The following is a 45923-nucleotide window of genomic DNA, read 5'->3' as shown; positions in this document are numbered from 1 at the left end:
GAAACGTTCATTGACATATTGGAAAAAAGACTCAAAAAGAGCAAAGAGCACAATAAATAGTAGTGCTTTAGTGTAAGTTGTTTTAATAAGGAAGTTAAAGCAACACCAACGAAGAAAGTAAGAAAGGGCGCATGGCGGATGCCTTGGCTCTCAGAGGCGAAGAAGGACGTGATAAGCTGCGAAAAGTCGCGGGGAGGTGCAAATAACCGATGATCCGCGAATTTCCGAATGGGGCAACCCACCATATTGAAGATATGGTATCCCGTAAGGGAGGCGAACCCGGCGAACTGAAACATCTAAGTAGCCGGAGGAGAAGAAAACAAATGAGTGATTCCCTGAGTAGCGGCGAGCGAAGGGGGAAGAGCCCAAACCATTTTTGTTTCGGCAAGAATGGGGTAGTAGGACTACGTAGTATTGAGTAATGAAGAAACGGAAGCAACTGGAAAGTTGCACCAGAGAGGGTGAAAGTCCCGTAGGTGTAATTCATTACAAGATGAGTAGGATCCTGAGTAGGGCGGGACACGAGGAATCCTGTCTGAAGCAGCCGGGCCCATCCGGTAAGGCTAAATACTCCTGAGAGACCGATAGTGAACAAGTACCGTGAGGGAAAGGTGAAAAGCACCCCTGACAGGGGAGTGAAAGAGTACCTGAAACCGTGCGCCTACAAGCAGTCGGAGCCCCGAAAGGGGTAACGGCGTGCCTTTTGCATAATGAGCCTACGAGTTATCGGTTACCGGCAAGGTTAAGTACAGCGAGGTACGCAGCCGAAGCGAAAGCGAGTCTGAAAAGGGCGGCAAAGTCGGTAGGGATAGACGCGAAACCAGGTGATCTACCCATGGTCAGGTTGAAGTTCCGGTAACACGGGATGGAGGACCGAACCAGTAAACGTTGAAAAGTTTTTGGATGAACTGTGGGTAGGGGTGAAAGGCCAATCAAACCTGGAAATAGCTCGTACTCCCCGAAATGCATTTAGGTGCAGCCTTATGAGAGTTCAGCACAGGTAGAGCTACTGATAGGACGCGAGGGTTTCAACGCCTGTCAACTCCTGACAAACTCCGAATGGTGCAGAATGATTCATAGGAGTGAGGGCATGGGTGCTAAGGTCCATGTCCGAGAGGGAAAGAACCCAGACCACCGTCTAAGGTCCCGAAATGCAAGCTAAGTTGAAGGAAACGCGGTATGGTAGCCCAGACAGCTAGGATGTTGGCTTGGAAGCAGCCATTCATTTAAAGAGTGCGTAACAGCTCACTAGTCGAGCGACCGTGCATGGATAATAAACGGGCATAAAGCAAGCTACCGAAGACGTGGATGGCCCCCTTTCCTCCTGCCCCCTAAGGGGGATAAGAGGAGGGTGGGCTCTGGTAGGGGAGCATTCCAGGCCCGCCGAAGCAGTATTGTAAGATAATGTGGAGGGCATGGAAAAGCAAATGTAGGCATAAGTAACGATAATGGAGGTGAGAGACCTCCACGCCGCAAGACCAAGGATTCCTGATCAACGTTAATCGGATCAGGGTCAGTCGGGCCCTAAGGAGTACCCGAAAGGGGAATCCGATGGCAAGCAGGTCAACATTCCTGCACCCGCTATACAAAGGAAGTGACGGGGTCACCAGGTGTCTGAGTGCTGACGGAATAGCGCCCTGAGCATAGGTTACGGCCGAAGCGAAGACAAGTAATGACTTCCAGGAAAAGCGAGTATAGCGGCCCGTACTGAAAACGGACACACGTAGTTGGGTTGAGTATACTAAGGCGCTCGAGTGAACCGCGGCTAAGGAACTAGGCAAATTGGTCCTGTAACTTCGGGAGAAAGGACCCCTGGTATAATCGAAAGTTTATATTGGGGCGCAGAGAAATGGCCCAGGCGACTGTTTACCAAAAACACATGGCTTTGCGAAATCGCAAGATGAAGTATAAGGCCTGACACCTGCCCGGTGCCGGAAGGTTAAGAGGAGATGTTAGTTTCGGCGAAGCATTGAATTGAAGCCCCGGTAAACGGCGGCCGTAACTATAACGGTCCTAAGGTAGCGAAATTCCTTGTCGGGTAAGTTCCGACCTGCACGAATGGTGTAACGATCTGGGCACTGTCTCAGCCGCGAGCTCGGTGAAATTGTAGTACCGGTGAAGATGCCGGTTACCCGCAACGGGACGGAAAGACCCCGTGAACCTTTACTGCAACTTAACATTGAATTTGGGTAAGTGATGTGTAGGATAGGTCGGAGACAGTGAATCGCATTCGCCAGGATGCGAGGAGTCGCCCTTGAAATACGACCCTTTACTTGCCTGGAGTCTAATCCCGCAGAGCGGGAGACAATGTTTGGTGGGTAGTTTGACTGGGGTGGTCGCCTCCAAAAGGGTAACGGAGGCTTCCAAAGGTTCCCTCAAGACGATTGGTAACCGTCAGTAGAGCGTAATGGCAGAAGGGAGCTTGACTGAGAGACCGACAAGTCGAACAGGTGCGAAAGCAGGGCATAGTGATCCGGTGGTTCCGAATGGAAGGGCCATCGCTCAAAGGATAAAAGGTACTCCGGGGATAACAGGCTGATCGCCGCCAAGAGCTCATATCGACGCGGCGGTTTGGCACCTCGATGTCGGCTCGTCACATCCTGGGGCTGGAGAAGGTCCCAAGGGTTGGGCTGTTCGCCCATTAAAGTGGCACGCGAGCTGGGTTCAGAACGTCGTGAGACAGTTCGGTCCCTATCTGTTGTGGGCGTAGGAGATTTGCGAGACCCTGTCGTTAGTACGAGAGGACCGCGATGGACAGACCACTGGTGCATCAGTTGTTCCGCCAGGAGCACTGCTGAGTAGCTAAGTCTGGAAGGGATAAGTGCTGAAAGCATCTAAGCACGAAGCCTGTCTCAAGATAAGATCTCCACAAAAGGGGCGTTGCAGACGACGACGTAGATAGGCTGCAGGTGTAAATACGGTGACGTATGTAGCCGAGCAGTACTAATTACCCGAAACTTTCCGGTTGGGGAAAGGAGTTTCCACACATAAAGCATTACTATTACAATGAACAATGAACAGTTACCAATAACATTGATAACTATAATTGCAAATTGCAAAAGAGTCACACCTCCAATTCCCCTCCTTTGGGAGGGGTAAGGGGAGGCTTCCAATATGTCAACACATCACCTCCAATCCCCCTCCCTGGGAGGGGAATTGGAGGCCCCCTTAAGGTGGTTAAAGCAACAGGGTTCCACCTCTTCCCATTCCGAACAGAGAAGTTAAGCCTGTTAGCGCCGATGGTACTGCGTAAAAGCGGGAGAGTAGGTCGCCGCCGACTTTTTAGAAGAAAGCCGTTCCGGAACACCGGAGCGGCTTTTTTTTGCAACCTGCGGATTCTGTCCGCCGAATTTAAAAGCAACGAACCTCAATCCGCCGTCCGCTGTAAAGATCATTATCTTCATCTTCCCTCCCCACCGTCGAGAGTAAACACTTGTCCTGAAGCAAAACCTGCCAGTGGACTCAGTAGCCAGGCTGCCAGAGAAGCAAATTCTTCGGGATTTCCAAGCCGACCTACCGGAACATGTGATTGTAAACGTTGTTTGGCTTCCTTTATTGAGACCGTTTCCTGCTCTGCCATTTTGCGGAAAATTCGGTCGAGGGCCGGAGTTTCGTGATATCCCGGAGCAATAATATTAGCAGTTATATCGTTACTTGTTATTTCCTTTGTCATGGTTTTTACATAGCCTACCACTGCCATTCTGAATGAGTTGCTAAGAACCAGATTAGGAATGGGACTGTTGACTGAAGCACTTTCGCTAAAAAGGAATCTTCCCCGTTTGTTTTTTTCAAACAATTGCAGAATGAATTTTGATAATTCAATTTTCCATCTCATTACCAGACGATAAGCATTGTCCCAACTGTCCATGGTGGTTTCGGAAATGGTGGAGGCAGGTGGTCCTCCGGCATTAAGAAATGCTCCGTATATGTCTTCAGGAAGCGCTTCTTTCAGTTCGTTAAGGAAAGACTCATCGGTAATGTCGCCCGGAATTATTGATACTTTTTCCGGCCACTGATTTTTTATTTCAGCAAGTGCCGATTTATTTCGGGCCGTGATTATCACTTCTGCACCCTCTTTGAGAAGGTGTTTGGCCACAGCTTGTCCCAAGCCTGAACTGGCACCTGTGACAAGGTATTTCAGATTTTTTATTTGTATATCCATGGTGATTTTTTTTTGATGGTAGATTCCTCTTTTTTCAATTTTGCAACAGACAGTTAGGCGTTAGGTTCTCAGATGCTTTCCGGCAGGTGTAACACGGCAAATGGTACTTTATGGCCGGACAATAATTAAGCAAATTGATGTGGAAAATGTTCATTATCAGATGTTAAAATGCAAAATCAATAGAAATTCTAAAGCTCCAGTTATCTAATTCTTTCTCTTTTTTATAGGGCCCGTAGTGATAATGAACACCTAATCCGTACTTGATAAACAGGGCATTGAAAAGGTTATCCAGCAAAACGCCTGATTCGAAATAACCTTTGTTGAAAGTATTGTAACTGGCACCATCAGTTTCGGTAACATCTCCCCAACCGGCTTTGGATATCAGTTTTAATTCAGGCTTAAATGAGCCGGGCTTATTTTGACGGAGTGGAATTTCGTGTTTTAAGAATGTCAAAAAGAAACGATCGGCAGCAAATTCGTTCGGTGCCATAGTGGCAAACATGAACGGAATTTCTATAGAAAAAGGATCATAAGTTCCGAAAAAACTGTAAAGATTAGATGGCGTGTTCCATCCGTCTATCCATCCTCCCGTAATTCTGAGTGATGTTCGTGCCGCCGGGCCAGTACGGAATGTTTTTTCGATTTGCGATTCGATTTTTGTGTATGAATCAGATAACTCATCTTTTTTTTGAGTTCCTCTGATATAGTTGACCCAAACTTTTGGCCCCAGGCTGGGATATGGAAGTATTCCGAAAGCAGTTTTTGATATTTTCTCTTTATATGCCCACCTCAGGTTGATCCCATATTCAATGTTGGTGAAAGGTTCTGAAGGTATCGTAGCGTCAGGAGTAAAATTGTAAATTCTGAGAGGTTCTACCTCTGAATGGGAAAAAAATACCTTGCCTGACAGAGGCCCCCTTATTCTTGATTCGGCGGATGCCATTACTTTTTTTTCTCTGTCCATTGTTGTAACAGAGTAGTTTTTGAGAAGCGTTTCCATGTTCATAAGTTTTCCCTTATGAAATGAAAAGTTTCCCGTGGGAAGCATGTCATTATTATAAGTAATTGATATACCGGTTTGGCTGTTCATTTCGGGATTCCACTTTATTCCGCCACCGTAATTGTTCTTTTTTGATTTGAAGGCATGATTGTAATAACCACCCAGTGAAAAGTCGCCTGTTAAATCAGGTCCCGTCCACAACCCCAAACCTAGTTTAAGGCCTTCAAATTTATTGTAACCTATAACATTGTTGATGTCTATTCTGAGAGGCCCTGCCGTCAGATATCCTCTCATCAGATTTTTTTGCAATTTAATGATGTTGTCCAGTTTGTTGGCTTGTCCCATGCTGTCTATGAGGTGATAAGTAGCTGAATCCCCGCGAGTAAGGGGTTCGTATCTGAGCATCTCAAGTCCGGTGGTATCTGAGTGCATATCATCTTCAAACACTACTGAAGAGAATTCCTTTGGATTCAGGTCGGGATCGAGATCGACAGCTGTAACGATACTTTTTGATTTTCCGACCAGAGGATAGGGCATTGAATTAATTCCGCTGTTGGCATGGATAGTGAGCTGACTCTCCATCTCTGCCGGGAACCACTGAGTGTTTTCAATGCGCTGGTAACGCTGAATAATATCCAGTTGGAAGGGTGTTTCAGGATTTTTTGAACTTACTTTTATATTTTTTATTCCGTAGGTGTTCTTATGAATATGGAATGAACCGCTTAATGGTTTTATGTTAACATCCTTTTTCGGGAGAAAGGATATATAAAATAATGAATCACCTTTTTCAACGATCGTATCTTCAAGAATAAAAATGTAATTTTTCAATCCCTTAACAGAGGCCGGATTGAGAAATTCGGTATCCAGCAGTGAAATATAATCTGAATAGAACCCGAAAGGTTGAAGTTGCGATGGAAGAACAGCGAGTGAAGGATCCTTGAAGCCGCTTACTCTGCCCGATATAACTTTTTCTTTGTTTTTGTCGGGTGCCAGGTGTTTTTTTTCCGATACAGATTCCATCAGCAGGAGATGGTGATCTTTGCTGAATTCAATAATTTTATGTACAATAGAATCCGAATCGGGAGTCTCCTCCGGAACATGAAAGTCAAATGTCATTTTATGATAGACAAGACAGGAATAATTGTGTTGTTTATCAGGGTTGTTTTTATCTTTAGACTGTACCACCCTTTTCATGATTTTTAATGCAGGATTTTCACCCGGATAGATGTTGACCGCTCCGAGGGTTATTGTTTTTGGGGCAAGATAAATAGTAGAAAAAGGCGTAATATCCTTTATTGCCAATCGCCGGGTGTGATATCCCACACTGCTGATGGTAATGGAATCGCCGGTATCCCCGGATAAAATGAATTCACCTTTCATATTGGAAACAGTACCGGATTTTCCGTCCTGAAATATTACATTGGCAAAGGGTATTGGGGAATAATCCAAACTATCAGCAATGGTAGCCGTTATTTGTCCGCTTGCCGAAACAGGATTAACAACAAGGATTACAAATACGACCATGCCCGGGAAAATGAAACGATGCAACTTTCCTGATCTGAGGATGGCCATGATGTATTTTTCATAATTCAACATTGCAGTCGATCATGATCGCCTGATCTATTCATAAGTTTTAGTGATGAGATGTTCAAATATCAAAAAATACAAGCACCCACAGATAAAATCAAAGAAGGGAATAATGTATTATTTTGGGGCCGGTTTTATTGAGGACGCTTGTATTTTACCGATAGTTGGACATTGTAATAGAAAATTTGTGAATAGATCAGGATAGAGTTAGATGTTTGTTTATCAGGATAATTATCGCAAAAAAGTGAATTATTTCCCACTTTCGGGGGGCGGGGGACCATTGGTAGGGGAATTTCCTGCTCTATGCTTCCCTCTACCATACAATCCTTATCCCCTTTCTACCTTTACTCCATGCCCCATTCTCTTTGCTCCATGCCTTATGCCCCGTGCCTCTGCCTGTGAGCTACTTAATGTCTAAAAGTCAGACAATCTGTTAAGTCACTATTTGGATAATCCTGCTTTTAAATACATTACTTCTCTGTCGCTCAGGAACCTCCATTTTCCTCGTGGTAAATTCTTTTTAGTCAGACCCGCGTAATAGACGCGATCCAGTTTTTCAACTTTATATCCAAGGTGTTCAAAAATCCGCCGCACCACCCTGTTCCTGCCTGAGTGGATTTCTACCCCCGCCTGTTTTAAATCTTTGGGATCAACATAATTAATTGCATCGGGTTTGATCGTGCCGTCTTCAAGCTCTACACCGCTGGCAATGGTTTCAAGGTCTTCGGGGGATAATTTCTTGTTAAGAAATACATGGTATATTTTTTTTGCTTCGAAGCTGGGATGTGTCAGTTTTTTTGCCAGTTCACCGTCATTGGTCAGGAGTAACAGCCCGGTGGTGTTACGGTCCAGCCTGCCTACCGGAAAAATCCGTTGAGGACAGGCATTCTTTACAATATCGATAACGGTTCTTCGACCTTCAGTATCCCGGGCTGTAGTAACAGTATCTTTAGGCTTATTGAGCAAAAGATATACTTTTTTTTCCGGGTTTAGTTTTTCTCCCTGATATTCAACAACGTCAGTGGGAGACACAATAGTCCCCACTTCTGTTATGGTTTTGCCATTAACTTTAATGTCTCCTTTTTTTATCAGATTGTCTGCTTCGCGCCGGCTGCATACGCCCGAATTGGAAATGAATTTGTTTAAGCGCATTTTATCCGGAGAATTCTTCTTGTAGGCGGTGTGCTCTTTCTTAAAAGAACGCTCTTTTTTTTCGGTGCTTTCAGTGTTTTTTGATCGGTGTCCTTCCTGGAATCTTTCGTTGCGTGAGCGGCGCACAGATGATTTATATTTTTCAGGGATTTTTACTTTTTTGGCCATCGTGTTTGTTGATTTTCTGTGTTTTGTTCTTCAACGCCAAACGGGTTGAATTTTGATGGTGCAAAATTGTAAAAAAGAAATGATTAATCAGGCATTTAGGATGGAAATTAGTTGGTTGTTTTGGTTAAAAAAAACAGGGACTCACCTCATGTAGTACCCTGTTTCTGTTATTTGAAAAAATAATGAGTTCAGTCTAAAAAGTATCTTTATTGCCAAACTCTGTGTTGTTTTAAATTTTTGCATCCTCATTAACAACGAGTTAATTCCGGTACGAAAATTTAAAACGCCTTAATCTTGACAAAAATATGTCTTTTTATACCACACTCAATAATACTATCTAAAAAATCACAAAGTCAACGCCGAGGATGAAACTTTTACGATTGAGTTTGTCCAGGTAAATGAGGTCAGGGTGTTCATTTTCATGTTCATATTTGGATCGCTGAAAATTATATCCCAAATAAACGTTTAGACCGGTTTTATCTGAGAATGAAATTTCCTTCCCAATCATCAAGGCATAAACAAAGCCCTTATCCAAATTTTCTGAGAATGCAATTTGCGTACCTACTTCTGCTGAAGCAAAAAAACTGTTTTTGTTGGGCGATAGATAGTAATTGCTCTGCACAACAAGGGGGGAGGTGTTGGCACTAGTACCCTCATACCTGTCCAGTCCAAATCCAAGGTTCAAACTTAGCTTTGGTGATGCAAAGTAACCGACATAGATTCTCAAGCTTTTACCATATTGACCGTCATTCGAAAAGGTTATATCTTCTTCATAATCTTCAGGGTTGGGAATCGATACATCAGTCCATCCCAAATAACGAGTGCCAATTTTGAAGGTCAGTCCTTTTCGCTGTGCGGTGTTTTCCTGTCCGTAGATGGTTACTGCGAAAAATAATGCTGCAAATAGAATTATTGTCCTCATAATAAAAATTTAAAATTCAAATCTTACTGCTCTCCACTCTTTTCCTTTTCTTGCAGCTCCATATAATTTGGTGCCTTTTTCATAAGTGTATTTAGGAGCAGTTCCATTTAGGCTGAAGTTGCTGATATCAAAAACGGGGTTGCTAACGGAGGTTGAGTATCCAACAACTCCACCAAAATCTTTTTTGAAAATATATGTTACTTTATCATCATTTCTGGAGGAAATTTCCATATTCCGGGCAATTAGGTAAGATGTTCTTCTGTCTTTATTAAATTGAATCAATCTAACTGCATAAGAATCCTTTTTTGCATCTGGCTCCAGATTCAATTCTTCGTTGGCTTTTTCTATGCCAAAGTTTAAAGCCGCTATTGCTGCCGGAGCAAGATCTTTGTCAGAAATGTTATGTCCCCAAAAGTTAAAAGTCCAAAGAGGATCGCCATTTTTAAATTCTGTTAGCGTTTCTTTCAAAGGAGAGATACTGCCAAGGCCATTTGGTAAATAGTGTTTTTCCAAAGGATCTTCAACTGGTGGTTTAAGATCAGAATTCCACTCTTCTTTTAATACTAAAACTTCAAATCCACATCTTATTTCATCTACTTCCTTCTTATGCCAAATTCCTGTCCACCCCTTTTTTGGGGTTTTGGTTTTTATACCAGCTTCTGAATAAAAGCCAAAGTCAAGAGAATAAAATTTAGCGTCCATTCTGTATTTGGAGTCGTAATAATTTCTCACGCTTTTTGAGAACCCCCATATTGAGTCCCAAAGTTTCCCGACAAATGTTCCTTTAAATGATGTTCCTTTAAAGTCTTCTTCCTCTAATGCCGGAGCGGTATTTGAAGAACTACTTCCTCCCCCAATTGCACCATAAGTGTCATAAACACCAACCTCTTCATAATTTTTTCTCAGATAGTACTGAGGAGCAGCTATTTTAAGATTTGAATATCCGTGTTGAGCTACGTAATCATTTGGATCAAACGGTTCGGTAGCAACCTTTACGAGCAGTTCATAATTTTCCACATCAGCAAAGAAGGTACCATGAGGCGTAATTCGATAAACGGTATTGCCAACTTTAATTTCTCTGTTTATGTTGAGAAACTTGCTCAATCGATCACTAACCACTAATGTATCTTCAAATTCGGAATTATCAGAGCTTTTTAGGTTCCCGGAAAGGGGTGCAAAATCAGGTATTGATTGCAAATCAATATTTTGATTGTTGATGGTGTTGTCAAACAGGCTTTGATCTTCGAAAGAAAGCATATTGTTGAAGGTTGCAATACCTGTCTCTTCTTGAGGATCTTTTATGGGTTCTTCAATTTGTGGGGCTTCACAAGAAAAGATTAATAATAAGATTAGCAGGGGGGTAAGTTCTTGAATTTCATAAGATTAATTTTTTGTTCTTGAATTTAATTGAATTTAATGTGTTTTTTTCGAATGGATAACTTTCTCGTACTATTCTTCTGAGAAAATTAAAGAGAATGTTAATTTTACATAGGCAATGGTTTAAGTCGGTAAGTTTTAGGAAGAATATTAAGAATCCGGTAAAATATAAAATACCACAGTAGTTTTGGGAATATTATCAAAAACTGAGAAATAAGAAGAATTCAGAAGGTGGATTTTTTTAATTGAACTCATGGGGTATTGTTTTAGGTTATTTTTAGCAAATATATATATAAAGTTATTATATAACTAAGCTTTATTTTAAGAATATGATACAATGTTTTTAATTCGTGCTGAGATTGTTTTGTTGTAATGTTCAAATTTTTAATTCTCTATTTATTTTATTGATTTCTTTGCAAATAGATTGTTGCAGGATGAGCTATTGCTTTGACCTTTTTAATATAATGTCTGTCCGTAAGTTGCCATTTACTGCGTTATGCTTGCCGCCAAAATACTCATTTACGAAAAGTAAACTGTGTTTTTGGCGGCTTCGTAAGTCTTGTAAATGACACTTTCTGAGCAGACACTCATCTTGTAAAAATTTTTGTGAGTTTATAGATAGACACTACGTTTTTTCAGGACAAGCCTGGAAAAAGCCCTATGCGGGATTTACAACTTAAACAACATGTTGGTTAGTTTACTGCGCTAAGCGCCTAAATAATTCCCGTTTATCTTTTCGTTGCAAAACAGTTTTATATTCTGCAATTTTGCATAACCATATTAAAAATAATTGAGCAATGACTTTAATTAAATCAATATCAGGCATTCGCGGAACCATTGGAGGAAGACCCGGTGAAGGGTTGAGCCCGATTGATGTTGTTCGTTTTACCTCGGCATACGGTACCTGGTTAAAGGATCAGGCCGACAAAAGCAGATACCGGGTCGTTCTTGGCCGTGACGCCCGTATATCAGGGGCTATGGTGAGAAGACTGGTTGCCGGAACCTTGCAGGGAATGGGAGTCGATGTTGTTGATTTGGGTCTGGCTACTACCCCCACTACAGAACTGGCTGTTGTAAAAGAAAATGCCGATGGAGGCATAATTCTGACGGCCAGCCATAATCCCAAACAATGGAATGCACTTAAATTATTGAATTCCAGCGGAGAATTTTTGTCTGCATCCGATGGTGAGAAAATACTCAGTATTGCTGATTCGGGGGCTTTCGAGTATGCTTTGGTGGATGAATTGGGCAAACTGGAGAATAAAGATTATACGGATATTCATATACAAGATGTTTTGAAACTGGAGTTGGTTGATGTTGAGGCCATTCGTTCCGCGGGTTTTAAAGTGGTTATTGATTGTGTCAATTCAGTTGGCGGGGTTGCTTTACCTCCACTTTTGAAAGCACTGGGTGTTGATGATGTTGTGGAATTAAATTGCGAACCCAATGGTGAGTTCCCTCATAATCCGGAACCATTACCCGAACATTTGACTGAGATATCGGGGACTATGAAAACTGAAAATGCAGATGTGGGATTTGTGGTAGACCCCGACGTTGATCGGCTTGCAATAATCAACGAAGACGGAACTATGTTTGGTGAAGAATATACCCTTGTTGCCGTTTCAGACTATGTTTTGTCGCACACCCCCGGAAATACCGTCTCAAACCTCAGTTCTACCAGGGCCTTGAAAGATGTCACCGAAAGAAGGGGTGGCACTTATTCGGCATCGGCTGTGGGTGAGGTAAATGTCGTTTCTAAAATGAAGCAAACCAATGCGGTTATTGGCGGGGAAGGCAACGGAGGCGTTATTTATCCTGCCAGCCATTATGGTCGTGATGCATTGGTGGGAATTGCTCTGTTTTTGACTCTTCTGGCCAAAAAGGGGAAGAAACCGTCGGAACTGAAGCAGGAATATCCCGCTTATTTTATGACAAAGAATAAGTTGGAACTCCCTAAGGAAGTCAATGTGGATGAATTATTGAAAAAGGTAAAAGAATACTACAGCGATGAAAAGATAAACGATGAAGACGGGGTGAAGATTGATTTTCCGGATGCATGGGTACATCTGAGAAAATCGAATACCGAACCCATCGTACGTGTCTATTCGGAAGCCGGTTCTCCGGAAGAGGCAAAAGAACTCGCTCAATCTATGATGAATGTTATGAAGTCGTTCATTTAAGTAATAATATTCCATACAATAGTCAGTTAAAAAAAGCATAAACGCAGAGACGCAATGACGCAAAGTTTTTATTATGAGAGAGTTGTATTTTGTGCCATTGATCATGCAAAAAATTAATTATCAGACATTTGTAAAAGTTTGACGGAGTGTTGTCATAAGTCTTTTACAATATTCTGTTAAGCTCTTGTAATACGTTGCAAGTCAATTGTTTATGACAACAGGGGCATGCTTGTTAAAATACAGTATATCAAGGTTATACAAAACGAGCCTGGCAAGGCTTGCGAAGTCCCAAAATACGGAGTTTACTCATCGTAAATGAGTAATTTTCGGACGAGCGTAACACAGTAAATGGCCCTTTATGAAAAGACACTAATTAGTCGTTTATATAATCAAGTGAATAAACCATAATTCTCTCATAATAAAGATATTGAGTTGTTGTATCCCTGTGTTTAGGCTTTCTTTAACAGACCATTATTACAAATACCTCAAAGTAATTGTTATTTTTAAATGAGTTTTGTGTTAAAGTTCATACTTACAGGACTATAGGATTTATCATAAATCTAACATCTAAACATCTAATGATCTATTTTAAAGAAGTTTCAATTTTTGTCTTAAACTATTGCTGTTTTATCCTGTCTTAAACTATGATTTTTGATTTACTTTTTTGGAAATAATGTAAAATAAAAAATTTGTCAACGTAAAGATTGTTTTGGTAAATTGATAAGTATTTTCTTAAAGGATTCGGAGGGCATCATAAAAACTTTTGCATCCGGGTTTCCCCCGATAAATCGGGGCAGGCTGTCAGGCCAATAACACAGACTAATTTTATATTGATGAAATGAGCATGGCAAGGCTTGCCACAACAAGAATATGTATAAATCCTTGCATGCGAGTTCCATCAGACCAATAACTTAGACTAATTATATACTGATGAAACGACTTCTCAAGCCGGTTTACTACATCCCTGCAATAATTATAGTGGCCATTTTGCTTATATGGTCGATGGGAGACAATGTTGCAAGTGAAAATGTTATGATTACTGCTCCTGTTGAGCGCGGCTCTTTTATTTCCAAGGTTATTTCAACGGGGCAGTTACAGGCCGAAAATGCTACTTCTATTGAGGTGCCATCCGCTTTATCGGGAAGGAGACTTGGTATTTATGAAATTCAGGTTACCGATATTGTTGAGGAGGGGACGGTTGTTGACTCCGGCGATGTTGTAGCGGTTCTGGACCATAGTTCTGTGGATGAATTAATGACTGAAGCGCAGGACGAACTTGAAAAAGCGATGGAAGCTTACCAGGATGCCAGGATCGATACCAATATAAATCTGAGTAATCTCAGAGACGGACTGCTGGATGCTCGTGTGACAGTGGAAGAAAAGAAACTGATAGTAGAACAGTCGGTTTATGAATCTCCTGCAGTTCAGCGTCAAGCCAGACTGGACCATGAGCGGGCCAAGCGCAGCCTTGAGCAGGCACTGAGAAATTACGAGTTGAAAAAGCTGCAGGCCGCTTATGAGGTGGGTCGGGCATGGGAAGAAGTGAGAAAAAGCCGGGAACGAATTCAGGAAATAGAGGCGTTGTTTGATGCCCTGGAGGTTAAAGCGCCGAAACCCGGAATGGTTATTTACAGTTACGACAGATTTGGAAACAAAATACAGGCCGGTTCCACTGTAAGCCGATGGGCGCCGATCATTGCCGAACTTCCGGACCTGTCATCCATGATTTCCAAAACTTTCATCAATGAGATTGATATTTCTAAAATAAAAGCAGGGCAAAGAGCTAAAATCGGGATTGATGCATTTCCCGAAAAGTCGTTTGATGGAAAAGTTGTTTCGGTTGCCAATATTGGTCAGGTGCTTCCCGAAGGCGATGCCAAAGTATTTGAGGTAATTATTAAGTTAAACTCTACCGATCCGGATTTAAGACCTGCCATGACAACAAGCAATGAAATTATAACCGATTCATTGGCTGATGTTTTGTATGTCCCTCTGGACGCGGTTTTTAGTAGTGATACTGCTAAATTCGTCTATAAAAGGAAAGGACGTAACTGGGTCAAACAGATTGCCCGCTTTGGTATTGAAAATGCAAATTATGTGGTTGTTCAGGAAGGGCTCGAAGAAGGGATGGAAGTTGCTTTGACTGAACCGGTCAATGCCGATGAGCTTCCTTTTGAAGGTTATGATATTTACAAGGCCTTAAGAGATGAGGCTTTAGAAAAGGAAAAGGAAGAAAAGGAGGCTCGGGACGAAGCCCGGAAACCGGGAGATAGTGAAGAGGCCCCACCTTGGCAACGCCAGGGAGGTGAACGTTTGGAGGAGGGGAGGAGACCGCGATGACGACAAGAATTAAATACCTGATATCCAGATATTATCACGATGTACTCATCGCTATGGAAGCCATTTTGGCTAACAAGCTGAAATCATTCCTGACAGCACTGGGTATTATGTTTGGTGTTGCCGCCGTCATAAGCATGCTCGCCATAGGACGCGGTGCACAGCAGGAAGTTTTAGAGCAAATAAAACTGGTAGGCGTTAATAATATAATTGTAACACCTTCCGAAATGGCTGTTGATGGCGGCAATGGCAGCGGAAGCGGAGAGAGTACCAAACGGTTTTCTCCCGGATTGACGCTTCTGGATGCCCGCTCGATTAGAGAAACGATTCCGTCAGTTGCCAAAGTGAGCCCTGTTGTATCACTAAATTATCATGCCATTCTTGGTGCCAGGAGTTATCCTGTGGTACTTGAAGGGGTTTCGCCGGAGTATTTCGAGCTTCTGAATATCAATCTTGTTGCCGGAACTATTTTCGGCGAACAGCAAGCCGAGGCAGGAAAACCCGTGGCAGTTATCGGCGATAATATCAGAAACCGTTTTTTTAATACAGAGGACCCTGTTGGGAAATATATAAAATGTGGAGAAACATGGTTAAAGGTTGTTGGTGTTATCGAAAGACGTGATTTTACTGCATCTGCTTCCGACGAACTTGGTATCAGCAGCACGGATAACAAAATTATTGTTCCCGTGAAAACCATGTTACTCAGGTTTAAAGACCGTGCCCGCATAAACCCTGAAGTTCTTGAGCAGGTTTCACGAGGAGGTGGAAATACACAAGAAAATAACAATACAAATCAATCAAAAGATCAGCTGGATAAAATAATAGTACAGGTTGACGAAACGGAGTTTTTAAGCTCAACTGCCAACATCATTAAGAGAATGTTGCTACGCAGGCATTCCCGAATATATGATTTTGAAGTAACAGTGCCTGAACTTCTGCTTAAGCAACAGCAAAAGACCAATGATATATTTAATATTGTTTTGGGAGCCATCGCGAGTATTTCGCTTATCGTGGGTGGAATCGGTATTATGAACATTATGCTCGCGTCGGTTTGGGAGCGTATTCGTGAAATAGGTACACGTCAGGCAATAGGAGCTTCACGCAAAGATATTATTGTTCAGTTTCTTTCCGAATCGACACTGATCAGCGTGAGTGGTGGTATGATAGGAATAGTGTTGGGGGTTGTGATGGCTCACCTTATTCATGTAATGGCCGGTATAGAAACGATTGTTACTTTATTTTCGGTCGTTGTGGCCTTTGGTGTTTCGGCTACTGTAGGCATTGTTTTTGGGTATCTTCCCGCAAAAAGAGCTGCCGAACAGGATCCCGTGGAATCCCTCAGAGCATGATGCTGTTTAAAAATTGGATTCAGACAAATTTAAATCTTAGAAAATATTACCAATGATGACGACCAGATTGCTATTGATGTCATTTTGTGTTTTCTGTTTTTTTGGACTGATTAAAGCTCAGGAACAGGAAAACTATTTTCTTGAAGAACCGGAAGATGCGGTACATGTGGAAATGACTCTGGAAGAGGTGATTGACCTGGCCCATGAGCAATCGCTTTACAGTTTCCGTTCCAGGAATATGTATCTGGCCCGTTATTGGGAGTTCAGAAGCTATCAAGCCGACCGTCTGCCAATCCTGAGCCTGGATGCAACCCCCGTGAATTACGATAAATCTGTCGTAAGCCGTTTTGATGAGGAACGGGGCGAATATTTTGACCAACGGTCATATTTCACTTCGGATGCGTCTCTGTCGGTGCGCCAGAATGTCCCCTGGACAGGCGGTGTATTTGATATTACCTCATCATTATCGCGTTCACAAAACCTTGACAACAGCGATGATATACAATACGCGAGTGTTCCGGTAAGCATTGGTTTTACCCAGCCACTTAACGGCTATAACCGGTTTCGGTGGGAAGCACGTATTGAGCCTTTACAATTTGAAAAGGCCAAACGCGAGTATCTGCAGTCGTTGGAATCCATAGCAATACAGGCTACCGATTATTTTTTCGGCCAGGTAACCGCCGAGATTAATCTGAAAATTGCCGAAACAAACTACTCCAATGCCGATACCTTATACAATATCGGGAAGGGGCGCTTTGAAATCGGGACGGTTACCCAGGACGAACTTCTCGACCTGGAACTGGGTTTGCTTAACGCTCAAATGGAAGTGACCAGAGCCAAAGTAAACCTGCGACAGGCCAAAGCGGCTTTGAACTCTTTTCTGGCCCTTGAAGACAATGTGATAATTGATTGTGTTGTTCCTGATGAAGTACCGGCTTTGAAAATTGAACCCCAGAAAGCCATGGCCCTTGCTATTGAGAACAATCCCGAAATTCTTGACTACCAACAGCGATTACTGGAAGCAGAACAGAATATTGCTCGTACCCGCTCCGAAAGCGGACTGAGTACCAATATAAGAGCCAATTTCGGTATTAATAAAAATGCCGACGATTTTGGCCAGGCTTATGAAAGCCCTTTTGGAGATCAGCAACAAATCAGAGTTTCGGTCAGTATTCCTATACTTGACTGGGGGCTGAGGAAAGGGCAGATACAAATGGCAAGGTCTAATCGCGATGTCACCGAAGCCACCGTAAAGCAGGAAAGGGTCGATTTTGAGCAGGATTTGTTCATTCGAATCATGGAGTTTAATATGCAGGAAAAGCAGGTGGAAATTTCGGCAAAGGCTGATACAATTGCTCAAAAAGGATATGATGTTACCAAGCAGCGGTTTTTGATAGACAAAGTTGATGTTATTAAGCTAAACTCAGCAAGAAATTCTTTGGATGCAGCACGCAGGAATTATATTTCTTCGTTGCAGCAATACTGGAGAAGCTATTTTCAGATGAGACAGATCACCTTGTACGATTTTGTTAATGACCGGCCTTTGATGAAGGAACTGGATGAGTTGTTGCAACAGCAATGAACATTTTCGGGCAGAGAACAACATGAAACAAATCCCGATTACTTCTTTACCAGGCCAATCACTTAGATAAATTTAAATTTTATATGAAGCAACGTTTGTGGATATTGTTACCTCTTGTCTTGGTTATTCTTGCTTTTATCGGTTACAGACTTTTTTGGGCTGATGAGACCGACGGAGTAGAGGTGGCAGAAGTAATTCGCGGTAAATTTGAGCAATATGTTACCTCGATTGGAGAACTTGAAGCTCATAAATCTATAGATATATTAATCCCGGATGTTTTGACAGACCGTACTGTCAGGATTCGGCGTATTACCATAAACGACCTGGTGCGGGAGGGTACCAAAGTAAAAAAAGGAGATTATGTGGCTACTCTTGATCCTTCCGAGGTGGAAGAGAATATAAAAAATACCAGGGAAACACTTGATATGCTTGAAGCCAATCTTGAACAGGCCAGAATGGATAGTTCGTTAAATCTTTCGGAAGCAAGGGATGCCATTCGCCAGGCAAAAGATAATGTTCTTGACAAAGAGATCAAGGTAGAGCAATCTGTTTACGAAAGCAAAGCAGTTCAACGACAGGCACAGATTGAACTGGAAAAAGCGCAACGTAATCTGGAACAGAAAAAAAGAAATTACCGGCAGTTGAAAAGAAAAAATGAAATAAGTGTACAACGTATTGAGGAACAATTCCGTCAGGAAGAAAATAACCTAAAAATTTTAATGCAATTAAAATCAGACCTGATCATTAGAGCGCCGGCATCGGGGATTGTGGTATATGTACGAGAATGGAACGGAGAAAAAAGGAAAGTAGGCTCCACTGTAAGTCGATGGGACCCCCGGATAGCTATTCTTCCTGATTTATCCACCATTCTCTCGGTTACCTATGTGAAAGAAATTGATGTGACCAAAGTTTATGTGGGAATGCCCGTGAAGATAACTATTGATGCTTTCCCCGAAGAAGAATTTAATGGAACAGTCAGGACTGTCGCTAATATAGGAAAAGAGATAGAGGGACAATTTCTTAATGGTTTTAAAGTGGAAATAGAGGTGGATCCTAAGGGGTTTGAACTTCTGCCCGGAATGACCTCCGTCAATCGTTTTATTATCCGGGAAATGGATGATCAATTGATGGTACCGCGCGAAGCCGTTTTTGTAGAGGGGACCGAACAGGTTGTTTACAAAAAAACGCCTTTGGGTATTGTAAAACAAGAAGTGGAGACAGGGGGCGAAAATGATGAATTCATCAGGATTGTGAAAGGATTGAACGAAAGGGATAAAGTAGTGTTGACACCGCCTGAATAATCTGTAGTTCTACACTAAAAAGTTTTTGGTGCCAGATTCTTTTGATAAATTATTAAAACTCTGAACAAACCGCTATCGGACTGTGTTTATTCCCGATAGCGGTTTGTTGTTTTTGAATGAAACGAGCATGACCATGATTGCCTTAATAGATTTTTAGATATAAGTAATTTAGTCATTAGTTTTTAGTCAGTAGCCAGTAGCCAGTAGTGTGAATTATAAACACAACATACGTCTTTGCGTTTAAGCTTTTTTTCCCCAACCCCCTGCAACACTACAGTTTGCCCGTATAAAGAAAAAATATTTATAGTGATGAAACGAGCATGCAAAGTTTGCCACAATAAGAATATGTATAAGTTATTGAATGAGAGTTACATACGATCTTAATGATTAAATTTTATACGGATGAAAATGACGGGCTTTACCTCAATAGAGACAAGTATAAGTTCTTGCATGCGAGTTCCATCCGACATTAATAAATAAAATACTGATGAAAGTCTTGCATTCTCTCTTATGCCTGATGGGTTTGCCTGGGTAGGGCTTGTAAAACCTTCTCTGTTATGATGGTGTTAAATCAATATAAAAAATGAAGAAATTTTTCTGTAATTAAAATGGCTTGTTTATATTTGCCCCCTGAAAAAATGGACATGAAACGAACCCTCCATTACCCGGGACGGGTTCCATTAAGCCTTAAAGACCAATTTTATAATAGTGAAAGTAGTCATCAGAAAAAAGTAATTTATAAATTCTCAAAAGTTTAAGTTTATGAAAGTAACTGTTGTTGGCGCCGGGAATGTTGGCGCGACTTGTGCCGATGTTTTGGCCTATCGTGAGATTGCCAATGAAGTAATTCTTGTTGATATCAAAGAAGGTATGGCCGAGGGAAAAGCATTGGATATTTGGCAGAAAGCACCCATAAACCTGTATGATACACACACTTCGGGTGTAACCAACGATTATTCAAAAACCGCTGGTTCTGATGTTGTCGTTATCACATCAGGTTTGCCACGTAAACCTGGAATGACAAGGGATGATCTGATCGAAACCAATGCGGGAATTGTTAAATCTGTTACCGAACAGGTTATTAAATATTCTCCGGAGGCAGTTATAATAGTTGTTTCCAACCCCCTTGATGTAATGACCTACCAGGCCCATATCACATCAAAAATGCCCCGTTCAAAAGTAATGGGCATGGCCGGTATTCTTGATACTGCCAGGTATAAAGCTTTTCTTTCTGAAGCATTAAATGTTTCCCCCAAAGACATTCAGGCTGTACTAATGGGAGGACATGGTGATACTATGGTACCATTGCCAAGGTATACAACCGTTGGTGGTATCCCTGTTACCGAACTGATTGAAAAGGAAAAGCTTGATGTAATTATTGAACGTACAAAATTCGGAGGTGGAGAGTTGGTTAAGTTGATGGGGACTTCTGCATGGTATGCGCCCGGATCAGCTGCTGCCCAAATGGTTGAAGCGATTGTTCGCGATCAGAAACGTGTTTTCCCTGTATGTGTGAAACTCGAAGGCGAATACGGAATTGATGATTGTTACCTTGGAGTACCGGTTATTCTTGGCAAGGAGGGTATCGAAAAGGTGATTGAACTCGACCTTAACGAAGATGAAAAAGCACTTCTTGAGAGCAGTCGTCAGCATGTCAAAGAAGTAATGGCTGTGTTGGAAAGGCTTGGCTGACACACCGCTTTAACCAGAAGATGGTCTGTTTACCTTATTTATTAAGAGGGACTCTGTAAGGGTCCCTTTTTTTGTCCGTTTACGAACATATTATTGTCAATAATGAACATTTTCTTGATATTACTTTGTCCTTGTTATTAATGTAAAATGTTTGAAATTAATTCTTTGTTGTTTTTGGCCCGGAATCTGATATACTTCAGAAAAAACTGAGGAGGATAGTTATGTATCGTAAAATTTTTGTTTTGACAGTTTTGCTTGCACCGTTTGGTCTTTCAGGCTGTGTATACGATAGACAGTCTTCTTTTTCAGACGAAACATTTGTTTCCGAAGAAAGAGCCATCGGAGAATTTAATGCGCTGGAATTAGATGGCAACTACATTGTGAAACTGGAAAATTCAGACTCGTGTATGTTTGAGATTTCCGGAAATGAAGAGATGAAAAGTCTGGTAATTACCCAGGTTGTTGACGGGGTTTTGAAAATAAATGTAATGGACAGGGGCAATTGGAAGGACAATCCGCCTGTTGAGCTCACTATAAAGGCTCCCACCCTTCGAAGAATTAGTGTTATAGCATCTGCAAAATTTTACAGTGAAAAACCTTTCGTATTTGAGGAATTATATATAGAAAGCGCCGGTGCCTTAAAAATGGATATGGTTTTAAAGGGAGACCGGCTTGAAGGGAAACTTGCAGGTGCCACCGATCTGAATTTGAGAGGAGAAGTGAAAGAAGTTGACCTTAATATGCCGGGCGCAGGGAAGATTTCGGCGTTTGACTTGTTTGCCGAAGACCTGAGTCTCAATTTATCCGGTGCCGGAAAGGCTGAAGTGTTTGCTTCAGAAAAACTGAATGTTGACCTGTCTGGTGCCTGTACCGTGAATTATAAAGGAAAACCGGCTGAAGTATATACCAATATTTCGGGTTTGGGCAGAGTAAAGGAAGCAAACTAATCCTTTTTATTGTGGTTGGCAGCCAGGCGGTCTGATTGTGCAGACTCTCTTATTACAAAACGTCTGTAATATGAAATAATAAGCGTGGTAAGGGGAAGTGCAAGCAACATGCCCAGTAATCCCATAATAGTTCCCCATATTGAAAGCGATAACAAAATGAGGGCTGGATTGATATTGTAAGCTTTACCCATAATTCTGGGGACTAAAATGGTGTCCTGGATAACCTGTACAATGGCGATTACGACAAAAACCGAAAGAAGTATTTGCCAGAAGCTGTCTCCGGTTTCCATCGACTTGAGAAGGGCCAGAAGTATGGCCGGCAAAAATCCAACCATTTGGAGGTAGGGAATGATGTTGAGGACTCCGATGAACAGGCCGAGAGTAATTCCCATAGGCAAATTAATAATCTTGAAACCTGTTGCCATTAGAATGCCGACGGTCATAGCTATCAGAAACTGATTCCTGAAATAGATACGCATGTAAAGTTTCAGGTCTTCCGCAACCTCTTCTGTCAGGGGTCTGATTTTGGCTGGAATGAGTTTGGACCAGGAGGATTCCAGTTTTGGATAGTCGATAAGGATAAAAACCAGATACAGGATAATAATCAGTAAGCCAAGTATTCCGAATATAATGCTCAGTGATCCTGAAAATATTTTCAATATTGGTTCCGATATATCCTTAAGCATTTCAGTAATGTCTGATGTATTGATCAGCTTCTGGAGTTCCTGTTGAGCCAACAGGTCACGCAACCAATGATCGAGGGCGGGAGGTAAAATATCCTGATATGAGGTATTCTGAAGATACGATTTTATCAATTGGGTCATTTTTTGCATTTCTGTGATAAATTGTGGTATAAGCCACCATAATATCAATGAAACAATCAGGGTCAGAAACAATAGTGACAAAATTACCGAAGTGCCGCGATGTTTTACACGCATTTTTTTTTGCACAAAACAGACCAGCGGATCAATCAGATAGGCAAGCAAAACCGCAATAAAAAAGGGAATAAGTACGTTGCTTAAATAACGGACCAAAAGAACCAGACCGGTAATTATTAGTCCTGCAATGAGCATACGAACCACCTTATCGAAGGTGTATGGCTTCCCTGAAAAAAAATTGTCGAAATCTTCAGGCGTGGTTTTTGTTGTTGACATGTGGAAATTTTGGTTAAAACGGGATATATTTTTGACGATTATTGATTAAGTCCCTGCTTTATATGTTATTGTAATTGAACAATTGTTTTTTGAAAAAATCACATTTTGAAACTTAAATATAAAACAAACGTACAATTTCATTGTTAATATTTGTAAAAAATAGTTGGTCTTTAATAAAAAAAACTTTGTGTTTTCAGGAATACTTGCTTATTTTGCAAGTGTGCAAGAAGAGAATGCAAAGTAAGAAATTTAGATTATAAATCAGGTCCTAAAAGAGCTGTTTTTGTCAAGGTCGGGACGCGGGTGATTCTTGAACCGGAGTTAGGTGATTGTTAATGAGGATTTAAAAATCTTCTGCAACAAAGAGATTGGCAAAAAGACACTTTTAGAATTTGACACGGTAATTGAAATCAAAAGGTTAATTTTTTTATATGGCTTTCCGCTTTTCCATAATACTCTTTTTCCTTTCTTTCACTCTTTTTTGGAGGTGTGAAAGAGAGTATGTTTTGCAGGGAGGCAGCCAGGAATTGAGTTTCAGTACCGATACAGTGGCTTTTGATACGGTCTTTACTTCAGTCGGGTCTGTCACTCAAAACTTCAGGGTTTATAACCCGGTACAGGAAGATGTGATAATTGATGCCGTTGAACTTGCGGGGGGCGATGATTCGGATTTTATTCTTAATGTAAACGGAACAGCCGGAAGTATGGTTCATGATGTTCCGGTTCGCGGAAACGACAGTTTATTTGTTTTTGTTGAAGTGAATGTAAATCCTACTTCAGAAAATTCACCATTTGTTGTTTCCGATTCCATCTTTTTTTATACCCGTGATCAGATTTACACCATACATTTACTGGCTTACGGGCAAAACGTGATTCCGTTAAGAAAAGAGACGCTAAAAACGCAGACCTTTACCAATGAGAAGCCTTATCTGATATACGACTGGGTTGTAGTAGATACCGCTGAAACATTGACTATTGAGCCGGGAACAAAATTGCATTTCCATAAGGATGCCTCTCTGATAGTGTTTGGCTCATTGCAGGTTAATGGTGAAGTGGATGAGCCTGTTATTTTTACCAGCGACAGACTGGATGAGTGGTACAAGGATAAACCCGGTCAATGGGGATACATTCAGTTGATGCCGGGCAGCAGGGATCATGTAATCAATAATGCCGTCATCAGCAATAGCACGATGGGGCTTGTTGTTGACTCGGTTGGAATTGAGGAGGAGCACCCCCCGCTGTATCTCAACAATGTCAGAATTGAGCATATTGCATCACAGGGACTGATTGCTCAGAATTCATCTATCGTTGCATCCAATTCGGTTTTTGGTGATTGCGGTAGTGCTTCTGTGGCATTAACGGTAGGAGGGGATTATAAATTTTATCATTGTACCATTGCCAATTATTTTACCTGGAATTATCGCAGTACACCGGCTCTGGTTATTTCCAACTATTATACCGATGCCAATGGTAAAGAGTGGCCTTATACGCTCAACGTTGCTAATTTTTACAACTGCATTGTTTACGGTAGAAACGACAATGAACTAAAACTTGACTTCAAAATTGATGAGAACAAGGATTTTGCTGAATGGATCAATGTTAATTTTGATCATACGCTTCTGAAAGTGCGGGATGAAGCTATAACAGCCTGGTCTCATGCATTTGGAGAGGGTGTTCTCTTTAATGAAGAACCTGCTTTTATAGATATTAATAAGTATGATTATCAACTTGATTCTGTTTCTGTTGCTCGCGATGCAGGTGCATGGGATGTGGGACGAGATTATCCAGAAGATATTCTCGGCAACTCCCGTACAAAGGATAAGGCGCCGGACCTTGGTGCTTATGAGAGAGTTGATAAGTAGTAATTAATTTCTGTCCATAAAGCAGGGAAAATAAGCCGCTAATTCTAATCCCTAAAAAATGGCCCGCTTCTTATTATTAATTTTTCTGTACTTCTGTTTGGCGTGTGGAATCATTCTTTCTCAGACTCACGAAACAGCCAATATCCTTTTTTATAATGTGGAAAATCTTTTTAATCCTGCGAAGAATGAAGGAAAGCTCGATGATGAGTTCTTGCCTGACGGGCCGCGTCACTGGACGCATAGCAGAAAAAGAGAGAAACAGGTCAACATCTCGAGGGTCATTTTATTTTCCGGAAAATGGAATCCTCCGGTTCTCGTGGGGTTATGCGAAGTAGAAGACCGCGATGTTTTGAATGAATTGATTTGGGAGACAGGACTGGACCGGTTTAATTATTCAGTTGTTCATTTTGAGTCACGCGATCAACGGGGAATCGATGTAGCTCTTCTATACCGCCGGGATCGTTTCAGCGTATTGGATGCTTTTCCTCTCGCTGTTGAGATGCCGGAGAATTCCCGGCCTACCCGGGATATTCTTTACGTTAGTGGCGTACTTGACAATAGCGATACGCTGCATATCATGGTTAATCACTGGCCCTCACGATGGGGTGGCGAAGGCACAACCCTGTCAAAGCGCATGATCGCAGCCAGAACGTTGAAGAATATTTGTGATTCCATCCTTTCTGATGCGGCCGGTGCCAAAATAATTGTGATGGGCGATTTCAATGATAACCCGTGGAATGAAAGCATGAGGCTGATAAGCCGGAAACCTTCGGAGAATGGGGAAGGACTTGTCAATCTCGCCTGTAATATTGCCGGCGATGTTCCCGGTACCATAAAACACCGGCACGAATGGAACTGTTTTGATCAGATATTGGTTTCGGAATCACTTCTGAAGTCACTCAATGATAGTAGTTATGCAGTTACAGATTCGGTGATGCATGTTGTAACTGCTCCGTTTCTTCTTGAAGATGATCCCGGTTTCCCAGGAAGCAGACCATTCAGAACTTATGCCGGATATAGTTATCTGGGCGGATTTAGTGATCATTTACCTGTTATGGTTGAGCTGAAAAAGAGAGCTATCGAATGAGTCGGAGGCCATCCTCTTCCATGATAATCTTTCTTTTCTTATAGAGCATTCCCACCGCTTTTTTGAAAGCCTTTTTACTCATTCCCAGCGTGAGCTTAATTTCTTCGGCTGCCGATGTGTCGGTTAGCGGCAAAAAGCCATTGTTTTGAGCCATTTCGGTAAGCAGTTTCTGCGAATTGTCTTCAATAGCATTTAATCCCAGTGGTTCAAGAGAAATGTCTGTTTTTTCGTCATCACGAATCCGTTTTATGTACCCTGTGGCTTTTTGTCCTTCTTTTAAAGGGCTTTTTATTTCGTTGCTATAGATTAATCCTGTATGCGCTTGGTTAATAATAGCTTTGTATCCCAAATCCGTAGGTCCCACTATGAGAAGCTCAACTTTTTCTCCGGGCTTGTAATTTGGGGAAACATTATCCAGAAATTTTTCGATCTTAGCCGATGCAACAATTCTTTTCGTAGCATCGTCAAGGTAAACATAAACGAGATGGCTTTTACCTTCCTGCATTTTTTGTTTTTGTTCTCTGAAAGGAACAAGTAGATCTTTTGGAAGCCCCCAATCGAGAAAAGCCCCGACATTGGTAACGGAGACCACCCTGAGCCAGGCAAACTGATTGATCATTACCTTTGGCCTTTCCGTTGTAGCTACAAGCCGGTCATCGGAGTCAAGATAAATGAATACATTGATTTTATCTCCAATTTTTAGCTCTCGCGAAACATAACGGTTGGGAAGCAGTATTTGCCCGAGGTTGTCTCCGTCAAGAAATGCCCCGAACTGAGAAATTTCCAGTACCGGTAGCCGGTTTATTTTTCCTATTTGAGTCATGAACAATAAATATGTCGCCACAAAAATAATAATTTGTTGCGATTATGGCCTAAACGTATAAATCCTTGTATGCGATAATCTTTTGCAAATCCGGTCATCCATAAAGATTGTGTCCTCAGGAAAAGTGGTAACTTTGCCATTTGGATATAAAAAAAGTTGAATTATGTCTGCTGCAAATGAAAGACCGAAAAAAGTGACCACTCACGTTTTAAGTGAGATGAAAATGAAAGGTGAGAAGATATCGATGCTCACGGCTTACGATTATTCTCTTGCCAGTATTGTGGATCAGGCCGGGATTGATGTTGTCCTGGTAGGCGATTCGGCATCGAATGTGATGGCGGGTTGGGAAACTACAATTCCCATCACTCTCGATCAGATGATATATCACGGAGCATCTGTTGTTCGTGGTGTAAAGACTGCTCTTGTGGTAGTTGACATGCCTTTTGGCTCCTATCAGGGAAACAGTCGTGAAGCATTGCAATCAGCCATTCGTATTATGAAGGAGACGGCTGCCGATGCTGTAAAGCTTGAGGGAGGTGTTGAAATTATCAAATCGGTGAAAAGAATTCTTTCAGCCGGAATTCCTGTAATGGGCCATCTGGGACTGACACCACAGTCGATTCATAAGTTCGGGACTTATACTGTCCGTGCCCGTCAGGAAGAAGAGGCCAAAAAGCTTGTTGAAGATGCACACCTTTTGGAAGAAGCCGGATGTTTTGGGGTGGTTTTGGAAAAAATTCCCGCCAAACTTGCCGGGGAAGTTGCTTCCGGGTTAAAAATTCCGGTGATCGGCATTGGAGCCGGGAACCAGGTGGATGGTCAGGTGCTGGTCCTTCACGATATGTTGGGTATAAACCAGGCATTTTCTCCTCGGTTTCTGCGAAGGTATCACAATCTTTTTGCCGAGATATCGGGTGCTGTAGCAAACTATGTAGAGGATGTGAAAACGGGAGATTTCCCTAATGAGAGAGAGCAATATTGATTTATGGGTGCGGCATAAAAGCATGTTATTGTCGCACGCTTTGTTTTATTGTGGCAAACTTTGCCATGCTCGTTTCGTAAATGAGTAATTTTCGGACAAGGGTAACACAGTAAATGGTATTTTATGGACAGACACCAATTAACAGCACGGATATGGAGTTAGAAATACTGTACGAAGACAATCATTTGATTGCCGTCAATAAAACCGGTTCGGACCTGGTACAGGGTGATGAGACCGGAGACGAACCCCTGAGCGACAAAGTGAAATCCTACCTTAAACAGAAATACAACAAGCCGGGCGATGTCTTCCTGGGGGTTGTTCACAGACTCGACCGTCCTGTCAGCGGAGTAGTTTTATTTGCCCGTACCAGCAAAGCGTTAAGCAGAATGAACAAGATGTTTCAGGAAAAGGAGGTAAAAAAGATTTACTGGGCCGTTGTTAAAGAAATCCCGCCGGAAGATCAGGGAGAATTAAGACATTTTATGCTGAAAGACAGCAAAAAAAACAAGTCTTATGCTTTACCTAAAAAACGGCCCGGTTCTAAAGAAGGCGTCCTTCATTACAGGTTAATATCAAGTTCAGCCAATTATCACCTACTCGAGGTGGATTTAAAAACCGGTCGTCACCATCAGATACGCTGTCAGTTGGCAAAAATTGGCTGCCCGATTAAGGGCGATCTGAAATATGGTTTTCCCCGTTCCAATCCGAATGGTGGCATTTCCTTGCACGCAAGACGGATTGAATTTCTGCATCCTGTAAAAAAAGAACCGGTTGTTATTGAAGCACCTGTTCCACGAAATGACAACTTGTGGGAGGAATTCGAAAATGTTTTGAAGAAGTAACGGAGAAGTTGCTGTTCCAATTGATCCGAGATTTAGAGTGGGGATCATCCGACAAGAATAAAATTGAATGCTGAATGCTGAATGGAGGATTTACCATAGGCTTTCTTGCTTAAATGCATTGGATGAGCCCGGTCTAAAAAGCATCTTCGTTGCCAAACTCTTTGTTGTTTTAAATTTTTGAAACGGGCATGACAAAGATTGCCTTAATAGATTATTAGATTTTTAGATATAAGATTTAAGATGAAATGAAACGAGCATGGCTAAGTTTGTCACATAAGAACATGTATAAAACTCAATCATGCGAGTTCCATCAGACCAATAACTTAGACTAATTTTATACTGATGAAAATGACGGGCTTTACCTCAATAAAGACAAATATAAATTCTTGCATGCGAGTTCCATTCGACCAATAACTTCGACTAATTTTATACTGATGAAATCATCGCGCGGACCGCTCACGAATCTGTTTGATAAAACACTGGTGTTGTTTTTTGCAAAAAAACGTATCAAAAATCAGTGATTCCTGATACGTTTTTTATGACGGATACAACATTAAAATCTTATCACCACCTGCCCCATGTAATATCTTCCGGCCATGGGATAATAATAGGCCCAGGTGTATTCTTGTCCCTGTTCATACCAGTTACCGCCATAAGCATTGGTTTCGTATTCGTGATCAAGTACATTGTGGATGGTCAGCTGAAGGTCGATGTTCTTTAGCGGTTTTGGGAACAATGACCAGGTGAATTGAAGGTCATTCACAAAGTAAGCATCCAGTTTACGTGCTTCACTTTCGGTATTGTCGAAATATTGCTCGCCAACATATTTGCTGAGAAGCGAAACTTTCAGATTTTTAATTACCTCTGCTGACAGCCTGCTGCTGCCAGTAACCGATGGTGAATAAGCTATTTCGGTATCACCCCGTTCTCTGGTTATGGTTTCTGTTTTCCAGACTTCTTCGCCATCTACTATCACCGGGTAACTGTTGGTGGATGTTTCCACGAAGTCACGGATAATATTACGGCTGAGTGTGATGTTCATGTCCCAGTCTATCCATGATAGCGGACGGGTGGTTGCCATTAGCTCAACGCCGGCACGATAGCTTTTTTCGACATTGGTCATAATATCGTTACCGACATTACTTTTTTCGCCCGTTGGTACCAGTTGGTCTTTGTAATGCATGTAGTAAAAGTTGATGCCTCCCGAAAAAGTGGGTGACTCATAATTGTAACCTGCTTCCAGGTCGTATAATCTTTCCGCTTTTGGGGTGGCATCCGGGTCTTTGTTGGCTTCTTTAAAATCGGTACGTGTGGGTTCGCGGTTAGAGATTCCTGCAAAAGCATAAATGCTGTGCCTGTCTGCAGGAGTAACATAAACGCCGGCTTTGGGATTGAAGAAGCTGAAATCATGCTCCTGTTCCAATGTTCTCAGGTCATCATCATCGCCCGTCATTTCATAATTGATGCCACGGTATTGCAAGTCCGCAAAAATTCTGAGCAGCGGACTTATCTGCCAGTTGAATTTGGTGAAAACATTATAATCGGTTTTCAATCCGTTGTTGGAATACCATTCGTACTCTTTTTCGGTTTTTCCGGCATACCGCATCCAGATCAGTCGGCCAAAATGGTCGCCGTCGTACTGGTTCCATCCGCCCCCAAAAGTAAGATTGGTCCCCGGAGACAGCTCAACATTGCCCGATACAGTGGCACCATAAAAATCGTTACCCATCCATTTTCGGCGCACAAGGTCGGTGGTTGCAATGGTTTGATCTGAAATAATAAGTGCAGGTAATCCATAATATTTTAGTGAATCGGCTTCTCTATATTGTTCATAAAAGCCGTCTCCCCGTGTGTAGTGCAAGGCGGCGGTAAAATGAAACCGTTCGCCGGCAGCCATGCTGTAAAACAGCTGTGCATGTGTCTGTTTGTAGTTATCGGTCTGGTCTTCGTAATATCGGTCATTGCCATATTCATCGGTAAAAACACCTGCCGGATTGTATCGCCTGTTGGTTTCCAGCATTTCCTGCGGCACTCCCCACCAACTGATGCCGGTACGCTGGTCGCCATGCAAAACAATCATTTTCAGAAAGCTGTTATTAAGGTGTAGCGTTCCCGCAAGGTAAAAAGATTGGTGATCGGAAAAAGCGTTGTGTATGTAGCCATCACTTTTGAGTCGTGAATATCTGCCTTCGAATGAGAATTTATTGTTGATCAGTCCTGTTCCAAAGCGAAGGCTGTTTTTGTAAGTGTTGAAGGAGCCGGCTGTGGAGTTAAGTTCTGCATAAGGTTCCGCATTGCTCGTGGTTGTCTGGAAATTTACGGTTGCTCCAAAAGCAGCAGGTCCCTGGGTCGATGTTCCCACACCGCGCTGTATCTGAACATTTTCTACCGAGTTGGCAAAATCGGGCATGTTTGCCCAGAAAACACCCTGGCTTTCAGAATCGTTCACCGGTATTCCGTTCATGGTTACGTTGATTCGCGTAGGATCGGTACCTCGTATCCTTAGATTGGTATACCCTAGTCCGATGCCGCTTTCGGATGTGGTGATCAACGATGGTGTCAGTTTCAAAAGAGACGGAATGTCATTTCCGGCACCGCCGGCGTGAAGTTTTTCACGGCCAAGATCGGTATGAGCTACCGGCGTCCGGTTGCCGGCACGGTAAGCGGTTACCACTACTTCCCCGGTCAGTTGGGATTTTTGTTTAAGGATAATTTCCAATTCACCGGTTTTTTCGGGATTAACGACTTGTTGCCATTTCTGGTATCCCAGAAAAGACACCGTGATCTCAACACGCTCTGAGGAAACATCTGAAAACCGGAACCGGCCATGCTCGTCGGTTACAGTGCCACGATTTCCCGGATTCAACAATACTGATGCACCGGCCAGCGGTTCTTGTTCTTCGGAGTAAACAACTCCGCGTAATTCATTTTGCGAAAACATTGGGACCGAAAAGAAAAGCAGTCCCAAAACCATCAAAAATTTTTGCATAACAAAGCAGTTAAAGTTTAACAATCAAACATTAAACTGCAATGAGGAAAGTGTTTGAAGACATCATACATTCCCTTGCCGGCATTACCCGGCCAGGTTCTAAGGGTATGATCTCAGCCTTTTTCAGGCACCCCATTGTAGTTGGTTCATTAGTGGTTGGTGATTAGTGGATAGTGGTTAGTCAATAGTCAGTAGAGGCAAAGGGATGTAATAAACATCTATGAGCCCGGTCTAAAAAGCATCTTTGTTGCCAAATTCGTTGTTGTTTTTAAATTTATGCATCCTAATTAACAGCAAGTTAACTTCGGTGCAAAAATTTAAAACGCCTGGATTTTGACGAAAATATGCTTTTTATACTGCACTCATCTATTGACTAATCACTATAAACTAAAAACTAATAAATCGGGAATGTGAACAAAAGGAGAGTCGACTCCCTGCGCCGGCATTACCCGTCTCAGGTTCTAAGGGTATGATCTCAGCCAATGGTTGGGCACCCCCGTTTATGGTTGCAAAGGTATGTATTAGTGTTGTTCCAAACAATAGTCCTTTAAACTTTTTCAAATATCTTGAAATCAGGTGTTTGTGTTTGTAAGGATATTCGTCCTAAGATTCTGATTTTCAATGCCATCGCATTTATCTTATATTTAATATTTAAAAATCTGATGGTTTGTAATACAGACTTATTAAACAAATATCGTTTCTTCCAATTAAATTTTTCAGGGTTATTCTGTCGTTCTTTTTTAAATTCTTAAATTATCTGGAAATACACCAAATTTTCTCTATTTTCGTTGTCTTAAATAACCTGATGGCTCTTAAATTGAGTTGAATGCAGAAAACTTTGAATACTTCAATTTTGTAATACCATGACAAAACAACGTACCCTGTGGGTTTTTCTACTGGTTATTGTTATCTCGTCTCAGGCTGTCGGGCAGCAGTCGTACGACAGTCGGCAGTCCGAGCGACTTTTTAACGAAGCCCTCGGACATTATCGCAACGGGCGGTATGGTGTAGCCCGCGATATATTTTCAGACCTGCAGAATAGATTTACTCCCGGACAAAGCAATTTGAGGGCCGAATCGGCCTATTACGTGGCCATGGCGGCTTCAAAACTGGAAAATGAAGATGCAGAGGACCTTTTGAAAGCTTTTCTGATTGATTTTCCGGAAAGTGGTATGCGTCCGTATGTATATAAACGGCTGGGCGATATGGATTATGAAGATGGGAAGTACAGTCGGGCCCTGCGCAACTACAGGTATGTTGAAGCCCGTAAACTTAACCGTGAAGCCCGCTACGATTTCCGCTTTAAGTCGGCCTACTGCCATTTTATGGAAGGAGAATATGATCAGGCACTACCGGCTTTTTCAGAGATACGTGATGTGGATGGTGAATGGTGGGGGGCATCTAATTATTATTATGCTCATATTCAGTACGAACAGGAAAACTATAATACTGCCCTGAAAGTTTTTGAGCAACTCAGAGGTGAGCCGGGATTCGGTGAAGAAGTTCCTTTCTACATCGCACAAATTTATTATTTGCAGGAAGAATATAAAAAGGCCATCGATTATGGCGCACCTCTTGCAGAAGAGGCTGAAGGGGTTCGTAAAGCCGATATGGCCAGAGTTGTGGGAAATGCGTGGTATGCCCTTTCAGATTACGGAAAAGCAGCCGAATATCTTGCCATTGCGGTCGAATTGACCAATGAACCCCCGAGACAGGATTTTTATCATCTGGGGTTGAGTTATTATCATCTGAAAAAGTATGCACAGGCCGCAGAAGCACTTGCCAGGGTGACGGATAAAGATGATGCCATGGCACAAAATGCCTATTACCATCTGGGCGATTGTTATCTGAAGCTTAATGACAAGAAACGGGCACGAGTCGCTTTTGAAGCAGCTTCTGAATATCGCTTTGATGAAGTTATTACGGAAGAAGCAATGTTTAATTATATCAAACTGAATTATGAACTGTCGTTTTCTCCCTTTAATGAGATTATCGACAGCTTTATGCAGTTTATAGATCGTTTCCCCAATAGTGCCTACATCGATGAGGCATGGCAATACCTTGGCCAGGCACTGTTAACTACCCGTAACTATCAGCAGGCACTTGAAGCTCTGGAGCAGGTGAAAAACAAACCTGCCGAAAACTATCAGGCCCTTCAGCGGATTGCCTACCACCGTGGTCTTGAACTGTTTACCAATCTTCAATTTGATAAAGCCATCGACATGCTGCAATACAGCCTGAAATACGGGGAATACAACCGCGATATGAAGGTTAAAGCCTATTACTGGATGGGAGAAGCCTGTTACAGACTCGGGCAATACGATAAAGCCATTGAGAATTATGACATTTTTATTCATACTGCCGGTTCCTACCAGCTTGATGAGTTTAAAACCGCACATTACAATATAGGATATGCGTGGTTTAAACAGAAAAATTATTCCGAAGCGGCGTCGTGGTTCAGGAAATACGAAAATTTGATGGGCGATCGCCAGTCTCCCATGTTGGGTGATGCATTATGCCGCATTGGCGATTGCTTTTTCATGGAACGCGACTTTGCACGGGCGATTCACTATTATGAAGCTGCAACAAATATGCCCGGCTCTTCTGCCGACTATGCAATGTATCAGAAAGCTTTTGCCCTGGGACTTGCGGAAGACCATCGCAGCAAAATTAAACAGTTGGAAGAGCTGGTGGAACGATTTCCTGAATCTACCTACGTGGACGATGCGTGGTATGAGATGGGACGTTCTTATGTTGCGCTGAATGATTTGCCTTCTGCAATAAGGACCTTTAAAACCATTAAGGAGAATTATCCGCGTTCCAACTTCTCAAAAAAGGCTATGTTACAGTTGGGCCTTCTTTATTATAATAGTGGTGACTTTGATCAGTCGCTGGCATTTTATAAACGTGTTGTAAATGAATTTCCCGGCACACCTGAGGCTGAGGATGCTTTGCTGGGAATAAAAAATATTTACCTCGACCGCAACGATGCCGACGGATATATAAATTATACCCGACAGGTTGGAGGATTTGCAAGCATAGATAAGCGCCAGGAGGATTCCCTTTCCTATGTTACTGCCGAAAAATTGTATATGCAGGGTAAATGTTTGCAAGCCATCAATCAGTTTGAGGCTTATTTGCAGAACTTTCCCAATGGACGCTTCGCGGTCAATGCTCATTTTTACAAAGCCGACTGTCAGTTTCGTAATAAAGATTATGAAAATGCCCGTCGCTCCTTCGAATTTGTGGCCAGTCGACCCGGGAACATCTTCATGGAAGATGCCCTTGTGGGAGTTGCCCGTATCAGCTATCAACAGGAACGCTACAAAGATGCCCTCGGCTATTTTGAGCGTTTGGAAAATGAGGCCAATGAAGAAGAATTAAGAAGAGAGGCCTTGATTGGCCAGATGCGCTGCCTGGTAAAACTGGATGATCGACCCGGATATGTTACAAGGTTGGCCGAGCGCCTGCTGGAAGACCCAAAAACTTCGCCCGAAGTGGCGCGGGAAGCCCGGTTCCGTAAAGCAGAAGCCCACCTGGAATTGGGCGAAAAACAACTTGCCCTTGATGAGTTTCAGGTTCTGAAAGAGAATACCAGTTCTCCCGAGGGTGCCGAGGCTCGTTATCGGGTAGCACAAATACTCTTCGACCGTGGAGATATTGATCAGGCGGAACAAGAAATTTTTGATTTTGTGAATGTGGGAACTCCCCACCAATATTGGATGGCAAGATGCTTCCTTCTTTTGTCCGATATCTATCAAAAAAGGGGTGAATTATTCCAGGCCAGACAATATATTGAGAGTTTACTGGAAAATTATAAGGGTCGTGATGACGACATTCAGGAAAGAGCCGATAAACGCCTGGAAGAACTGAAAAAGTTGGAAGAGGCAAAGAAATAGTATGTCAGTTTTTTCTCCTCTGTCGGCAGACAGCAAAGGTCTTAAATTTGATATCTAAAAATCTAATTATCTATTGAAATATGAAGGTTTTTAAAAATATAATTCTGATTTTTACCCTTTTCATTTACGGGGTGAATGCTTTTTCACAGCAACCTTTGAGTAAAGATGTACGGGTAGAGCGGAAATATGACCCCAGCGTTTCGGATGCCATGAAAATCAATCTTATGCCCCAACGGGAAGACACGCTTGAATTCACTCCGGAATTTAGTTACAATCTTGTGGGACATGCTTTACCAGGTACTCCGGAAATTCAACCTATGCAGGCGGCCAGACTTGCAAGGCAAAGGCCACGGGACCTTTATTCTTCGTATGTCCGCGGCGGGTTGGGTAACTATCAGCTTCTGTTTGGCGATATCTTCTATAATCTGACACGCAACGAAAAATATGCCTTTTCACTTGGCTTGCAGCAGGAATCCTCATGGGGAGACCTGGAACTGGAAGACGGCAAATCTGTTGATGCTCCCTATCATAGTACCCTTGGAGGTTTGTATTTTCGCCACTTTTTTGATGATAAGACTTTGGAACTAGACCTGAACTTCGATCGGTATGCTTACCGGTATTACGGTTTTAACACGGTTAATACCGAAGAGGGTTTCTACATTAGCGATAGAACCGGAAATAATGTGTCCGGTGAGGATATGATGCCGGACAAAAAACAACGTCAGACCGCCTTTGACCTCCATTTTGGTCTTCTCAGTCAACAGTCTGATGTTAGGGAAACACGTTATCACCTCAACTTTGATTACAATGGATTTAACAACTTTACCGACGTTGGAGAAAACAGCTTCTCGCTCGGCGGAGATTTGAATATCCCGTTCGGGGCCCTTTCTCTTCTTGTTGACGGGGGAGGTATTTACCGTAAGGTAAATGTTCCTTCCGGTGAGAATGAAAACCCCGAATTGTTTGTTTTTGAAGACCGGGAGCAGGTTTTTCTGACAGCCAATCCTAAAGTGGTTATTCCGGGTAACAAACTGAACGTTGAACTGGGCGTGAATGTAACCGGGGAATTTTCTGATACTGAGGAGTTTTACTTATCACCACATGTCAAGGGCGATTTAGTGATTGCCGAAGGTGTTGTTTCAACTTTTTTGGGAATGACGGGTGAAGTTCATCACAACAGCTATCGCGACATCATGGCAGAAAACCCGTTTGTGTCCCCCGATGTATTGGTAAAACCGGCTTTTACCAATATTCGGGGTTTTGCCGGTGTCAAAGGTAATTTTAGCAGTGCTACCTCGTTTACTGCCCGGCTCGATTATGAGTTTATCGAAGATGAACATTTTTTTGTCAACCGCACTTTTGAACCTTTCGGGACAACGACTGAACCCGGGTTGAGTAATCTTTTTGATGTAATATATGATGATGTTACGTTACTTACATTAACCGGTGAGTTTTTAGTTCGTCCCGTCCGGGAGTTGGATATTATTCTTAAGGGCGTTTATTACGGCTGGGAATTGGATGTTTTGGATCATCCCTGGCACAAACCCGAAATGGAAATTGGCATAAGAGCTGCGTATATTTACAATGAAGAATGGCAGTTTGATGCTTCTTTTAATGTGGTAGGGGAAAGAAAAGCATTTGATCCCACGCAAGCCAATGGCGTAAAGAACCTTAAGTCGGTAGCCGATTTTAATTTGGGTGCAAATTATCAATTAAATAAGCGATTGCATTTTTTTGGAAGAATTCAGAATATATTTGCATCGAAATATTACCCGTGGGCAGGATACCCTATGCAAGGTTTTAATGCCAGGGTTGGAGCAGGTTATTCATTTTAAAAATCCAAAAGAACATCGCTATCGAAATGAGAAAATGGCGCATTGAAGATTCAGAAGAGCTGTATAATATTAACGGCTGGGGAATCAATTATTTTTCTGTCAATGAGAAAGGTAATGTCGTGGTTACACCCCGTGACAAGGGCGTGGAAGTTGACCTTAGAGAACTGGTTGACGAGCTTACCCTGAGGGATGTCGAAGCCCCCATGTTGATCCGTTTTCCGGATATTCTCGACAGCCGGATCGAAACCATTCAGAATTGTTTCCGAAGAGCCAGCGAAGAGTACGAATATAAGGGGCAGAATTTTATCATCTATCCCATTAAAGTCAATCAGATGAAACCCGTGGTCGAAGAAATTGTCGGACACGGGAAAAAGGTTAACATCGGACTCGAAGCCGGTTCAAAACCCGAATTACATGCCGTTATTGCCACCAATACAGACAGTGATTCTTTGATTGTTTGTAACGGCTATAAGGATGAAGCCTATATTGAGCTGGCACTTCTGGCCCAAAAAATGGGGCGGCGTATTTTTCTGGTGGTTGAGAAATTACATGAGTTGAAGCTCATTGCCAGCATTGCACGCAAACATAAGATTCGTCCCAATCTGGGCATTCGTATTAAACTGGCAAGTTCCGGTAGCGGAAAATGGGAAGATTCAGGAGGCGATGCCAGTAAATTCGGGCTTACTTCCAGTGAGCTAATCCAGGCATTGGATTATCTGGAGGAACATAAAATGAAAGATTGCCTTAAATTGGTGCATTTTCATATTGGCAGTCAGGTCAACAAAATCCGGAGAATAAAAAACGCCTTGAGAGAGGCTTCCCAATTCTATGTTGAACTATATAAACTTGGTTTCAGTGTTGAGTTTGTCGATGTCGGTGGCGGTTTGGGCGTCGATTATGACGGCACCCGGTCGGCCAACAGCGAGAGCAGTATCAATTATAGTATTCAGGAGTATGTGAACGATGCAGTTTATACAATGGTAGAAGCCAGCAACAGGCACGAAATTCCACATCCCAATATCATTACCGAATCGGGCCGTTCGCTCACGGCCCATCACTCCGTGCTCATATTTGAAGCCCTGGAGTCTACTTCCGTTCCGCAATGGGATGAGGATGAAGAAGTTTCTGAAGATGATCATGACCTGGTGAAAGACCTTTATGCGCTTTGGGATACACTGAATCAACCCAAAATGCTGGAAACATGGCACGATGCCCAGCAAATAAGGGAAGAAGCGCTCGACCGGTTCAGTTTTGGTCTCATCGACCTAAAAACAAGAGGTCAGGTGGAGCGGTTGTTTTGGTCCATTGCACGTGAAGTACACGATATGGCCTCTAAATTGAAACATGTCCCCGATGAGTTGACAAATCTCCGAAAACTTCTGGCCGACAAATATTTTTGCAATTTTTCTTTGTTTCAGTCTTTGCCCGACAGCTGGGCTATTGATCAGATTTTCCCCGTGATGCCGATTCACCGGCTCAACGAAAACCCCGACCGCGTGGCTACCCTCCAGGATGTAACTTGTGATTCTGATGGTAAGATTGATAATTTTATTGCCACCCGCAATTTTTCATACTACCTCCCGGTTCATAAGTTAAAAAGAGACGAACCTTATTACATCGGTGTGTTCCTTGTGGGCGCTTACCAGGAAATTTTGGGCGATATGCACAACCTTTTTGGCGATACCAACGCGGTGCACGTCTCCGTTGATGAAACCGGCTACAAAATAGATCAGATCATCGACGGTGAGACTGTGGCTGAGGTACTGGAATATGTTCAGTATAGTCCCAAGAAAATGGTGCGTACCGTGGAAACATGGGTTATGTCATCGGTAAAAAAAGGCGTCATCTCCGCAGAAGAAGGGAAAGAATTTTTGTCTAATTACCGATCCGGGTTGTATGGATATACCTATCTGGAATAAATGAGCAAAAAAGAAAATAAATTATGAGCACGGTCTGAAAAAATATCTTTGTTGCCAAATTCATTCTTGAGGCCAGTCTGAAAAGCCTTTTGACCCCTAAATCCCCTAAAGGGGACTTTTTCAAACTGCTGATTTTTAGCAGCTCCCTTTAAGGGGCAGGGGCAAAGATGGTGAAAATCAGCAGTTTGAAGGTTTTTTATACTATACTCATTACCAAAATTTGCCGGAAATGCTAACACGGATTTCTTTGCAGAGCAAAGCGGCAAAGCCGATCGGTAATCCGCGTTGCCTTAATTCAGGATTTGCAATCCTGTTTATACGGGAGAACACAAATTTTCTTTACCAACCATATTATTCCGCTTTCCTTTCGTTTTGTTATCTTTGCGCCAAAATTACTGATTAATAGCAATCAGGTGGTAACAGGAACATTATTCTTCTGCCTGTTCTCTTTCGCCTTTCTAAAATGGGAACAGGATATAAAACAGACCAAATAAAATCATCATAATGGGAATAGAACAGCAGATTAAAGAGGCCGTTGCCCGGGCCATAAAAGAGTTGTACGGGGCCGATTTTGAAGCAGAAAATGTATCCCTGGAGCTGACACGAAAAGATCAGCAGGGAGATTACACCGTGGTAGTATTCCCGCTATTGCGCATATCCCGTAAAAAGCCCGAAGATACAGGTGCCGGGATTGGCGAGTTTCTGAAAAAGCAGCTTTCTTCCATTGCCACATTTGATGTAATAAAAGGTTTTCTGAATCTTACTTTATCCCGTTCATACTGGCTTTCGGTGTTGGAAGAGGCAGTGAATGACGAAAACTACGGTTTTACTGAGCCTGATGAGGACTCCCCTCAATTTATGATTGAGTATTCATCACCCAATACCAATAAACCTTTACACCTTGGTCACATCAGAAATAATCTGCTGGGTTATTCTCTTTCCCGCATTGTATCGGCCAATGGCAATCGCGTGGTGAAAACCAATATCGTTAACGATCGTGGCATACACATCTGCAAATCTATGCTGGCCTGGAAAAAGTGGGGCAACGGTCAGACCCCTCAGTCTTCAGGAAAGAAAGGGGATCATCTGGTTGGTGATTTTTATGTAAGATTCGATCAGGAGTACAAAAAAGAACTCGCTGAGCTAATGGAGAAAGGCCTTTCGAAAGAGGAGGCAGAAAAAACATCCACCCTCATGCAGGAGGCCCGTGATATGTTGCGTGCCTGGGAAGCAGGCGACCCGGAGGTGGTTGATCTGTGGAAAACAATGAACGAATGGGTCTACGAAGGATTCGATGAAACTTACAAAGCTTTGGGTGTTGACTTCGACAAAATTTACTACGAGTCGCAAACCTACACCGTCGGGCGCGAAATGGTTCTTAAAGGGCTGGAGAACGGACTGTTTTATCGGAAAGAGGATGGCAGTGTTTGGGCCGATTTGTCGGATTTCGGACTGGATGAAAAACTGTTGCTCAGATCGGACGGGACTTCGGTGTATATGACCCAGGACATTGGGACTGCCAAAATGCGTTTTGAAGACTATCAGATCGATAAAATGATCTATGTAGTAGGGAATGAACAGGATTATCATTTTAAGGTACTTTCTATCCTCTTGGACCGCCTGGGATTCGAATGGGGCAAAGACCTTGTTCATTTCAGTTACGGCATGGTTGAGTTGCCCGAAGGGAAAATGAAATCGCGCGAAGGGACTGTTGTCGATGCCGACGATTTGATTGCCGGGATGATAGACACCGCCCGCGAGATGTCTAAAGAATTGGGAAAACTCGATGGCTATTCGGATGAAGAGGCCAAACGTATTTATCGCATCATTGCACTGGGGGCACTGAAATACTTTATTCTGAAAGTTGACCCCAAAAAGAATATGACCTTCGATCCCCGGGAGTCGATTGACTTTAACGGAAATACAGGGCCCTTTATCCAATATACTTACGCCAGAGTACAGTCCATTTTCAGGAAAGCCAACGAAAAAGGCATCGATACTTCATTGAACAATCTGGTCAGAGATGTCTCGCTGACCCCCAAAGAGGCTGAAGTGCTAAAAATTATCGGGAATTTCCCTAAGATAGTAAAAGAAGCTGGTGAGGTTTACAATCCGGCACTGATAGCTAACTATGTTTACGATCTGGCCAGGGAATTTAACCAGCTTTACCACGAATTACCCATCGTGTATGAAGAAGACGAAGCCGTTCGAGCCAATCGTCTTGCACTGACTTATGCTGTGGGCAAAACCATTAAGCGGGGTATGTGGCTTTTGGGCATTGATGTTCCGGAGAGGATGTAATTTCCGCTGTTTTACCGGCACTATTAGGCTTTTATTTCCTGTTGATTTGTCCTTTTCAGATGGGGATTTATTTGCTTTTTCACCCTGCTACCCACAACAAAATTTTCCCAAGCAATGCCGTCTGATACTTAGGAATTTTGTCGGAAATTATTTTTTGTATCTGTTCTTCTTTTGTCATAGACGGCGTATCGGACGATGCAATTTTTTCAATTTCTGACAAAGTGGCACCGTCGAAAAATTGTTTTAGAATTTCTTTGACCTCTGCTGTGTTTTTTCCGGGTGTTGCGGCTTTTTTCGGTTCCTGACTGGCTGCATCAGTAATGCATATCCGGAGCAACTCCCTGACGCTTTCCTTAACAGGGTCCTCGCTGCCGGCAGTGTCACGCAACGACCAGCTGTTGTACTGATAATCGGTATTGGCCAGTTCTTTTACATATAAACTGTCGGGACCAAAAATTTTTTCCAGAACCAGAAGGGTTCCTTTCTTCCAGGCCTGCCAGTCGAAGTGTTTTTGATCCAGTCGCTTCAGTCGTTCCTCCAATAGTGCATAATTGGCTGATTTGTTTGGGTTCTCTTCCATTTGTGTAACGTATGAGGTTGATAATTGCGGTGAAAAATTCGTTTTTGATCCGTATAAAATTTAATTATTAAGGTCGGATGGAACTCGCATGCAAGAATTTATATTTGTCTTTATTGAGGTAAAGCCCGTCATTTTCATCCGTATAAAATTAGTCTAAGTTATTGGTCTGATGGAACTCGCATGATTGAGTTTTATACATGTTCTTATGTGACAAACTTAGCCATGCTCGTTTCATTTCATCTTAAATCTTATATCTAAAAATCTAATAATCTATTAAGGCAATCTTTGTCATGCTCGTTTCATCAGAAAATTTTTCTGGTACGAAATTTAATAATTTATCCCGTAAAAGCAGATACTTACATTATTTATTACTTAACCTGGCATAAGGCTAAATATTATTTTGAGGTGTTGGTAAAATTTTCCACGCAAAAGGCGCAAAACATTATCAATCAAAGGGCGCAAAAGACTATAAATTGTTAATCACTCTATGAAACGAGCATAATAAGGTTTGTCACAACAGAACATGTATCAACATCATTTAACTTCTAATCATCTAAGAAACCAAAAACAGGGAACAGATTCTTCGTCGTTACCTCCTCAGAATGACATTAGACAGTCTGTCATTCTGAGCGGAGCGAAGAATCTTATATCAATTAAAGCATAATAAATTGCATCATTTCAATAACTTAGACTAATTTTATACGGATGAAACGAGCATGGCAAAGTTTCCCACAATCAGAATATGTATAAGTTATTGCATGCGAGTTCCATCCGACCTTCATAAATAAATTATATAGGGATGAAAAAAAAGCCGATACCTATTAGCGGCACCGGCTTTTGTTTTGACAAATAATAAATCAAATCAGTGATAAATACTATTTCGACACTTTTAATATCTCAGTGATTATTTTCGTCAATTGTTCTTTGGGAACGTATCCTAAAACGGCTCTTGGTTCTTCATTTAACGGGATGAACACAATAGTCGGCAAACTACGAATACCGAAAGCAGCTGAAAGCTCACGCGATTTTTCAGTGTCTATCTTATAAACCTGAAGTTTCCCCTTGTATTCGCCTTGAATTTCTTCCAACAATGGGGATAATTTACGACAGGGACCGCACCAATCGGCATAAAAATCCAGAATAGCCGGCTTATTCCCTTTATAAACCCATTCTTTGTTGTTTTCATAGTCGAACACCTTTTCAATAAAAGCCGTCTTGTCTAAAGTAATAACGTTATTTCCCGCTGTTGTATCTTCATCGGGTGAAACGGCTTTTAAATTTTGAGTTCCTGTAGCCAAAAAAAGAGCAAGAACCATTAATATTGATACGTAATGCCTCATAATTGTTGACTTGTTGATGTTGGTAAAAAAGAGAAAATGAAGGGGAGATTATTTCTCCACCTTCAAAACATCTTTAATGGCGCGCTCAAAGGTGTCTTTAGGCAATGCGCCCTGTGCCATCTGGGGTTGTCCGTCGGTAGGAACAAACAGCAACGACGGAATACTCTGGATACCGAACATTCCGGCCAGCTCACGCTGGTCTTCGGTATCGATTTTATATATGTCTAATTTCCCGTCGTATTCTTCCGAAAGTTCCTCCAAAACAGGCGCTACCATCTTGCAAGGCTGACACCAGTCGGCGTAGAAGTCTATCAAACAAGGTTTGTCACCTTCAAATTTCCATTCTTTGTTGTTCTCGTAATTAAAAACTTTTTCTTTGAAAGTTTCTTTTGTCAAAAATTCAACCATAATTCTTGTTGCTTTTAATAAATTCTGATGCAAAAATAATGAATTCTCTCGGTATATTCAAAATATCTAAATTTGTAAATACTTTCATACAATCACCGTGCCAAAAACTTTAAGATTTGTCAACCCTTGTCCCGAATGGGATTTTAATTGTAATTTTGCCGTTTCAATATAAACACTTGAGTTAAGAAGATGTTTGAGCGTAATGGTTGATTCCCGTCTAAAAAGCATATTTTGACAAAAATATATTTTTAGACCGCACTCAAGCATGGGACTTTGATTTTTCCTTGGTTCCGCCGCATTGTTTACAAAGAAAATTGTCGCCACTTGATTGCACCGGGGGGAAGGGCATGTATAAAAAAATAGCGGGTTGCCTGCCGGCAGGCAACAGACCAATAACTGAGACTAATTTTATAAGAATGAAGCAACATTTGAACTCACCGGTTTTTCGAGCCATATCAGAAATTGCTGATAACTGTGACAAAGAGGTGTATGTTATCGGCGGTTTTGTCAGGGATATTGTTCTCAATCGTCCTACCACCGATATCGATGTTGTTGTCGTTGGCAGCGGTATTGAATTGGCACAACAAGTGGCAAAGAAATTGGGTGGAGTGAAGGTCAGTGTTTTCAGGAATTTTGGCACCGCAATGTTTAAATACAGGGGACTGGATGTTGAGTTTGTGGGGGCCCGAAAGGAATCATATCAGCGAAACAGTCGTAAGCCGATTGTGGAAGACGGCACTCTTAAAGATGATCAAAACCGGCGCGATTTCACCATAAATGCACTTGCCCTGTCTTTGAATAAAAAGACGTTTGGGAAGTTGCTTGATCCGTTTAACGGGATGAAAGACCTTGAAGAAGGAATTATCCGTACTCCGCAGGATCCAATGGTGACTTTTTCTGACGATCCTTTGCGAATGTTGAGAGCAGTACGGTTTGCTACTCAGTTGCGCTTCAGAATAGAAGAAAAGACCTTTGAAGGGATTATCGCTCAGAAAGAAAGATTGAAGATTGTATCCATGGAAAGGGTTTCCGAAGAGCTCAATAAGATTTTAATGGCTGATAAACCTTCAATAGGGTTTAAACTTTTGGAAAAAACCGGTCTGCTCCCCATGATATTACCCGAGCTGCACGATTTAAAGGGAGTTGAAAAGATTAACGGCATCGGGCATAAAGATAATTTTTACCATACGCTTGAGGTACTGGATCAGCTGGTTCTGCACTCCGATGATCTCTGGCTTCGCTGGGCGGCACTTTTGCACGATATAGCCAAGCCACGCACCAAGCGTTTCGATCCCAATCAGGGATGGACATTCCATGCTCATAATCACGTGGGTATGAAAATGGTTCCGAAGATATTTAAACGACTTCGGTTACCTCAGAACGACAAAATGAAGTTCGTCCAGAAGATGGTTGAACTGCACATGCGTCCCATCGTACTTAGTGAAGACGAAGTTACGGATTCGGCCGTTCGCCGGTTGTTGTTCGAAGCGGGTGATGACATTGACAGCCTGATGACCCTTTGTGAAGCCGATATCACTTCCAGGAATGAAGTTAAAGTCCGTAAGTTCTTGCGTAATTTTAAAATTGTTCGTCAAAAGCTGAAAGAAATAGAAGAAAAAGACCGGATCAGAAATTTTCAGCCTCCTGTCTCGGGTGAAGAGATAATGAAAACTTTCGGATTACCCCCCTGTCGGACTGTGGGCGAAATAAAATCGGCCATTAAAGAGGCCATTCTTGAAGGTGAGATTCACAACGACTATGAAGAAGCCCGCGTGTTTATGTTGAAAAAAGGAAAAGAGCTGGGGCTGGAGAGTTTTGAGTTTTGAGTTCTGAGTTCTGAGTTCTGAGTTCAGTATTCATTAATTTCATTATCTTCAAGTTAATTCTAATAAAAAAAAGAAATATGTCATCGATTAAAAGATTTGAAGATATTGAAGCTTGGCAAATGGGCAGGCTTTTGTGCCAAAAAATTGGAAAATTAACTAATTTATGAAATATCTGACGAAGTCTGACAATAAAGGTGTTAAGTATTCAAATCGTAACATCTGACCCCAAAACCCAGACCCAAAACCCAGAAATCCGGAACCCGGAACCCAGAACCCAGTCGCACACCCCCTGACCCCCTAAAGGGGGAACCGTCAACCCG

Annotated in this window: 27 protein-coding genes, 2 rRNA genes and 2 riboswitches; of the genes, 18 read left to right on the top strand and 11 right to left on the bottom strand. The window is 42.2% G+C overall.

The annotated features are described in order from the left end of the window. Nucleotides 1-111: 111 nt before the first annotated feature. Nucleotides 112-2966, top strand: a 23S ribosomal RNA gene (locus ATH1_RS0113785). A 203-nt stretch (nucleotides 2967-3169) separates the two neighbouring features. Then, nucleotides 3170-3280, top strand: a 5S ribosomal RNA gene (rrf, locus tag ATH1_RS0113780). A 120-nt stretch (nucleotides 3281-3400) separates the two neighbouring features. Here the strand turns inward: rrf and ATH1_RS0113775 are convergent. The 5 genes from ATH1_RS0113775 to ATH1_RS0113755 all read right to left on the bottom strand — a co-directional run bounded on the left by ATH1_RS0113775 (nucleotide 3401) and on the right by ATH1_RS0113755 (nucleotide 10248). Then, entirely contained in the window at nucleotides 3401-4162 is a 762-nt protein-coding gene (locus tag ATH1_RS0113775) for an SDR family oxidoreductase (RefSeq protein WP_010422764.1), read from the bottom strand. 163 nt (nucleotides 4163-4325) lie between these two features. Next, nucleotides 4326-6734 (bottom strand): DUF5686 family protein, encoded by a 2409-nt coding sequence (locus tag ATH1_RS0113770; RefSeq protein WP_010422762.1) that lies wholly within the window; start codon nucleotides 6732-6734, stop codon nucleotides 4326-4328. Between the two features lie 456 nt (nucleotides 6735-7190). Further along, on the bottom strand, nucleotides 7191-8069 hold the full coding sequence (locus tag ATH1_RS0113765) for a pseudouridine synthase (RefSeq protein ID WP_010422760.1): 879 nt from the start codon (nucleotides 8067-8069) through the stop codon (nucleotides 7191-7193). 337 nt (nucleotides 8070-8406) lie between these two features. Continuing rightward, nucleotides 8407-8991 (bottom strand): hypothetical protein, encoded by a 585-nt coding sequence (locus tag ATH1_RS0113760; RefSeq protein ID WP_010422759.1) that lies wholly within the window; start codon nucleotides 8989-8991, stop codon nucleotides 8407-8409. A 9-nt stretch (nucleotides 8992-9000) separates the two neighbouring features. Beyond that, nucleotides 9001-10248, bottom strand: coding sequence for a hypothetical protein (locus ATH1_RS0113755; RefSeq protein WP_010422757.1), 1248 nt, complete (start codon nucleotides 10246-10248; stop codon nucleotides 9001-9003). Between the two features lie 917 nt (nucleotides 10249-11165). On the opposite strand from ATH1_RS0113755, the gene glmM reads away from it, so the two are divergent. From glmM to ATH1_RS0113720, 7 genes are all read left to right on the top strand, one after another. Further along, entirely contained in the window at nucleotides 11166-12548 is a 1383-nt protein-coding gene (glmM, locus tag ATH1_RS0113750) for a phosphoglucosamine mutase (RefSeq protein WP_010422755.1), read from the top strand. Nucleotides 12549-13478: 930 nt separating this feature from the next. Continuing rightward, entirely contained in the window at nucleotides 13479-14888 is a 1410-nt protein-coding gene (locus ATH1_RS0113745; RefSeq protein ID WP_010422754.1) for an efflux RND transporter periplasmic adaptor subunit, read from the top strand. Beyond that, nucleotides 14885-16234, top strand: a complete 1350-nt coding sequence (locus ATH1_RS0113740) for an ABC transporter permease (protein WP_139035429.1) — start codon at nucleotides 14885-14887, stop codon at nucleotides 16232-16234. The genes ATH1_RS0113745 and ATH1_RS0113740 overlap by 4 nt, the downstream gene beginning before the upstream one ends. Nucleotides 16235-16286: 52 nt before the next feature. Beyond that, on the top strand, nucleotides 16287-17816 hold the full coding sequence (locus ATH1_RS0113735; RefSeq protein WP_245531803.1) for a TolC family protein: 1530 nt from the start codon (nucleotides 16287-16289) through the stop codon (nucleotides 17814-17816). Between the two features lie 83 nt (nucleotides 17817-17899). Continuing rightward, a complete protein-coding gene (locus ATH1_RS0113730; protein WP_010422748.1) occupies nucleotides 17900-19117 on the top strand; it encodes an efflux RND transporter periplasmic adaptor subunit in 1218 nt (405 codons plus the stop codon). 762 nt (nucleotides 19118-19879) lie between these two features. Beyond that, a complete protein-coding gene (mdh, locus tag ATH1_RS0113725) occupies nucleotides 19880-20809 on the top strand; it encodes a malate dehydrogenase (protein ID WP_010422747.1) in 930 nt (309 codons plus the stop codon). A gap of 221 nt (nucleotides 20810-21030) precedes the next feature. Continuing rightward, nucleotides 21031-21756, top strand: a complete 726-nt coding sequence (locus ATH1_RS0113720; RefSeq protein ID WP_010422746.1) for a head GIN domain-containing protein — start codon at nucleotides 21031-21033, stop codon at nucleotides 21754-21756. Here ATH1_RS0113720 and ATH1_RS0113715 read toward each other — a convergent pair. Next, nucleotides 21753-22910 carry an AI-2E family transporter gene (locus ATH1_RS0113715; protein WP_010422744.1) on the bottom strand — a complete coding sequence of 386 codons (1158 nt, stop codon included), beginning with the start codon at nucleotides 22908-22910 and terminating at the stop codon, nucleotides 21753-21755. The two genes, ATH1_RS0113720 and ATH1_RS0113715, sit on opposite strands and share 4 nt — an antisense overlap. Nucleotides 22911-23341: 431 nt before the next feature. Between ATH1_RS0113715 and ATH1_RS0113710 the strand changes: the two genes are divergently transcribed. Next, nucleotides 23342-24772: a hypothetical protein gene (locus tag ATH1_RS0113710; RefSeq protein ID WP_010422742.1), complete on the top strand. Its 1431-nt coding sequence runs from the start codon at nucleotides 23342-23344 to the stop codon at nucleotides 24770-24772. Between the two features lie 58 nt (nucleotides 24773-24830). Further along, complete coding sequence (locus ATH1_RS0113705) at nucleotides 24831-25859, top strand: endonuclease/exonuclease/phosphatase family protein (RefSeq protein WP_010422740.1); 1029 nt, start codon at nucleotides 24831-24833, stop codon at nucleotides 25857-25859. Here the strand turns inward: ATH1_RS0113705 and ATH1_RS0113700 are convergent. After that, nucleotides 25849-26703 carry a CvfB family protein gene (locus tag ATH1_RS0113700; protein WP_245531802.1) on the bottom strand — a complete coding sequence of 285 codons (855 nt, stop codon included), beginning with the start codon at nucleotides 26701-26703 and terminating at the stop codon, nucleotides 25849-25851. The genes ATH1_RS0113705 and ATH1_RS0113700 overlap by 11 nt on opposite strands. 142 nt (nucleotides 26704-26845) lie before the next feature. Here ATH1_RS0113700 and panB point away from each other — a divergent pair, with 142 nt between their 5' ends. Both panB and ATH1_RS0113690 read left to right on the top strand, forming a co-directional pair. After that, nucleotides 26846-27664 carry a 3-methyl-2-oxobutanoate hydroxymethyltransferase gene (panB, locus tag ATH1_RS0113695; RefSeq protein ID WP_010422737.1) on the top strand — a complete coding sequence of 273 codons (819 nt, stop codon included), beginning with the start codon at nucleotides 26846-26848 and terminating at the stop codon, nucleotides 27662-27664. 152 nt (nucleotides 27665-27816) lie between these two features. Then, nucleotides 27817-28506, top strand: a complete 690-nt coding sequence (locus tag ATH1_RS0113690; protein WP_010422735.1) for an RluA family pseudouridine synthase — start codon at nucleotides 27817-27819, stop codon at nucleotides 28504-28506. A gap of 553 nt (nucleotides 28507-29059) precedes the next feature. On the opposite strand, the gene ATH1_RS0113680 is transcribed toward ATH1_RS0113690, so the two are convergent. Then, nucleotides 29060-31495, bottom strand: a complete 2436-nt coding sequence (locus ATH1_RS0113680) for a TonB-dependent receptor (protein ID WP_029164129.1) — start codon at nucleotides 31493-31495, stop codon at nucleotides 29060-29062. 54 nt (nucleotides 31496-31549) lie between these two features. Beyond that, nucleotides 31550-31640: riboswitch (TPP riboswitch) on the bottom strand. A gap of 269 nt (nucleotides 31641-31909) precedes the next feature. Further along, nucleotides 31910-32003: riboswitch (TPP riboswitch) on the bottom strand. A gap of 355 nt (nucleotides 32004-32358) precedes the next feature. On the opposite strand from ATH1_RS0113680, the gene ATH1_RS0113670 reads away from it, so the two are divergent. The 4 genes from ATH1_RS0113670 to argS all read left to right on the top strand — a co-directional run bounded on the left by ATH1_RS0113670 (nucleotide 32359) and on the right by argS (nucleotide 41449). After that, a complete protein-coding gene (locus ATH1_RS0113670) occupies nucleotides 32359-35394 on the top strand; it encodes a tetratricopeptide repeat protein (protein WP_010422731.1) in 3036 nt (1011 codons plus the stop codon). A gap of 80 nt (nucleotides 35395-35474) precedes the next feature. Then, on the top strand, nucleotides 35475-37229 hold the full coding sequence (locus ATH1_RS0113665) for a TonB-dependent receptor (protein ID WP_010422730.1): 1755 nt from the start codon (nucleotides 35475-35477) through the stop codon (nucleotides 37227-37229). Nucleotides 37230-37255: 26 nt separating this feature from the next. Then, complete coding sequence (gene speA, locus ATH1_RS0113660) at nucleotides 37256-39148, top strand: biosynthetic arginine decarboxylase (protein WP_010422729.1); 1893 nt, start codon at nucleotides 37256-37258, stop codon at nucleotides 39146-39148. A gap of 504 nt (nucleotides 39149-39652) precedes the next feature. After that, nucleotides 39653-41449: an arginine--tRNA ligase gene (gene argS, locus ATH1_RS0113650; RefSeq protein WP_010422727.1), complete on the top strand. Its 1797-nt coding sequence runs from the start codon at nucleotides 39653-39655 to the stop codon at nucleotides 41447-41449. A 79-nt stretch (nucleotides 41450-41528) separates the two neighbouring features. On the opposite strand, the gene ATH1_RS0113645 is transcribed toward argS, so the two are convergent. The 3 genes from ATH1_RS0113645 to trxA (ATH1_RS0113635) form a co-directional block, all read right to left on the bottom strand. Next, nucleotides 41529-42029, bottom strand: coding sequence for a hypothetical protein (locus ATH1_RS0113645; protein WP_010422726.1), 501 nt, complete (start codon nucleotides 42027-42029; stop codon nucleotides 41529-41531). Between the two features lie 875 nt (nucleotides 42030-42904). After that, nucleotides 42905-43369 carry a thioredoxin gene (gene trxA / locus ATH1_RS0113640; RefSeq protein WP_245531801.1) on the bottom strand — a complete coding sequence of 155 codons (465 nt, stop codon included), beginning with the start codon at nucleotides 43367-43369 and terminating at the stop codon, nucleotides 42905-42907. A 48-nt stretch (nucleotides 43370-43417) separates the two neighbouring features. After that, complete coding sequence (trxA, locus tag ATH1_RS0113635) at nucleotides 43418-43777, bottom strand: thioredoxin (RefSeq protein WP_010422722.1); 360 nt, start codon at nucleotides 43775-43777, stop codon at nucleotides 43418-43420. A gap of 416 nt (nucleotides 43778-44193) precedes the next feature. Here trxA (ATH1_RS0113635) and ATH1_RS0113620 point away from each other — a divergent pair, with 416 nt between their 5' ends. Beyond that, on the top strand, nucleotides 44194-45603 hold the full coding sequence (locus tag ATH1_RS0113620) for a CCA tRNA nucleotidyltransferase (RefSeq protein WP_010422716.1): 1410 nt from the start codon (nucleotides 44194-44196) through the stop codon (nucleotides 45601-45603). Nucleotides 45604-45923 lie beyond the last annotated feature (320 nt).

Source organism: Anaerophaga thermohalophila DSM 12881 (genome assembly GCF_000191885.1).
In the GTDB taxonomy this organism is placed as follows: Bacteria; Bacteroidota; Bacteroidia; order Bacteroidales; family Marinilabiliaceae; genus Anaerophaga; species Anaerophaga thermohalophila.
The sequence above is the reverse complement of the archived record's forward strand: the minus strand, read 5'-3'. Positions and strand labels throughout refer to the sequence as shown.

Coding starts and splice junctions, on each gene's coding strand:
- ATH1_RS0113775 (WP_010422764.1), bottom strand. CDS start 4,162: ATGGATATACAAATAAAAAATCTGAAATACCTTGTCACAGGTGCCAGT.
- ATH1_RS0113770 (WP_010422762.1), bottom strand. CDS start 6,734: ATGGCCATCCTCAGATCAGGAAAGTTGCATCGTTTCATTTTCCCGGGC.
- ATH1_RS0113765 (WP_010422760.1), bottom strand. CDS start 8,069: ATGGCCAAAAAAGTAAAAATCCCTGAAAAATATAAATCATCTGTGCGC.
- ATH1_RS0113760 (WP_010422759.1), bottom strand. CDS start 8,991: ATGAGGACAATAATTCTATTTGCAGCATTATTTTTCGCAGTAACCATC.
- ATH1_RS0113755 (WP_010422757.1), bottom strand. CDS start 10,248: ATGCTTTCTTTCGAAGATCAAAGCCTGTTTGACAACACCATCAACAAT.
- glmM (WP_010422755.1), top strand. CDS start 11,166: ATGACTTTAATTAAATCAATATCAGGCATTCGCGGAACCATTGGAGGA.
- ATH1_RS0113745 (WP_010422754.1), top strand. CDS start 13,479: ATGAAACGACTTCTCAAGCCGGTTTACTACATCCCTGCAATAATTATA.
- ATH1_RS0113740 (WP_139035429.1), top strand. CDS start 14,885: ATGACGACAAGAATTAAATACCTGATATCCAGATATTATCACGATGTA.
- ATH1_RS0113735 (WP_245531803.1), top strand. CDS start 16,287: ATGATGACGACCAGATTGCTATTGATGTCATTTTGTGTTTTCTGTTTT.
- ATH1_RS0113730 (WP_010422748.1), top strand. CDS start 17,900: ATGAAGCAACGTTTGTGGATATTGTTACCTCTTGTCTTGGTTATTCTT.
- mdh (WP_010422747.1), top strand. CDS start 19,880: ATGAAAGTAACTGTTGTTGGCGCCGGGAATGTTGGCGCGACTTGTGCC.
- ATH1_RS0113720 (WP_010422746.1), top strand. CDS start 21,031: ATGTATCGTAAAATTTTTGTTTTGACAGTTTTGCTTGCACCGTTTGGT.
- ATH1_RS0113715 (WP_010422744.1), bottom strand. CDS start 22,910: ATGTCAACAACAAAAACCACGCCTGAAGATTTCGACAATTTTTTTTCA.
- ATH1_RS0113710 (WP_010422742.1), top strand. CDS start 23,342: ATGGCTTTCCGCTTTTCCATAATACTCTTTTTCCTTTCTTTCACTCTT.
- ATH1_RS0113705 (WP_010422740.1), top strand. CDS start 24,831: ATGGCCCGCTTCTTATTATTAATTTTTCTGTACTTCTGTTTGGCGTGT.
- panB (WP_010422737.1), top strand. CDS start 26,846: ATGTCTGCTGCAAATGAAAGACCGAAAAAAGTGACCACTCACGTTTTA.
- ATH1_RS0113690 (WP_010422735.1), top strand. CDS start 27,817: ATGGAGTTAGAAATACTGTACGAAGACAATCATTTGATTGCCGTCAAT.
- ATH1_RS0113680 (WP_029164129.1), bottom strand. CDS start 31,495: ATGCAAAAATTTTTGATGGTTTTGGGACTGCTTTTCTTTTCGGTCCCA.
- ATH1_RS0113670 (WP_010422731.1), top strand. CDS start 32,359: ATGACAAAACAACGTACCCTGTGGGTTTTTCTACTGGTTATTGTTATC.
- ATH1_RS0113665 (WP_010422730.1), top strand. CDS start 35,475: ATGAAGGTTTTTAAAAATATAATTCTGATTTTTACCCTTTTCATTTAC.
- speA (WP_010422729.1), top strand. CDS start 37,256: ATGAGAAAATGGCGCATTGAAGATTCAGAAGAGCTGTATAATATTAAC.
- argS (WP_010422727.1), top strand. CDS start 39,653: ATGGGAATAGAACAGCAGATTAAAGAGGCCGTTGCCCGGGCCATAAAA.
- ATH1_RS0113645 (WP_010422726.1), bottom strand. CDS start 42,029: ATGGAAGAGAACCCAAACAAATCAGCCAATTATGCACTATTGGAGGAA.
- trxA (WP_245531801.1), bottom strand. CDS start 43,369: ATGAGGCATTACGTATCAATATTAATGGTTCTTGCTCTTTTTTTGGCT.
- trxA (WP_010422722.1), bottom strand. CDS start 43,777: ATGGTTGAATTTTTGACAAAAGAAACTTTCAAAGAAAAAGTTTTTAAT.
- ATH1_RS0113620 (WP_010422716.1), top strand. CDS start 44,194: ATGAAGCAACATTTGAACTCACCGGTTTTTCGAGCCATATCAGAAATT.